This is a genomic window from Cupriavidus sp. 05T42, from assembly GCF_056396345.1.
This window is the reverse complement of the sequence record NZ_JBFTLH010000005.1, coordinates 1-57,047: the sequence shown is the minus strand read 5'-3', so window position 1 is coordinate 57,047 and position 57,047 is coordinate 1. Positions and strand designations below refer to the sequence as shown.

General features: G+C 66.0%; 49 protein-coding genes and 4 tRNA genes (1 of these 53 running past the window's edge). 34 read left to right on the top strand and 19 right to left on the bottom strand.

Annotation, left to right across the window (positions count from 1 at the left end; translation table 11 throughout):
- Nucleotides 1–16, bottom strand: partial view of an O-acetylhomoserine aminocarboxypropyltransferase gene (locus tag AC1EJR_RS08160; protein ID WP_477112964.1) — the 5' portion only. It extends 1,286 nt beyond the left edge of the window; only the first 16 of its 1,302 coding nucleotides appear in the window; it begins with the start codon at nt 14–16; the stop codon falls past the left edge of the window.
- A 223-nt stretch (nt 17–239) separates the two neighbouring features.
- On the opposite strand from AC1EJR_RS08160, the gene AC1EJR_RS08155 reads away from it, so the two are divergent.
- From AC1EJR_RS08155 to AC1EJR_RS08135, 5 genes are all read left to right on the top strand, one after another.
- On the top strand, nt 240–686 hold the full coding sequence (locus tag AC1EJR_RS08155) for a CBS domain-containing protein (RefSeq protein WP_092292758.1): 447 nt from the start codon (nt 240–242) through the stop codon (nt 684–686).
- A 155-nt stretch (nt 687–841) separates the two neighbouring features.
- Nucleotides 842–2,743, top strand: a complete 1,902-nt coding sequence (locus tag AC1EJR_RS08150; protein ID WP_477146985.1) for an MFS transporter — start codon at nt 842–844, stop codon at nt 2,741–2,743.
- Nucleotides 2,744–2,784: 41 nt separating this feature from the next.
- Nucleotides 2,785–3,561 carry a glutathione S-transferase C-terminal domain-containing protein gene (locus AC1EJR_RS08145; RefSeq protein ID WP_441592141.1) on the top strand — a complete coding sequence of 259 codons (777 nt, stop codon included), beginning with the start codon at nt 2,785–2,787 and terminating at the stop codon, nt 3,559–3,561.
- A 30-nt stretch (nt 3,562–3,591) separates the two neighbouring features.
- Nucleotides 3,592–4,707, top strand: a complete 1,116-nt coding sequence (gene aroC / locus AC1EJR_RS08140; protein ID WP_092292764.1) for a chorismate synthase — start codon at nt 3,592–3,594, stop codon at nt 4,705–4,707.
- A gap of 1 nt (nt 4,708) precedes the next feature.
- Entirely contained in the window at nt 4,709–5,923 is a 1,215-nt protein-coding gene (locus AC1EJR_RS08135) for an MFS transporter (protein ID WP_255370745.1), read from the top strand.
- Between the two features lie 24 nt (nt 5,924–5,947).
- On the opposite strand, the gene AC1EJR_RS08130 is transcribed toward AC1EJR_RS08135, so the two are convergent.
- Together AC1EJR_RS08130 and AC1EJR_RS08125 are read right to left on the bottom strand one after the other, a co-directional pair.
- Entirely contained in the window at nt 5,948–7,051 is a 1,104-nt protein-coding gene (locus tag AC1EJR_RS08130; RefSeq protein ID WP_092292768.1) for an NAD(P)/FAD-dependent oxidoreductase, read from the bottom strand.
- Nucleotides 7,052–7,103: 52 nt separating this feature from the next.
- The gene (locus AC1EJR_RS08125) at nt 7,104–7,805 is read right to left on the bottom strand and encodes a FadR/GntR family transcriptional regulator (protein ID WP_092292770.1); all 702 of its coding nucleotides are present in this window, start codon (nt 7,803–7,805) and stop codon (nt 7,104–7,106) included.
- Nucleotides 7,806–7,995: 190 nt separating this feature from the next.
- Here AC1EJR_RS08125 and AC1EJR_RS08120 point away from each other — a divergent pair, with 190 nt between their 5' ends.
- A complete protein-coding gene (locus tag AC1EJR_RS08120) occupies nt 7,996–8,928 on the top strand; it encodes a flagellar brake protein (RefSeq protein ID WP_092292772.1) in 933 nt (310 codons plus the stop codon).
- A gap of 77 nt (nt 8,929–9,005) precedes the next feature.
- Here the strand turns inward: AC1EJR_RS08120 and AC1EJR_RS08115 are convergent, their stop codons facing one another.
- Nucleotides 9,006–10,685: an electron transfer flavoprotein-ubiquinone oxidoreductase gene (locus tag AC1EJR_RS08115; RefSeq protein ID WP_092292774.1), complete on the bottom strand. Its 1,680-nt coding sequence runs from the start codon at nt 10,683–10,685 to the stop codon at nt 9,006–9,008.
- A gap of 311 nt (nt 10,686–10,996) precedes the next feature.
- On the opposite strand from AC1EJR_RS08115, the gene AC1EJR_RS08110 reads away from it, so the two are divergent.
- The 5 genes from AC1EJR_RS08110 to AC1EJR_RS08090 all read left to right on the top strand — a co-directional run bounded on the left by AC1EJR_RS08110 (nt 10,997) and on the right by AC1EJR_RS08090 (nt 15,431).
- Nucleotides 10,997–11,782, top strand: a complete 786-nt coding sequence (locus tag AC1EJR_RS08110) for an SDR family oxidoreductase (RefSeq protein WP_092293307.1) — start codon at nt 10,997–10,999, stop codon at nt 11,780–11,782.
- A 267-nt stretch (nt 11,783–12,049) separates the two neighbouring features.
- Nucleotides 12,050–12,643 (top strand): TRAP transporter small permease, encoded by a 594-nt coding sequence (locus tag AC1EJR_RS08105; RefSeq protein ID WP_092292776.1) that lies wholly within the window; start codon nt 12,050–12,052, stop codon nt 12,641–12,643.
- On the top strand, nt 12,640–13,944 hold the full coding sequence (locus AC1EJR_RS08100; RefSeq protein WP_092292778.1) for a TRAP transporter large permease: 1,305 nt from the start codon (nt 12,640–12,642) through the stop codon (nt 13,942–13,944). The genes AC1EJR_RS08105 and AC1EJR_RS08100 overlap by 4 nt, the downstream gene beginning before the upstream one ends.
- A 37-nt stretch (nt 13,945–13,981) precedes the next feature.
- Nucleotides 13,982–15,010 (top strand): DctP family TRAP transporter solute-binding subunit, encoded by a 1,029-nt coding sequence (locus tag AC1EJR_RS08095; RefSeq protein WP_092292780.1) that lies wholly within the window; start codon nt 13,982–13,984, stop codon nt 15,008–15,010.
- A 22-nt stretch (nt 15,011–15,032) separates the two neighbouring features.
- On the top strand, nt 15,033–15,431 hold the full coding sequence (locus AC1EJR_RS08090) for an acyl-CoA thioesterase (protein ID WP_441592147.1): 399 nt from the start codon (nt 15,033–15,035) through the stop codon (nt 15,429–15,431).
- A gap of 22 nt (nt 15,432–15,453) precedes the next feature.
- Here the strand turns inward: AC1EJR_RS08090 and AC1EJR_RS08085 are convergent, their stop codons facing one another.
- Entirely contained in the window at nt 15,454–15,999 is a 546-nt protein-coding gene (locus AC1EJR_RS08085) for a PAS and helix-turn-helix domain-containing protein (protein WP_092292783.1), read from the bottom strand.
- A gap of 211 nt (nt 16,000–16,210) precedes the next feature.
- On the opposite strand from AC1EJR_RS08085, the gene AC1EJR_RS08080 reads away from it, so the two are divergent.
- A complete protein-coding gene (locus AC1EJR_RS08080) occupies nt 16,211–16,909 on the top strand; it encodes a CoA transferase subunit A (protein WP_092292785.1) in 699 nt (232 codons plus the stop codon).
- Nucleotides 16,910–16,920: 11 nt separating this feature from the next.
- Nucleotides 16,921–17,559 carry a CoA transferase subunit B gene (locus tag AC1EJR_RS08075; RefSeq protein ID WP_092292787.1) on the top strand — a complete coding sequence of 213 codons (639 nt, stop codon included), beginning with the start codon at nt 16,921–16,923 and terminating at the stop codon, nt 17,557–17,559.
- A gap of 86 nt (nt 17,560–17,645) precedes the next feature.
- Here AC1EJR_RS08075 and AC1EJR_RS08070 read toward each other — a convergent pair whose 3' ends face one another.
- On the bottom strand, nt 17,646–18,422 hold the full coding sequence (locus AC1EJR_RS08070) for a 3-hydroxybutyrate dehydrogenase (protein WP_092292789.1): 777 nt from the start codon (nt 18,420–18,422) through the stop codon (nt 17,646–17,648).
- A gap of 173 nt (nt 18,423–18,595) precedes the next feature.
- Here AC1EJR_RS08070 and AC1EJR_RS08065 point away from each other — a divergent pair, with 173 nt between their 5' ends.
- The 16 genes from AC1EJR_RS08065 (at nt 18,596) to AC1EJR_RS07990 (ending at nt 32,566) form a co-directional block, all read left to right on the top strand.
- Nucleotides 18,596–19,477 carry an alpha/beta fold hydrolase gene (locus AC1EJR_RS08065; protein ID WP_092292791.1) on the top strand — a complete coding sequence of 294 codons (882 nt, stop codon included), beginning with the start codon at nt 18,596–18,598 and terminating at the stop codon, nt 19,475–19,477.
- 39 nt (nt 19,478–19,516) lie between these two features.
- A complete protein-coding gene (locus AC1EJR_RS08060) occupies nt 19,517–19,879 on the top strand; it encodes a RidA family protein (protein ID WP_092292793.1) in 363 nt (120 codons plus the stop codon).
- Nucleotides 19,880–19,895: 16 nt separating this feature from the next.
- Complete coding sequence (locus AC1EJR_RS08055) at nt 19,896–22,127, top strand: RelA/SpoT family protein (protein WP_092292795.1); 2,232 nt, start codon at nt 19,896–19,898, stop codon at nt 22,125–22,127.
- A 21-nt stretch (nt 22,128–22,148) separates the two neighbouring features.
- Nucleotides 22,149–22,225: transfer RNA gene (locus tag AC1EJR_RS08050), tRNA-Val, on the top strand.
- Between the two features lie 376 nt (nt 22,226–22,601).
- A complete protein-coding gene (gene thrS, locus AC1EJR_RS08045) occupies nt 22,602–24,509 on the top strand; it encodes a threonine--tRNA ligase (protein WP_477112960.1) in 1,908 nt (635 codons plus the stop codon).
- Between the two features lie 47 nt (nt 24,510–24,556).
- Nucleotides 24,557–25,078, top strand: coding sequence for a translation initiation factor IF-3 (gene infC / locus AC1EJR_RS08040; protein ID WP_092292799.1), 522 nt, complete (start codon nt 24,557–24,559; stop codon nt 25,076–25,078).
- A gap of 167 nt (nt 25,079–25,245) precedes the next feature.
- Nucleotides 25,246–25,443 (top strand): 50S ribosomal protein L35, encoded by a 198-nt coding sequence (gene rpmI, locus AC1EJR_RS08035; protein WP_006575466.1) that lies wholly within the window; start codon nt 25,246–25,248, stop codon nt 25,441–25,443.
- A 26-nt stretch (nt 25,444–25,469) separates the two neighbouring features.
- Nucleotides 25,470–25,826: a 50S ribosomal protein L20 gene (rplT, locus tag AC1EJR_RS08030; RefSeq protein ID WP_092292801.1), complete on the top strand. Its 357-nt coding sequence runs from the start codon at nt 25,470–25,472 to the stop codon at nt 25,824–25,826.
- 181 nt (nt 25,827–26,007) lie between these two features.
- Complete coding sequence (gene pheS, locus AC1EJR_RS08025) at nt 26,008–27,033, top strand: phenylalanine--tRNA ligase subunit alpha (RefSeq protein ID WP_177219888.1); 1,026 nt, start codon at nt 26,008–26,010, stop codon at nt 27,031–27,033.
- Nucleotides 27,034–27,099: 66 nt separating this feature from the next.
- Nucleotides 27,100–29,547, top strand: coding sequence for a phenylalanine--tRNA ligase subunit beta (pheT, locus tag AC1EJR_RS08020; protein WP_477104994.1), 2,448 nt, complete (start codon nt 27,100–27,102; stop codon nt 29,545–29,547).
- 74 nt (nt 29,548–29,621) lie between these two features.
- The gene (locus AC1EJR_RS08015) at nt 29,622–30,038 is read left to right on the top strand and encodes an integration host factor subunit alpha (protein WP_092292807.1); all 417 of its coding nucleotides are present in this window, start codon (nt 29,622–29,624) and stop codon (nt 30,036–30,038) included.
- Nucleotides 30,039–30,239: 201 nt separating this feature from the next.
- A complete protein-coding gene (locus tag AC1EJR_RS08010; RefSeq protein ID WP_092292809.1) occupies nt 30,240–30,674 on the top strand; it encodes a MerR family transcriptional regulator in 435 nt (144 codons plus the stop codon).
- Between the two features lie 64 nt (nt 30,675–30,738).
- Nucleotides 30,739–30,815 (top strand) — tRNA-Pro (locus tag AC1EJR_RS08005).
- 460 nt (nt 30,816–31,275) lie between these two features.
- Entirely contained in the window at nt 31,276–31,692 is a 417-nt protein-coding gene (locus AC1EJR_RS08000; RefSeq protein ID WP_092292811.1) for a hypothetical protein, read from the top strand.
- Nucleotides 31,693–31,870: 178 nt separating this feature from the next.
- A complete protein-coding gene (locus AC1EJR_RS07995; protein ID WP_092292813.1) occupies nt 31,871–32,089 on the top strand; it encodes a hypothetical protein in 219 nt (72 codons plus the stop codon).
- A 78-nt stretch (nt 32,090–32,167) separates the two neighbouring features.
- Nucleotides 32,168–32,566, top strand: a complete 399-nt coding sequence (locus AC1EJR_RS07990; protein ID WP_092292815.1) for a hypothetical protein — start codon at nt 32,168–32,170, stop codon at nt 32,564–32,566.
- A gap of 55 nt (nt 32,567–32,621) precedes the next feature.
- On the opposite strand, the gene AC1EJR_RS07985 is transcribed toward AC1EJR_RS07990, so the two are convergent.
- The 5 genes from AC1EJR_RS07985 to AC1EJR_RS07965 form a co-directional block, all read right to left on the bottom strand.
- Complete coding sequence (locus AC1EJR_RS07985) at nt 32,622–37,499, bottom strand: NAD-glutamate dehydrogenase (RefSeq protein ID WP_477112959.1); 4,878 nt, start codon at nt 37,497–37,499, stop codon at nt 32,622–32,624.
- Nucleotides 37,500–37,630: 131 nt separating this feature from the next.
- Nucleotides 37,631–38,152, bottom strand: coding sequence for a MarR family transcriptional regulator (locus AC1EJR_RS07980; protein ID WP_092292819.1), 522 nt, complete (start codon nt 38,150–38,152; stop codon nt 37,631–37,633).
- Between the two features lie 291 nt (nt 38,153–38,443).
- The gene (locus AC1EJR_RS07975) at nt 38,444–38,776 is read right to left on the bottom strand and encodes a hypothetical protein (RefSeq protein ID WP_441644440.1); all 333 of its coding nucleotides are present in this window, start codon (nt 38,774–38,776) and stop codon (nt 38,444–38,446) included.
- 195 nt (nt 38,777–38,971) lie between these two features.
- Nucleotides 38,972–39,952, bottom strand: a complete 981-nt coding sequence (locus AC1EJR_RS07970; protein WP_092292823.1) for a Bug family tripartite tricarboxylate transporter substrate binding protein — start codon at nt 39,950–39,952, stop codon at nt 38,972–38,974.
- A 216-nt stretch (nt 39,953–40,168) separates the two neighbouring features.
- A tRNA-Lys gene (locus tag AC1EJR_RS07965) sits at nt 40,169–40,244 on the bottom strand.
- Nucleotides 40,245–40,360: 116 nt separating this feature from the next.
- Between AC1EJR_RS07965 and AC1EJR_RS07960 the strand changes: the two genes are divergently transcribed.
- Nucleotides 40,361–41,260: a LysR family transcriptional regulator gene (locus AC1EJR_RS07960; RefSeq protein ID WP_092292825.1), complete on the top strand. Its 900-nt coding sequence runs from the start codon at nt 40,361–40,363 to the stop codon at nt 41,258–41,260.
- A 126-nt stretch (nt 41,261–41,386) separates the two neighbouring features.
- Nucleotides 41,387–42,775, top strand: coding sequence for an 8-oxoguanine deaminase (locus tag AC1EJR_RS07955; RefSeq protein WP_092292827.1), 1,389 nt, complete (start codon nt 41,387–41,389; stop codon nt 42,773–42,775).
- A 64-nt stretch (nt 42,776–42,839) separates the two neighbouring features.
- On the opposite strand, the gene AC1EJR_RS07950 is transcribed toward AC1EJR_RS07955, so the two are convergent.
- A tRNA-Lys gene (locus tag AC1EJR_RS07950) sits at nt 42,840–42,915 on the bottom strand.
- A 257-nt stretch (nt 42,916–43,172) separates the two neighbouring features.
- Here AC1EJR_RS07950 and AC1EJR_RS07945 point away from each other — a divergent pair.
- Nucleotides 43,173–43,436, top strand: coding sequence for a DUF1488 family protein (locus tag AC1EJR_RS07945; protein ID WP_092293309.1), 264 nt, complete (start codon nt 43,173–43,175; stop codon nt 43,434–43,436).
- Nucleotides 43,437–43,576: 140 nt separating this feature from the next.
- Here AC1EJR_RS07945 and AC1EJR_RS07940 read toward each other — a convergent pair whose 3' ends face one another.
- The 7 genes from AC1EJR_RS07940 to AC1EJR_RS07910 form a co-directional block, all read right to left on the bottom strand.
- A complete protein-coding gene (locus tag AC1EJR_RS07940) occupies nt 43,577–45,466 on the bottom strand; it encodes a SulP family inorganic anion transporter (RefSeq protein ID WP_092292829.1) in 1,890 nt (629 codons plus the stop codon).
- Between the two features lie 27 nt (nt 45,467–45,493).
- Entirely contained in the window at nt 45,494–46,291 is a 798-nt protein-coding gene (xth, locus tag AC1EJR_RS07935) for an exodeoxyribonuclease III (protein WP_092292831.1), read from the bottom strand.
- Nucleotides 46,292–46,334: 43 nt separating this feature from the next.
- Complete coding sequence (locus AC1EJR_RS07930) at nt 46,335–46,745, bottom strand: hypothetical protein (protein WP_092292833.1); 411 nt, start codon at nt 46,743–46,745, stop codon at nt 46,335–46,337.
- A gap of 43 nt (nt 46,746–46,788) precedes the next feature.
- Nucleotides 46,789–48,876: a M3 family metallopeptidase gene (locus AC1EJR_RS07925; protein ID WP_477106749.1), complete on the bottom strand. Its 2,088-nt coding sequence runs from the start codon at nt 48,874–48,876 to the stop codon at nt 46,789–46,791.
- 122 nt (nt 48,877–48,998) lie between these two features.
- Complete coding sequence (folD, locus tag AC1EJR_RS07920) at nt 48,999–49,853, bottom strand: bifunctional methylenetetrahydrofolate dehydrogenase/methenyltetrahydrofolate cyclohydrolase FolD (protein ID WP_092292837.1); 855 nt, start codon at nt 49,851–49,853, stop codon at nt 48,999–49,001.
- Between the two features lie 261 nt (nt 49,854–50,114).
- Nucleotides 50,115–50,747, bottom strand: coding sequence for a response regulator transcription factor (locus AC1EJR_RS07915; protein WP_092292841.1), 633 nt, complete (start codon nt 50,745–50,747; stop codon nt 50,115–50,117).
- Nucleotides 50,748–50,912: 165 nt separating this feature from the next.
- On the bottom strand, nt 50,913–53,543 hold the full coding sequence (locus AC1EJR_RS07910; protein WP_477146984.1) for a PAS domain S-box protein: 2,631 nt from the start codon (nt 53,541–53,543) through the stop codon (nt 50,913–50,915).
- A gap of 328 nt (nt 53,544–53,871) precedes the next feature.
- Here AC1EJR_RS07910 and aceE point away from each other — a divergent pair, with 328 nt between their 5' ends.
- Both aceE and AC1EJR_RS07900 read left to right on the top strand, forming a co-directional pair.
- On the top strand, nt 53,872–56,559 hold the full coding sequence (gene aceE, locus AC1EJR_RS07905) for a pyruvate dehydrogenase (acetyl-transferring), homodimeric type (RefSeq protein WP_092292845.1): 2,688 nt from the start codon (nt 53,872–53,874) through the stop codon (nt 56,557–56,559).
- A gap of 181 nt (nt 56,560–56,740) precedes the next feature.
- On the top strand, nt 56,741–57,047 hold a 307-nt coding region (locus tag AC1EJR_RS07900), incomplete at its 3' end, for a biotin/lipoyl-containing protein (RefSeq protein ID WP_477146983.1).

The following is a 57,047-nucleotide window of genomic DNA, read 5'->3' as shown; positions in this document are numbered from 1 at the left end:
ATCGGGTACCGGACATGGTGAGTTCGCTTGTAGTGGCTGTTGTGGGCGGCAGGTTGTCTCCGTCCGGCATCGTAGCACCGTGCGCCGCCCTGGCAATGGGGAGGATTCTGAAAACGCATTGAGACGGCGTGAGACTTGCCGCCTTTACGAGAGACGGCGGTTTGGGTAGGATCGCCGCATCGGCCAACTCTGGCCACAGACCAGAACCAGCCTCGACACCGGGCAGCGGAGACACCACCATGAAAGTCAGCGACATCCTGCAGATCAAGGGCAACACGCTCTACACCGTCACGCCGGATGCGTCCCTGCTGGTAGCCATCAACACCATGGCCGAGCACGACATCGGCTCGCTGGTGGTCATGGAATATGGCGATCTGGTCGGCATGCTGACGTTCCGGGAACTGATCGAGACGCTGGCGGCCAACCACGGCACGCTCGGCACGCACAGCATCCGCAAGGTCATGGACGACGCGCCGCTGACCTGCACGCCGGAAACGGACGTCAACGAGGTGCGCCGCATGATGCTGGAGCGCCACACCCGCTACCTGCCGGTGCTCGACAACCGCACGCTGATGGGCGTGATCTCGTTCTACGACGTGGCCAAGGCGGTAGTGGAGGAGCAGGGGTTCGAGAACCGCATGCTCAAGGCCTATATCCGCGACTGGCCCGAGGAAAAGACCGACTGAAAGCGGTCTGCCCGGGCTGGCGGGCCCGGGGGTGATTTAACAGAAGTTTTATTGCCTGCACTCCAGACTGTTGGCATGATGGCGGCGAACTGATGCCCCGGCGGGATCCGGGGTCCACGAAGTCCGCCGAGCGACGTCCACCCGCTTCCGTCTGCATGAGCCAACACAGTCAGTTTCGCCTGTTGCGCGAACGCCGTTTCGCGCCGTTCTTCTGGACCCAGTTCCTCGGGGCCATGAACGACAACGTCTTCAAGGTCGCCTTCACCTCGCTGGTGACCTATCACACGGCCCTGTTCGACGGCGTCGATGCGCGCAGCGCGGCGTTCCTGATCTCGGCCATCTTCATCGCGCCCTTCGTCCTGTTTTCCGCCACCAGCGGCCAGATTGCCGACAAGATCGAGAAATCGCGGCTGATCCGGCTCGTGAAGTCGCTCGAGATCGCCATCATGGTGCTGGGGCTGGCCGGGTTTGCCTGGCACAGCGCGCCGCTGTTGTACTTCGGTACATTCCTGATGGGCCTGCACTCCACGCTGTTCGGCCCGGTGAAGTTCGCGTACCTGCCGCAGCACCTGGACCAGCAGGAACTGGTGGGCGGCAACGGGCTGGTGGAGATGGGCACCTTCGTCGCCATCCTGATCGGCACGCTGATCGGCGGGGAGCTGGCCGGCGTGATGCGCGGCGGCGCCGTGGTGGGGCCGCTCTACGTGGGCATCGCCTGCGTGGTGATCGCCGTGGCGGGGCGGGTGGTGTCGCAGGGCGTGCCGGTTTCGCCGCCGCCCCAGCCGGACCTGCGCATCAACTGGAACCCGCTGACCGAGACGTGGCGCAACCTGATGCTCGCGCGCGAGCGGCGCACGGTATTCCTGAGCCTGCTCGGCATTTCCTGGCTCTGGTTCCTCGGCGCCACCTTCCTGACCGCCTTTTTCAGCTTCGCCCGCGACGTGCTCGGCGGAGACCAGAACGTGGTTACGCTGCTGCTGGCGATGTTCTCGATCGGCATCGGCATCGGCTCCCTGCTGTGCGAGCGGCTGTCCGGCCGCACCGTGGAGATCGGCCTCGTGCCGTTCGGCTCCATCGGCATGACCGTGTTCGCCGTGGACCTGTACCTGGCCAGTAACGGCCAGTCGGCCGGCGCCACGCTGAGCGGCATCGGCGGTTTCCTGGACGATACGCGCCATTGGCGCGTGCTGGTGGACCTGTTCCTGCTGGCCATGTTCGGCGGCTTCTATAGCGTGCCCCTGTATGCGCTGATCCAGAGCCGCTGCTTGCCTACGCACCGGGCGCGGATCATCGCGGCGAACAACATCCTGAACAGCTTCTTCATGATCGCCGCGTCGCTGCTCGGCGTGGGCATGGCGCTGGCCGGCTACAGCATCCCGCAGCTGTTCCTGGTGGTGGGGCTGCTCAATGCCGTGGTGGCCATCTATATCTATACGCTGGTGCCCGAGTTCCTGCTGCGCTTCATCGCCTGGATTCTGGTCCACACCATCTACCGGCTGCGCCGGATCAACGCCGACCGGATTCCCGAGCACGGCCCCGCCGTGCTGGTCTGCAACCACGTGAGCTTTGCCGACGCCGTGGTGCTGATGGCGGCCAGCCCGCGCCCGGTGCGCTTTGTGATGGATCACCGGATCTTCAAGGTGCCGCTGCTGTCGTGGTTCTTCCGGCAGGCCAAGGCGATTCCCATCGCGCCAGCGCACGAGGACCCCAGGATGCTCGAGCGCGCCTACGACGCCGTGGCCGCCGCACTCGAGGACGGCGACCTCGTCTGCATCTTCCCCGAAGGCAAGATCACGGCTACCGGCGACATCAACCCGTTCAAGGGCGGTGTGCAGCAGATCATCCGCCGCACGCCGGTGCCCGTGGTGCCGATGGCGCTGCGCGGGCTGTGGGGCAGCTTTTTCTCTCGCAAGGGCGGAGTGGCCATGTCGCGCCCGTTCCGGCGCGGCATCCTGAGCCGGCTCGAACTCGTGGTGGGGGAACCCGTGGCGCCCGAGGCCGCATCGGCGGAAGGGCTCCAGCAGATGGTGCTGGCCTTGCGGGGCGACTGGAAATAGGCGCAATACGACGACACGACGATACGACGAGCCCAACGACAATGATCACGCTCTATACCTTCGGCCCTGCCTTTGGCCTGCCCGACGCCAGCCCGTTCGTCATGAAGGCCGAACTGCTGCTGAAGCTGGCAGGGCTGCCGTACCGCACCATGCCGGGCAACCTGCGCCGCGCGCCCAAGGGCAAGCTGCCTTACCTCGACGACATGGGGCGCATCGTCGCGGATTCGACGATGATCCGCTGGCATATCGAGAAGACCTATCACGTGGACTTCGACGCGGGGCTGTCCGAGGCCGAGCGCGGGGTGGCCTGGGCCGTGGAAAAGCTGATGGAAGACAACCTCTACTGGGCCGTGGCCCGCGTGCGCTGGCTCGATGACGCCAATTTCGAGCGCGGCCCGGCCCAGTTCTTCCAGCGCGTGCCGGCACCGGTGCGCGGGATCGTGACCACGCTGGTCAAGCGGCGCGTACGCCAGATGCTCTGGGCGCAGGGCCTCGGCCGGCATTCGGACGAGGAGGCCGCAGCCATGGCGATCCACGGCGTGACGGCCATCGCCAACATCCTTGGCGACAAGCCCTACCTGCTGGGCGATGCGCCATGCGGCGCCGACGCCACCTTGTTCGCGTTCAGCGCCAGCCTGCTCAGCCCCGTGTTCGAGACGCCAATCCGTACGGCGGCGTCGGCGCACGCCAATCTGACCGCCTATCTGGCACGGATGCGGGCGCGTTTCTATCCCGATTTCGTCGGCAGCGGGGTGTTCGCGCCCATGTCCGAATCCCCGGCGGCGCCGACAGTGGCCGCCAATGGCCTTACAATGTAGGCCGTCCCCAATTCCAGCGCGGTTTCCATCATGTCCGGCAATACCCTCGGCCTGCTCTTCACAGTCACCACGTTCGGCGAATCGCACGGGCCCGCGATTGGCGCGGTGGTCGACGGCTGCCCGCCGGGCCTTGCCCTGACGGAAGCCGATATCCAGGGCGACCTGGACCGCCGCAAGCCCGGCACCTCGCGCCACGTGACGCAGCGCCAGGAGGCCGATCAGGTGGAAATCCTGTCCGGCGTGTTCGAGGGCAAGACCACGGGCACCCCGATCTGCCTGCTGATCCGCAACACCGACCAGCGCAGCAAGGACTACGGCAATATCGTCGAGACCTTCCGGCCCGGCCACGCCGACTACACCTACTGGCACAAGTACGGCATCCGCGACTATCGTGGCGGTGGCCGTTCGTCGGCGCGGCTGACTGCACCCGTGGTGGCGGCCGCCGCCGTGGCCAAGAAATGGCTGCGCGAACAGTACGGCACCGAGATCCATGGCTACATGTCGCAGCTTGGTGAGGTGGAAGTGCCGTTCCAGGACTGGAAGCACGTGCCCGAGAACCCGTTCTTCTCGCCCAATGCGGACATCGTGCCGGAACTCGAAACCTATATGGATGCCCTGCGCCGCGACGGTGACTCGGTCGGCGCGCGTATCGAGGTGGTGGCCAGCGGCGTGCCGGTTGGTCTGGGCGAGCCGCTATTCGACAAGCTCGACGCGGACATCGCCCACGCGATGATGGGCATCAACGCGGTCAAGGGCGTCGAGATCGGCGCCGGCTTCGCCAGCGTGGCCCAGCGCGGGAGTGTTCATGGCGACGAACTGACCGGCGAGGGCTTCCGGTCGAACAATTCGGGCGGCATGCTCGGCGGCATCTCCACCGGGCAGGACATCACCGTGTCCCTGGCCATCAAGCCGACGTCGAGCATCCGCACGCCGCGCGAGTCGATCGACAAGGCCGGCCAACAGGCGACTGTGGAAACGTTTGGTCGTCATGATCCGTGCGTGGGCATCCGCGCCACGCCGATCGCCGAGGCGATGCTCGCGCTGGTGCTGATGGATCACGCGCTGCGCCACCGCGCCCAGTGCGGCGATGTGCGCGTGGAGACGCCGCGTATCGCGGCACACCTGCCGACCCCCGACAAGTCCTGACTTGGGCCGCGCCCCGGCTGACGCCGCCCCGGAGCGCGCCTTCGTGCCGGGTTCGATCGACCCGGCCACCTATTTCCGCTTTGGGCTGTTCTATCTCGGCTACTACGCCTATGTAGGCGTCATCTCGCCGTACGTCAGCCTGTTCTTCTCGGACCGTGGCTTCTCGCCGGTGCAGATCGGCGTGCTGATGGCGTGCTTCCAGTTGAGCCGCATCGTCGGCCCCTACCTCTGGGGCTGGCTGTCCGATGTCCTCCATACGCGCGTGCGCCTGCTGCGGCTGGCCGCTGTGTCAGCGCTCCTGGCCTTCCTGATGGTGCCCGGCGTGCACAGCTATGGCGGCATGATGGCGATGATGATCGGGCTCAACCTGATCACCAGCGCGATGTCGCCGCTGGGCGATGCGCTGACCATTTCCACGCTGCGCCGTCATGGCGCCTTCGACCACCGCTACGGCCGCGTGCGGATGTTCGGCTCGGTCGGGTTCATCGGCGCGGTGCTGGCTGGCGGCGCGTTGTTCGAGCACTTCGGCATGGTCGCTTTCCCGTGGCTCGCCAGCGCTACGCTGGCGCTGTTCGCCATTGTGGTCATGGGCATGCGCGACGCGCCCGACGAGGGCCCCCGTGTGCGACCGCCGCCCGCGCTGCCTCTGCTGCGGCGGCCGGATGTGGCGTGGTTCCTTGCCTCGGCCTTCCTGATGATGTTCGCGCACGCAGCGCTCTACGTCTTCTATTCGCTCTATCTGGAGCAGCTGGGCTACAGCAAGCTCGCCATCGGCGCGATGTGGACCATCGGCGTGGTCGCGGAGATCGTGTTCTTCTTCTACCAGGGCCGGCTGTTCGCGCGGCTGGCGCTGCGGACGATCCTGGCCGGCACCTTCGTGCTGGCGGCGATTCGCTTCGGCATGACCGGCTACTTCGGTCAGTATGTGTGGCTGATGGCCGTCGTGCAGGTGCTCCACGCCGCGACCTTCGCCGCGCACCACAGCGCCAGCCTCAAGCGGCTCCAGCACTGGTTCGCCGGCCCGCTGCAGGGGCGGGGGCAGGCGCTCTACACCGGCATATCGTATGGCGTGGGCGGCACATTGGGCGGATTGGCGATGGGCTGGACCTGGAAGACGCTGACGCCATCGCACACCTTCGGGCTGGCTGCGGCGGCGGCGTTGGCCGGGGCCTGCTGCGCCGCGCTGAGTTTTCGCGGCGAGCGGGCGCCAGCCTGAGCCGGCCCGCGTCCGCCCGAACTTTCAGGCCAGCAACTGCGTGACCCGCTCGGCAATCGCCATCGACGAGGTCAGCCCCGGTGATTCGATCCCGAACAGGTTCACCAGTCCCGGCACACCATGCGTGGCCGGGCCGTCGATGCGGAAATCGGCCGCCACCTCGGTCGGGCCGCTGATTTTCGGGCGAATGCCGGCGTAGCCCGGTTGCAGCGCGCCATCGGCCAGCCCGGGCCAGTAGCGGCGCACCTCGTCATAGAAACTGTCGGCATCGTGCGGCGGCACGCTGTATTCGATCTCGTCGATCCAGCGCACATTGGGGCCAAAGCGCGCCTGCCCGCCCAGATCCAGCGTCAGGTGCACGCCCAGCCCGGCCGCCTCCGGCACGGGATAGATCAGCCGCGAGAACGGCGCGCGTCCTGCCAGCGTGAAGTAGCAGCCCTTGGCGTAGTACTGCTGCGGGATGTGTTCGGCCGGGATGCCGTCGATGCGTCGCGCCAGGTCCGGCGCGGTCAGGCCGGCCGAATTGATCACGGTGCGTGCTAGCAGCGTGGTCGCGCCGTCCTCCGCTTCTACCTCCAGCCGGATACCTTCGGCCGTCACCGCGCCCGTGCGGACCGACGACTGCACGGCCAGCATCGCGCCGGCGTTCTCGGCATCGCCCAGCAGCGCGGTCATCAGGCCATGGCTGTCGATGATGCCGGTGGAGGGCGAGAGCAGCGCGGCATGGCATTCGAGCTGAGGCTCCAGCGCGCGCGCCGCGTCGCGGCTCAGCAGTTGCATGTCGTGCACGCCGTTGGCCTCGGCCTTGGCGCGGATGCCCTCGAGCGTGGCCACCTGCGCGGCGCTCGTCGCCACGATCAGCTTGCCGCAGCGCTGGTGCGGCACGTGGTGGGAGGCGCAGTAGTCGTACAGCATCGCCTTGCCGCGCACGCACAGTTCCGCCTTGAGCGAGCCTTTCGGATAGTAGATGCCGGCATGGATCACCTCGCTGTTGCGCGCGCTGGTGATGGTGCCGAACGCGTTTTCGGCCTCGAGGATGATGACTTCGCGGCCCTGCAGCGCCAGCGCGCGGGCCACGGCCAGCCCGACCACGCCAGCGCCGATCACGACGCAATCTACTTGTTCCATCTGGGGCTCTCCTTGGTGTCTTGTCTCGGAATGTCTTGGAAATCTTCGAATTTCAGGCCAAGCCCATGCGGGCGGCAGCGGCCGTCAGGTGCGCACGGGCCGCGGCGCGCGCGGCGGCCGGGTCGCCGGCGGCGATGGCTTCGACCAGCGCGGCATGCTCGGCATCGGCGGCACGCGGCGTGCCCTGGGTGGCGGTAAGCCTCGCGCTGTTCTCCCACGCATGCTGGCGCGCCACGAGCAACTGCTGGCTCACGAAATCGGTCAGGCCGGTGAAGCAGGGATTGTGCGTGGCGTGGGCGATGGCGTGATGGAAGGCGATGTCAGCCGCCGCTGCGCTCGGGAAATCGGTGGCATGGGCGGCCATCGCGGCCAGCGCGCCCCGGATGGCGGCGAGGTCGGCAGCGGTGCGGCGCATGGCCGCCATCTCGGCGCAGGCGGTCTCCACCACGCGGCGCAGCTCGAACAACTGCGCCAGTGTCGGACCCCCATCAGGCTGGCTCGCCACGCGCCAGACCTGGCCGCCCGGCGTTTCGGATACATAGGCGCCGGAGCCCTTGCGCGTGACGACTACGCCATCTGCCTTCAACAGCGCGATGGCCTCGCGGACGATGGGCCGGCTCACTTCGAAGTTATCGGCCAGCGCCGATTCGGCGGGCAGGCGCGCGCCAGCGGCGAAGCGGCCGGCGGCGATGTCATCGCGCAGCGTCTGGGCGAGGCGACTGGCAAGCGAGGCGGGGCGGGACAGGGGGTCCATTGGAATGGGGGGTGGGCGTAGAAGGTGTCAGGCTGTCTGACAGCTTTCATCGATCCGGCCGATTCTGGCGGGTCCGCCGCCCAGCGTCAAGCCGGGTTTGCGCGAGTTTTACACTTTCTGCCCCGGAGGAGGGGTCAAGCTTGGCGGCCGGCGGTCGATAGTGACTGATTACATCGTGGAGACTCAGGCCATGATCCAACTTTCTCCGCAAGACCTGCCCGTCGGCCAGCCATTGCCCTGGTCGCTACATGACGGCGAAGGCAACCTCGTGCTCGGCAGCGGCAGCGTCATTCCGGACGCGCGTGACCTTGCGCTCGTCTTCCGCCACGGCACGGTCTGCCGTCCCGACGACATGCCGGAAGCCGGCAACGAAGCCGATGGCACCGGCCTGGCACGGCTCGCCGCCGGCCCGCTCGGATTGCAGGTGGGCACGCTGCTGCATGTGAAGACGCCCGGCGACGCCTCGCGCGCCGCCGCCAGCCGCCTGATCGGCTTCATCGATCAGGGCCTGTTCGTGACCTGGCCGACGCTTGGCGGCCGGGATCTGGCCGTGCAGGCCGGCGAAACCGTGCTGCTGCGCGGCTTCTCGGGGCAGGCGATCCACAGTTTCACGTCAACGATCACGGCCGTGTGCCGCAGCCCGTTCCGCTACCTGGTGCTGTCCGCGCCGGCGCAGACCGAGCAGATGCCGGTGCGCAGCGCCGCGCGCGTGCCGACACGGCTGGCCGCGTATCTGGTGGAAAACGGCGTGGGGGAGGTGGGTGCGCCGTCGATGGAAGTCGCACCGGACTTGGTCGATACCGACGTGGATACCCATGTCGCCAGCGGCCTGGCGCGGCTTGGCCTGCTGTCCGATCTGAGCACGGGTGGAGCGCTGGTGCAGACCTCGCACCCGGCGCCGCCGGTGGGCCGCAAGGTGCGTTTGAGCTTCCAGCTGCGTACGGCGTCGCTCGACGCCGAAGTCATTGTCGATGGCTGGGTGCGCAGCGCGCCGTCCGCATCGGAGGATGACGAGTTTCCGGCATTTGGCGTCGCCTTCGACGCGCTGGGCGAACGCGAGCTGACCTTGCTCCAGTGCTTCATCTATGAGCAGTTGCTGACCAGCACCCGATTGCAGGTCTGACTGCCGATCGAGCATAAAAAAAGCCGGCCACTGGCCGGCTTTTTTCGCTCAGGCGCGCATTCGCTGCGCGCCCTGGCTTACATCCCCACGTAGTTCGGGCCGCCGGGGCCTTCCGGCGTGACCCACACGATGTTCTGCGTCGGGTCCTTGATGTCGCAGGTCTTGCAGTGCACGCAGTTCTGCGCGTTGATCTGCAGGCGCTCCTTGCCTTCATCGTTCTGCACGAACTCGTACACGCCAGCCGGGCAGTAGCGGCTTTCGGGGCCGGCGTACTTTTCCCAGTTGATGTCCACCGGCACGCTCGGGTCCTTGAGCGTCAGGTGGGCCGGCTGGTTTTCCTCGTGGTTCGTGTTGCTGATGAACACCGAGGACAGGCGGTCAAACGTGAGCTTGCCGTCCGGCTTCGGATACTCGATCTTCGGGCAGTCGGCGGCCGGCTTCAGGTAGACGTGGTCCGGCTTCTCGCGGTGGATGGTCCAGGGCGGGTTGCGGATGCCGAGCTTCGGCAGCAGCCATTGCTCGATGCCGGTCATCAGCGTGGCCGTGGTGCGGCCCTTCTTGAACCACTGCTTGAAGTTCTTGGCCTGCAGCAGTTCCTTGTGGAGCCAGCTGGCTTCGAACGCGGCCGGGTAGGCGGTCAGCTCGTCGTGCTGGCGGCCGGCCTGGAGTGCGTCGTAGGCGGCATCGGCGGCCATCATGCCGGTCTTGATCGCGGCGTGGCTGCCCTTGATGCGCGAGGCGTTCAGGTAGCCCGCGTCGCAACCGACCAGCGCGCCGCCCGGGAACACCGTCTTCGGCAGCGACAGCAGGCCGCCGGCCGTGATGGCGCGCGCGCCGTAGCCGATGCGCTTGCCGCCTTCGAAATATTTGCGGATCTCCGGGTGCGTCTTGAAGCGCTGGAATTCCTCGAACGGCGACAGCCACGGGTTGGTGTAGTCGAGACCGACCACGAAGCCCACGGCCACCTTGTTGTCCTCCATGTGATAGAGGAAGGAGCCGCCGTAGGTGGCGGGGTCGAGCGGCCAGCCGGCCGTGTGGATCACCAGGCCCGGCTGGTGCTTGGCCGGATCGATTTCCCAGAGTTCCTTCAGGCCGATACCGTAGCTCTGCGGATCCTTGCCCGCATCGAGCTGGTACTTGGCGATCAGCTGCTTGCCGAGGTGGCCGCGCGCGCCTTCGGCGAAGATCGTGTACTTGGCGTGCAGCTCCATGCCGAGCTGGAAGTTCTCGGTCGGCTCGCCTTCCTTGTTGATGCCGAGGTTGCCGGTGGCCACGCCCTTGACCGAGCCGTCATCGTTATAGAGGACTTCGGCGGCCGGGAAGCCCGGGAAGATCTCCACGCCCAGCGACTCGGCCTGCTGGCCGAGCCAGCGCACGAAGTTCGACAGGCTGACGATGTAGTTGCCTTCGTTATGGAAGCACTCGGGCAGCAGCGGAGCGCCCTTGGAGCCGGTGTCGTTGAGGAACAGGAACTTGTCCTCGGTGACGGGCTGGTTCAGTGGTGCGCCCAGTTCCTTCCAGTTCGGGAACAGCTCGTTGAGCGCGCGCGGGTCCATGATGGCGCCCGAGAGAATGTGCGCGCCCGGCTCGGAGCCTTTCTCCAGCACGCATACGTTGACGTCGCCGCCTTTTTCCGCCGCCAGCTGCTTCAGGCGGATGGCTGTGGCCAGACCGCCAGGACCGCCGCCGACGATGACGACGTCGTACTCCATGGCTTCGCGTGGGCCGAATTGCTCCAGGAGCTGTTGCTGATCCATTGTCTCTAACCCTCTGTTTCTTCTGGGCGGCAATACTGCCGCGAGCTTGCAGCCCGTGGTCCGGCGATGCGGCGGGGGAGCTGCGGTTGTGGAGATCTGTGAGGGCCCCGGTGAGGATCTAGGCGTTTTTCCTCTTTCCCTTTAGGGGCCAAGTTCTTAGAATCTCCGGCATTGTCCGGGACTCGACACCCTCAGGCAAGATATTTTTTGGAACGACCGTTCTTTTTTTTGGTATGCTGCCTTTCGCCCAGCAGATGGGGGCTGGCGGCACGCATCGGGCCCCGGCCGGATGCCTCCACACCGAGGTAATTATGGGTTTGTCGATCAATCTGGAAGGCAAGGTCGCGCTGGTGACCGGTGCCTCGAGCGGGCTGGGTACGCGCTTCGCCAATGTTCTGGCCTCCGCTGGCGCCAAGGTGGTACTGGCCTCGCGCCGTACCGAGCGACTCAAGGAGTTGCGTGCCTCGATCGAGGCCGATGGTGGCAGTGCCCACGTGGTGCGGCTCGACGTGACCGACCCGGACAGCATCCGCGCCGCTGTGGCGCATGCCGAGACCGAGGCGGGCGCCATCGATATCCTCGTCAACAATTCGGGCGTCTCCACCACGCAGAAGCTCACCGACGTGACGGCCGAGGACTTCGATTTCGTCTTCGACACCAACACGCGCGGCGCGTTCTTCGTGGCCCAGGAAGTGGCCAAGCGCATGATCGCGCGGGCCAAGGGCGCCGAGAAACAGGGCAATCCGCTGCCGCAGGCGCGCATCGTCAATATCGCGTCGGTGGCTGGGCTGAAGGTGCTGTCGCAGATCGGCGTGTACTGCATGAGCAAGGCCGCCGTGGTCCATATGACCAAGGCGATGGCGCTGGAATGGGCGCGCCATGGCATCAACACCAATGCGATCTGCCCCGGCTACATCGACACCGCCATCAACCATCATCACTGGGAAAGCGATGCGGGCCAGAAGCTGATCCAGATGCTGCCGCGCAAGCGGCTGGGCCAGCCCGAGGACCTCGACGGCCTGCTGTTGCTGCTGGCGTCCGATGCCTCGCGCTTCATCAACGGGGCGGTGGTCACGGCGGACGACGGCATGGTCTGAGCAGGATCTGAAGCAAGCCGTCAACGACAGGAATTGCCGAATACCGCACAATCCTGATGCCGGCCCCGCAACGCGCCACAAGCGCGGCGGGGCGGGCGCGTGGCCGAGCAGGGCTTATCCGGTCCCCTGCGCGTCTAAAGTTGTGCCGCGAGAGGCCAGAGTTGGCATAATCGCCGCTGGTTTCGAATGAAGTCCTTACATAAATAATCAGAAATATGCCGTAGTGGCCGCAATGGCCCGAGCGGCCCGGACCGGAGGCCGGGGGAGATGGTGCAAGACAATGAGGCACGGCGCGACGCCGTGCCGCAACACGTCGTGGATTCGGTGATCATTCCCGAAGCCGCCGACGAAGCCCGCGACACTGAATTCCGCATTTCGCCGCGCATCGAGGACTGGATTGGCGTGATCGTCATGGTGCTGCTGGTGGCCATCACGTTCGCCAACGTGGTGGTCCGCTACTTCACCGACGAATCCTTCGCCTGGACCGAGGAGTTCTCGGTCTTCCTGATGATCGTGCTGGCGCTGGTGGCCGGCAGCGCCGCCGTGGCGCGCGACCGCAATATCCGCATCGAGTTCTTCTTCGAACGGGGCAGCGCTGCGCGGCAGAAGCGGCTGGCCATCGTCTCCGCGCTGGGCGTGGCGGTGATGTTCCTGGCGCTGGCGGTGCTCGGCGTGCGGATTACCTGGGACGAATACGCGTTCGGCGAGACCTCGCCCGGCATTGGCGTGCCGAGCTGGTGGTACTCGATCTGGCTCCCGCTGTTTTCCGTGGCGATCGTGCTGCGCGCGCTGGCGCTGGCCTGGCGCAATGTCCGTGCGCTGCGGGCGCTGAGCGAGCAGGGCGGGGAGGGCGTGCAATGACGCTCGTCGCCATTACCCTGTTCGTGGTCTTTATCGGCCTGATGCTGCTGGGCGTGCCGATCGGCGTGTCGTTGGGGCTGGGCGGGTTGGTTGCCATCGGCCTGTCCAACCTCGATACGCAGATGTTCGGCCTGCTGGCCGTGCCGCAGAACTTCTACGCCGGCCTGGCCAAATATCCGCTGCTGGCGATTCCGATGTTCGTGCTGGTGGGGTCGATCTTCGACCGCTCCGGCGTGGCGGCGCGGCTGGTCACCTTCGCGATTGCGGTCGTGGGACGTGGCCCGGGCATGCTGCCGCTGGTGGCGATTCTCGTGGCGATGTTCCTCGGCGGCATCTCGGGCTCCGGTCCCGCCAACGCGGCGGCCGTGGGTGGCGTGATGATCGCGGCGATGTCGCGCGCGGGCTATCCGCCGGCGTACAGCGCGTCCGTGGTGGGCGCGGCGGCGGCTACCGACATCCTGATCCCGCCATCCGTCGCCTTCATTATCTATAGCGTGCTGGTGCCGGGCGCCTCGGTGCCGGCGCTGTTCGCGGCGGGCCTGATCCCCGGCGTGCTGGCTGGCGTGGCGCTGATCGTGCCGGCCGTGTGGCTGGCGCGCAAGCACAATATGGGGCAGATCGAGGCCGCGCTGCCGCGTCCGCCGTTCTGGAAGAGCCTGCGCGAGGCGGCGTGGGGCCTGGTAGCGCCGTTCCTGATCCTCGGCGGCATGCGTGCCGGCTGGTTCACCCCGACCGAGGCCGCCGTGGTGGCCGTGGTCTACGGGCTGTTCGTCGGCATGGTGATCTACCGCAGCATCGGCCTGCGCGACCTGTTCGTGATCTTCCAGGAAGCGGCCGAGACCTCGGCGGTGATCCTGCTCGTGGTGGCGCTGGCCGGCATCTTCGCCTACGCGCTGTCCACGCTCGGCGTGATCGACCCGCTGGCCCATGCCATCGCCAATTCCGGTTTGGGCGAATACGGCGTGCTGGCGCTGATCGTGCTGCTGCTGATGACGGTGGGCATGTTCCTGGATGGCATCTCGATTTTCCTGATCTTCGTGCCGCTGCTGCTGCCGATCTCGAATGCCTTCCACTGGAATCCGGTGTGGTTCGGGGTGGTGCTGACGCTCAAGGTGGCGCTGGGCCAGTTCACCCCGCCGCTGGCCGTGAACCTGATGGTGTCGTGCCGGATCGCCCGCGTGCGCATGGAGGAAACCGTGCCCTGGGTGATCTGGATGCTGCTGGCCATGTTCATCGCCATGCTGATGGTGCTGGCCTATCCGCCGCTGGCCACGTGGCTGCCCGACTACCTGGGCTATTGATCGAAATCAAACTAGAAACTGACGAGGAGATTCCCGCATGAAACGCCGTGCCCTGATGTTGTCCGTAGCCGCCACGATTGCCGCCGCCGCCCTGGCGCCGGCCGGTGCAATGGCCCAGAGCTACAAGTCCGAGTACAAGATGTCGCTGGTGCTGGGCCCCGCGTTCCCGTGGGGCAAGGGCGGCGAGATCTGGGCTGACCTGGTGCGCCAGCGCACCAGCGGCCGCATCAATATCAAGCTGTATCCGGGCACGTCGCTGGTGGCCGGCGACCAGACGCGCGAGTTCTCCGCCATCCGCCAGGGCGTAATCGACATGGCCGTGGGCTCCACGATCAATTGGTCGCCGCAGGTGAAGGAGCTGAACCTGTTCTCGCTGCCGTTCCTGATGCCCGACTACAAGGCGCTGGACGCGCTGACGCAGGGCGAAGTCGGCAAGTCGATGTTCGCCACGCTGGAAAAGGCCGGCGTGGTGCCGCTGGCCTGGGGCGAGAACGGCTTCCGCGAGGTGTCCAACTCGAAGCGCGAAATCCGCAAGCCGGAAGACCTCAAGGGCCTGAAGCTGCGCGTGGTGGGCTCGCCGCTGTACATCGAGACCTTCAACGCGCTGGGCGCCAACCCCACGCAGATGAGCTGGGCCGATGCGCAGCCGGCGATGGCCTCGGGCGCAGTGGACGGCCAGGAGAACCCACAGAGCGTGTTCGCCGCCGCCAAGCTGTACACGGTGGGCCAGAAGTACGTGACCACCTGGGGCTACGTGGCCGATCCGCTGATCTTCGTGGTCAACAAGCAGATCTGGGAATCGTGGACCCCGGCTGACCGCGAAATCGTGAAGCAGGCCGCCATCGACGCCGGCAAGCAGGAAATCGCGCTGGCCCGCAAGGGCCTGGTGGAATCCGGCGCGCCGGCGTGGAAGGAGATGGAGCAGCACGGCGTGAAGGTGACGCAGCTGAGCCCGGCCGAGCACGACGCGTTCCGCAAGGCCACGGTCAAGGTCTACGACAAGTGGAAGAAGCAGATTGGCTCGGACCTCGTCGCCAAGGCGGAAACGGCGATTTCCAAGCGATAAACGATAGCGTCCGGGATTTGCGATGAAACACGTCTTCACCTACGTCATGCCCATCCGCTGGGGCGACATGGACGCCATGGGCCATGTCAACAACACGGTCTACTTCCAGTACCTGGAGCAGGCGCGGATCGAATGGTTCCGGTCGATTGGCCGGAACGGCAAGGATGAGAACGGCCAGGGGCCGGTCATCATCAACGCGCACATGACGTTTTTGAAGCAGTTGCGATTCCCGGGCGACATCGAGCTGCGCGTCTATGCGGGCCAGGTTGGCCGCACGAGCTTCGAGACGCGTATCGAGATCCGCCGCACGGACCTGCCCGACGTGATCTGGGCCGAGGGCGGCGCCAAGGTGGTGTGGAGCGACTACGCGGCGGAGAAGTCCGTGCCGGTGCCCGAGGCCATCCGGGCGCTGATCGCCTGATCCGGCGGGGGGGCAACGCCCCTCAGTGGTTCACCAGCCGCTGTACCAGGTCCACCGCTGTGTGGGCGCCGTATTTCTTCATCAGCCGGGCACGGTAGATGTCCACCGTGCGCGGGCTGATCGACAGCAGCTTGCCGATTTCCTTGCTGGTCTTGCCGTCCACCAGCTGCGCGGCGATGTCCCGCTCGCGCGCGGTCAGATCGGCCGTGACCGGCCGCTTCTGCGACAAATCCTCGAAGGTCCAGATCCCCGCCCCCAGCGGCTCGTGCCGATCCAGCGCGCGGCCGGTGACATGGCACCAGAACAGTTCCCCGTCGGCCCGCTTCATGATCCGTTCGTCCGAATACATGCCCTTGGTGTTCATGATCGGCACGATGCGGGCGCCGGTGCGCTCGAACTCGTCGGCGGTGGGGTAGAGCACCTGGAAGGACTCGCCCACCAGCGCGTCGCGCGTGGTGTGGAAGATCCGGCAGACCTCGTCGTTACAGTCCTCGATCACGCGCGCGCGGGACAGCACCAGCCCCACCGGGGCGAGCTGGAAAGCGGTCTGGTAGTCGATGGGGGGCATTGTCCCTTATGTACTTTTACGTAATGGCGCTGCCGGCACCCGTTGACGTATGCTTGCGGTCGGCAGCGGACGCCAGCCAGTCACCCGGCTGACAGCCGATTGTACCGTTACAATTTCCCGGCGTGGCGCATGGCGCCCGTGGGACCAAAATGCCGAGGGACCGCCCCCATCCGGGGAGAATCCCCGCCGGACTACCGAGGAAGGAGCAAACATGAACAAGGTCTACGCCAGTGCCGCGGAGGCGCTCGCGGGCGTCGTGCGCGACGGCCAGACGATCGCCGTGGGCGGTTTCGGCCTGTGCGGCATCCCCGAGGCGCTGATCGGCGCCCTGCGCGACAGCGGCGCCAAGCAACTCACTTGCATCTCGAACAACGCCGGCGTGGACGGCTTCGGCCTGGGCCTGCTGCTGGCCACGCGCCAGATCAGCAAGATGATCTCGTCGTACGTGGGCGAGAACAAGGAGTTCGAGCGCCAGTACCTGGCCGGCGAACTCGAGCTGGAATTCACGCCGCAGGGCACCCTGGCCGAGAAGCTGCGCGCCGGCGGCGCCGGCATCCCCGCCTTCTTCACCAAGACCGGCGTGGGCACCATCGTGGCCGACGGCAAGGAAATCCGCGAATTCGACGGCCAGCAGTACGTCATGGAGCGTTCGCTGACCGCCGACGTGGCTCTGGTCAAGGCCTACAAGGCCGACAAGGCCGGCAACCTGGTCTTCCGCCGCACCGCGCGCAACTTCAACCCGATGTGCGCGATGGCCGGCAAGATCACCGTGGCCGAGGTCGAGGAAATCGTCGAAGTGGGCGAGATCGATCCGGACGACGTGCACCTCGCGGGCATCTTCGTGCAGCGCCTGGTGCTGAACGCCACCCCCGAGAAACGCATCGAACAGCGCACCGTGCGTGCCAAGTAAGGAGAGACATCATGGCATGGACACGTGACGAAATGGCCGCGCGCGCGGCCCGCGAACTCCAGGACGGGTTCTACGTGAACCTCGGCATCGGCCTGCCGACGCTGGTGGCCAACCACGTGCCGGAAGGCATGGAGGTCTGGCTCCAGTCCGAGAACGGCCTGCTCGGTATCGGCCCGTTCCCGACCGAGGACGAAGTGGACGCCGACATGATCAACGCCGGCAAGCAGACCGTGACGACGCTGGCGGGCTCGTCGATCTTCTCGTCGGCGGACTCGTTCGCGATGATCCGCGGCGGCCACATCAACCTGGCCATCCTCGGCGCGATGCAGGTCAGCCAGCACGGCGACCTGGCCAACTGGATGATCCCGGGCAAGATGGTCAAGGGCATGGGTGGCGCGATGGACCTCGTGGCCGGCGTCGGCCGCGTGGTGGTCCTGATGGAACACACCGCCAAGAAGAAGGACGGCACCGAGGACATCAAGATCATGGCCGACTGCAACCTGCCGCTGACCGGCGTGGGCGTGGTCAACCGCATCATCACCGACCTCGGCGTGATCGACGTGACCTCCGATGGCCTGAAGCTCGTGGAAACGGCGCCCGGCGTCAGCCGCGAGGAAATCCAGGCGAAGACGGGCGCGACGCTGCTGTAAGCGAATCACTTGCCGCAAAAACAAAAACCCCCGCCAGCGCAAGCCGGCGGGGGTTTTTGTGTCTTGGGGCGGGGGCCGGGTCGGCCTTACTGCGCCACCCAGCCGCCATCCATGTTCCAGATCGCGCCGCGCACCTGGCGGGCGGCCTCGCTGGAGAGGAACACGGCCAGCGCGCCCAGTTCCTCCGGCGTTACGAACTGGCCGGACGGCTGCTTTTCGATCACCAGTTCGCGCTTGGCCTGCTCGATCGGAATGCCCTCGCGCTCCGCGCGCGCTTCCACCTGTTTCTGGACCAGCGGCGTCAGCACCCAGCCCGGGCAGATCGCGTTGGCCGTCACGCCGGTCTGCGCGGTTTCCAGCGCTGTAACCTTGGTGAAACCGACGATGCCGTGCTTGGCGGCCACATAGGCGGACTTTTCCGCCGACGCCACCAGCCCGTGCGTGGAAGCCACGTTGATGATCCGCCCCCAGTTCTTGGCCTTCATCGACGGCAGCGCGAGCCGCGTCGTGTGGAAGGCCGAGGTCAGGTTGATGGCGATGATTGCGTCCCACTTGTCCGTCGGAAATTCTTCAATTTTCGCGACAAACTGGATGCCCGCGTTGTTGACGAGGATGTCCACGCCGCCGAAGTCGCGCTCGGCGTAGCGCATCATGTCCTCGATCTCGGCCGCCTTGCTCATGTCCGCGCCGTGGTAGCCCACCTGGATGCCGCTGCCCGCGCGCGCGATCTCCGCCTTTGCGCCGTCCGCGTCACCAAAACCGTTGGCGATGATGTTGGCGCCCTGCGCCGCCAGTGCCTGCGCGATGCCGAGTCCGATCCCACTGGTCGAGCCAGTCACCAGTGCCGTCTTGCCTTTGAGCATGTAAGCCTCCGTCGGGAGTAGGGGGGTGATGTGCTGTGGCATTGTACTCGCAGGGCGTACAATCCTGCTTTGCCCAAACGCCCGGAATCTTCCGGAGCGAGGTCGTAATTTGCTGAGAATTGCGGCCAGCATTTGCCCCCGAAACGTAGTCCCCACCCTCGCAGGGAGTTCAGATGTCTTCCAGCCCGCGCCTCGGCTTCGTTCAGTGCATCAGTCCCGCCGGCCTGCATCGCATGGCCTATCACGAGTGGGGCGACCCGGCCAATCCGCGCGTGCTGATGTGCGTGCATGGACTGACCCGCACCGGGCGCGACTTCGATACCGTGGCGCGCGCGCTGTCTGGCGACTATCGCGTGATCTGCCCCGATGTGGCGGGACGCGGGCGCTCCGAATGGCTGGCCGATCCGCGCCGCTACATCGTGCCGCAATATGTCTCGGACATGGTCACGCTGATCGCCCGGCTCAACGTGGAGCAGGTGGACTGGTTCGGCACGTCGATGGGCGGGCTGATCGGCATGGGGCTGGCGAGCCTGCCCAAGTCGCCGATCCGCAAGCTGCTGCTCAATGACGTCGGTCCCCGGCTGGCCCCGCAGGCGGTGGAGCGCATCGGCGCCTACCTCGGGCTGCCGGTGCGGTTCAAGACCTTCGAGGAAGGGCTGGCTTATCTCCAGACCATCAGCGCCTCGTTCGGCCGCCACACGCCCGAGCAGTGGCGCGAGCTGAACGGCGCGATCCTGAAGCCGGTGCAGGCCGCAGAGGGCATGGAATGGGGTTTGCATTACGATCCCGCGCTGGCGGTGCCGTTCAAGGAGACCACGCCGGAGATGGTGCTGGCCGGCGAGGCCGCGCTCTGGATGATGTTCGAGGCCATCCAGGGCCCGACGCTGGTGGTGCGCGGCGCGCAGTCCGACCTCCTGCTGCGCGAGACCATGGCCGAGATGCAGGCACGTGGCAAACAGGTTTCCACGGTGGAAGTCCCCGATGTGGGGCATGCGCCGACATTTATCGATCCGGCCCAGGTAGCCATCGCCCGGGACTTCTTCCTGGGCACGTGAGGCCGAGCCGGATCCTATCCCGAACTTAATGGAATTGCGATGAGTACCAATGCCCTGAAGCGCGCCCATGTGGGCGCGCGCCTCTCCGAGTACGCGGTCTACAACGGCGTGGTCTATCTGGCTGGCCAGGTGCCGGAAGTGGACCCCAAGGCGGACCTGCGCGGCCAGACGCGCGAGGTGCTGGGCCATATCGACCGCCTGCTGGCCGAGGCCGGCAGCGACAAGACGCGCATCCTGTCGTGCCAGATCTTCCTGACCGACGTGACCCGCATCGGCGAGATGAACGAGGTCTGGGACGCCTGGGTGCCGCAGGGCAACACGCCGCCCCGCGCCACCGTCGAGGCGAAGTTGGGCAACCCCGACTACCTGATCGAAGTGGTGGTGACGGCTGCCCTGAATTGATGGTGGATGGTTTGACATGGTGACGTCCACCGATCTCACGAGCCAGGTCGCCGGCGTGCCCGATGCCGGGCTGGTCGAGCGCGCGCTGGCTTTCGTGCGCGAGACCGCCGACGGGGCGACGCCCGCGATGCTGCCCACCGGCGAGACCGTCCTGTCTCACGCCGAGGGGATGCTGCGCATCCTCGACGGCCTGCGCGTGGATGACGCCGCGCGCGCCGCGGCCTGCCTGTTCGCGATGGCGGCCTTCGTGCCGGACACCGAGCCCGAGATCGAGCCGCGTTTTGGCGAGGAAGTCGCGCGGCTGGTGAAGGGCGTGCGACAACTGTTGCGCATCGGCGCCATCGCGGTGTCGCAGACCGATGTCTCGGAATCGTCGAAATCCGAAGTCGCCGCCCGCCAGGAGCAGGTGGAGGCGCTGCGCAAGATGCTGCTGGCCTTCGCCCAGGACATCCGCGTGGTGCTGGTGCGGCTGGCCTCGCGGCTCCAGACGCTGCGCTGGCTCGCGCAGACCAAGAACATGCCGCTGCCGGGCGTGGCGCGCGAGACGCTGGACATCTACGCGCCACTGGCCAACCGGCTCGGGATCTGGCAGATGAAGTGGGAGTTGGAGGACCTTGCTTTCCGCTTCGAACAGCCCGATACCTACAAGCGCATCGCAAAACTGCTAGACGAGAAGCGGATCGAGCGCGAGAGCTATATCTCGCAGGCGATCGAGCGGCTGCAGTCGGAACTGGCCTCGGCCGGCATCCCCGCCGAGGTCACCGGCCGGCCCAAGCACATCTACAGCATCTGGAAGAAGATGCGCGGCAAGGAACTCGATTTTGCCGATTTGTACGATGTGCGCGCGTTCCGCGTGATCGTGGATGACATCAAGGATTGCTACACGGTCCTCGGCATCGTCCACCATATCTGGCAGCCGATTCCGCGCGAGTTCGACGACTATATTTCCCGACCGAAGTCCAACGGCTACAAGTCCCTGCACACGGTGGTCATCGGCGACGATGGCCGCGCGTTCGAGGTGCAGATCCGCACGCAGGAGATGCACCACTTCGCCGAATACGGCGTGGCGGCGCACTGGCGCTACAAGGAAGCCGGCAGCAAGGGCTACAGCGGACAGTTCTCGGCCAGCGAACGCTACGACGAGAAGATCGCGTGGCTGCGCCAGTTGCTGGCGTGGAAGGACGATGCCGACCACTCGGTCGCGCACGAGGATTCGCCGTGGGAGCAACTCAAGCATGCGGCCATCGACGACCATATCTATGTGCTGACCCCGCAGGCGCGCGTGGTGGCGATGCCGCAGGGCGCTACGCCGGTGGACTTCGCCTATTACCTGCATAGCGATCTCGGCCACCGCTGCCGTGGCGCGCGCGTGGACGGGGCGATGGTGCCGCTGAACACGCCGCTACGGAACGGGCAGACCGTGGAGATCGTGGCGGTGAAGCAGGGCGGGCCGTCGCGCGACTGGCTCAACACGGAACTTGGCTATCTTGCGAGTAGCCGGGCGCGGTCCAAGGTGCGCGCGTGGTTCAACGCGCTGGACTCACAGGAGACCATCGCGCAGGGCCGGGCGCTGATCGAAAAAACCCTGCAGCGCGAGGGCAAGACGGCTGTCAACCTCGACGACCTGGCCAGCCGGCTCAGCTTCAAGACGCCGGAGGACCTGTTCGCGGCGGTGGCGAAGGAGGAGTTCAGCCTGCGTCACGTGGAGCATGCGCTGCGGCACCCGGAGGGCGAGGCCCAGCCGCAATTCAACGAGGAAGAGGCCGTCACCAAGAAGAGCCGCGCGACCAGCGTGGCGCGCGGCGCCAAGAGCGGCGTGCTGGTGGTGGGGGTGGATTCGCTGATGACGCAGATGTCGCGCTGCTGCAAGCCGGCGCCGCCGGACGAGATTGTCGGATTCGTCACGCGCGGGCGCGGCGTGTCGATCCATCGCCGCAATTGCCATACGTTCCAGCAGTTGTCGTCGCGCGCGCCCGAGCGCGTGATCCAGACGGAATGGGGCAAGCGCAGCGATGCCGTGTACCCGGTGGACATCCACGTGGAAGCGGTGGACCGCCAGGGCCTGCTGCGCGATATCTCCGAAGTGCTGTCACGCGAGAAGATCAACGTCACCGGCGTGAAGACGCTTTCGAGCAAGGGCGTGGCGAAGATGCAGTTCACGGCCGAGGTCTCGGAAGCCACGCAGCTGCAACGTGCGCTTTCCATCATCGAAGATGTACAAGGGGTGTTGCAGGCGAAAAGAAAGTGATGCTATACTTGCGGCTTCGCTAGGCTCGTAGCTCAGCTGGTTAGAGCACCACCTTGACATGGTGGGGGTCGTTGGTTCGAGTCCAATCGAGCCTACCAACGAATTGCAGTAAAGCAGTAAAAATACGTATTACCCCGTCGGCATCGAAGGCTGGCGTGACGGCAGATCCGATCGACTTCTACAGGCACGGAAACGCATCATGAACAAGACAACTCGAACTACTTCCGCTGGTTAGCGACAGTAGTCGAGGTGCGCCTTCGCCCCGGGGTGATCCGGGTAGATTGAGAAAAACGCGGCCTTGGCCGCGTTTTTTTTTCGTCTGTCGTTCGCCAGCGGCCTGATAAGCTGCCGCATCGTCCGCGATGCGCGGCAAGAAACAAATGGTGGCTGGCTTCGCCGCTGCCGCAGACTTTGACTTTGATCCGCCCGCCAAGGCGCAGAATGCCGGCGAGCGGACCCCTCAAAAGGTGCAAGATGATCGCAATCACGCTGCCGGACGGTTCCCGTCGCGAGTTCCCCGGCCCCGTCACGGTGGCCGAAGTGGCCCAGAGCATCGGCTCGGGCCTGGCCAAGGCGGCACTCGCCGGCAAGGTCGATGGCCAGCTCGTCGATACGAGCTACCGGATCGACCGTGACGCCGCGCTCGCCATCGTCACGGACAAGGACGCCGATGGCGTCGACGTGATCCGCCACTCGACGGCTCACTTGCTGGCCTACGCCGTCAAGGAGCTGTATCCCGAGGCGCAGGTGACGATCGGCCCGGTCATCGACAACGGTTTCTACTACGACTTCGCCTACAAGCGCCCCTTCACGCCCGAAGACCTCGTCGCCATCGAGAAGAAGATGACGGAGCTGGCCCGCAAGGACGAGAAAGTCACGCGTGAAGTGTGGAACCGCGACGAGGCGGTGGCGCTGTTCGAGTCGATGGGCGAGAAGTACAAGGCCGAGATCATCGCGTCGATTCCGGCGGACCAGGAAATCGGTCTCTATCGCGAAGGCAATTTCGTCGATCTGTGCCGTGGCCCGCACGTGCCGTCCACGGGCAAGCTCAAGGTCTTCAAGCTGATGAAGGTGGCCGGTGCCTACTGGCGCGGCGACTCGAACAACGAGATGCTTCAGCGCGTCTACGGCACGGCCTGGGCGAAGAAGGAAGACCAGGACGCCTACTTGACGATGCTGGAAGAGGCGGAGAAGCGCGATCACCGCAAGCTGGGCAAGCTGCTCGATCTGTTCCACCTGCAGGAGGAAGCGCCGGGCATGGTGTTCTGGCACCCGAAGGGCTGGCAGGTCTGGCAGGCCGTGGAGCAGTACATGCGCGGCCGCCTGGGTGAAGCCCACTATGAAGAAGTCCGCACGCCGCAGGTGATGGACCGTTCGCTCTGGGAAAAGTCCGGCCACTGGCAGAACTACAAGGAGAACATGTTCGTCACGGAATCGGAGAAGCGCGACTACGCGATCAAGCCGATGAACTGCCCCGGACATGTGCAGATCTTCAACCACGGGTTGCGGTCGTACCGTGACCTGCCGCTGCGCCTGGCCGAGTTCGGCGCCTGCCATCGCAACGAGCCGTCCGGCGCGCTGCACGGGTTGATGCGCGTACGCGGCTTTGTGCAGGATGATGCGCACATCTTCTGCACGGAAGCCCAGATCGTGGAAGAAGCGAAGGCGTTCAACGAACTCGCGTTCTCGATCTATGACGATTTCGGCTTCAAGGACGTGGCGGTCAAGCTGTCGCTGCGCCCGCCCCAGCGCGCCGGTTCGGACGAGATCTGGGATCACGCCGAGGAAGGCCTGCGCCTGGCGCTGCGTGCCTGCGGCGTGGAGTGGGAAGAGCTGCCGGGTGAGGGCGCCTTCTACGGCCCGAAGGTCGAATACCACATCAAGGACGCCATCGGCCGCTCGTGGCAGTGCGGCACGCTGCAGCTGGATCTGGTGCTGCCGGAGCGGCTGGGTGCTGAATACGTCGCCGAGGACAACTCGCGCAAGCGTCCGGTCATGCTCCACCGCGCCATTCTCGGTTCGTTCGAGCGCTTCCTGGGCATCCTGCTCGAAAACCATGCGGGTGCCTTGCCCGCCTGGCTCGCGCCGGAGCAGGTGGTGGTCCTGAATATTGCCGATTCGCAGTCGGAATATGCCGAAAGCGTCGTGCAACTCTTGCAAAAACAAGGGTTTAGGGCCAAGGCCGATTTGCGTAACGAGAAAATTACGTATAAAATCCGCGAGCATTCTCTCCAGAAGATTCCCTACCTGCTGGTAGTGGGCGAAAAGGAGAAGGATGCCAGTCAAGTGGCCGTGCGTGCCCGTGGCAACGTGGATCTGGGTGTGATGCCCGTCTCCGCGTTTGTGGAACGTCTCCAACAGGACGTTGCCAACAAGGCCTGAGGGTGCTGAGCACGGCTTGTTTTTTTGTCTTCTTGAGGTAACGGAACATCGCTACAGACAAAGGTCACCGTATCAACCGTGAGATCAGCGCGCCGGAACTGCGCCTGGTAGGGGTTGATAACGAGCAGCTCGGCATCGTCAAGTTCATGGACGCATTGCGCCTGGCCGAGGACAAGGACTTGGATCTCGTGGAAATCGCGCCCAACGCGGCTCCACCCGTGGCCCGCATCATGGACTACGGCAAGTTCAAGTATGAGGAAGCCAAGCGCGCCCATGACGCCAAGCTCAAGCAGAAGATCATCCAGGTCAAGGAAGTGAAGTTCCGCCCTGGCACGGATGATGGCGACTACAACGTCAAGCTGCGCAACCTGAAGCGTTTCCTGGAAGATGGTGACAAGACCAAGATCACGCTGCGTTTCCGCGGCCGTGAGATGGCCCACCAGGAAATCGGTGCGCGCGTGCTGGAGCGTCTGAAGGCGGACCTGGAGGAGTTGGGTCAGGTCGAGCAGATGCCGAAGATGGAAGGCCGCCAGATGGTGATGGTGCTGGCCCCCAAGAAGAAGAAGTAATTCTCGCGCGGGGCGACGGCCGGGGTGCCAGGTGCATCCCGGCGTCGTGCTGCGCGGAAAACAGTATGCGGTCCCCGTGGCTGCGTACAAAAACAAGTGGATGCGGGTCTTGCAAGCGTCGGCGTGAGCCGTCCACCTGCATGCATGTCATAGAGCTGGAGTTTTTCATGCCTAAGATGAAGACCAAGAAAAGCGCCTCCAAGCGCTTTACGGCGCGCCCGAACGGTTCGTTCAAGCGCGGCCAGGCCTTCAAGCGTCACATCCTGACCAAGAAGACCACCAAGAACAAGCGTCAACTGCGCGGCACCCAGGACGTCCATGAGACGAACCTGAAGTCGGTTCGCGCGATGATGCCCTACGCATAACCCAACGACAACGAAAGGAGTAATACATGCCTCGAGTCAAACGTGGGGTCACTGCACGGGCCCGTCACAAGAAAGTCATCGACGCTGCCAAGGGTTACCGCGGCCGTCGCAATAACGTCTATCGTATCGCCAAGCAGGCGGTCATGCGTGCTGGCCAGTACGCATACCGCGATCGTCGCAACAAGAAGCGCGTGTTCCGCGCGCTCTGGATTGCACGTATCAACGCGGCAACGCGTGAGCATGGCCTGACCTACAGCGTGTTCATGAACGGCCTGAAGAAGGCTTCGATTGAACTGGACCGCAAGGTGCTGTCGGACATGGCTATCCACGACAAGCCTGCCTTTGCCGCCATCGTCAACCAGGTGAAAGCCTCCGTTGCCTGATGCCGGCTGCGGAAGCGCCCCAGGGCGCTTCCCGGCAAGCGCCGACCGCCAGGTCTGCTGAAACGGGGCTCCTCACCGAGCCCCGTTTTCATTTCGAATGCCGTGTCATGCGCACTGAAACGGCACCCGAAATGAGATACCGCACACAGTGCTAACCCTTTCCACGATTGCCGTCATGTCCCTGGATCTGGATCAAATCGTCGCCGATGCACAGGCCGCCTTCGCCGCCGCCAACGACAACGCCACGCTGGAAAATGAAAAGGCCCGCTTCCTGGGCAAGACCGGGGCGCTGACCGAGCTGCTCAAGGGCCTGGGCAAGCTCGACCCCGAGGCGCGCAAGACCGAAGGCGCGCGTATCAACCAGATCAAGCAGCAGGTGGAAGGTGCGCTGCAAGCGCGCCGCCAGGCGCTGGCTGATGCGCTGATGAACGCGCGTCTGGCCGCCGAGGCCATCGACGTGACGCTGCCCGGCCGCGCCACGTCGCGCGGCAGCCTGCATCCGGTCATGCGCACGTGGGAGCGCGTGGAGCAGATCTTCGGCTCCATCGGCTTCGACGTGGCGGATGGTCCGGAGATCGAGACCGACTGGATGAACTTCACCGCGCTGAACAACCCGGACAACCATCCGGCCCGTTCGATGCAGGACACGTTCTATGTGGACGGCCGCGACAGCGACGACAAGCTGCTGCTCCTGCGCACGCACACCAGCCCGATGCAGGTGCGCTACGCCCGCATGCACGTGCAGAAGTACGCCGGCAAGGACATGCCGCCGATCAAGGTGATCTGCCCGGGCCGCACCTACCGCGTGGACAGCGACGCTACGCACTCGCCGATGTTCAACCAGGTGGAAGGACTGTGGATTGGCGAGCATGTGAGCTTTGCCGACCTGAAGGGCGTCTACACCGATTTCCTGCGCAAGTTCTTCGAGCGCGATGACATCCAGGTGCGCTTCCGCCCGTCGTACTTCCCGTTCACCGAGCCGTCGGCGGAAATCGACATGGCCTTCGGCAGCGGCCGCTGGCTGGAGATCTCGGGATCGGGCCAGGTACATCCGAACGTGCTGCGCAACATGGGCCTCGACCCCGAGCGCTATATCGGCTTCGCGTTCGGCTCCGGCCTCGAGCGCCTGACGATGCTGCGCTATGGCATCAACGACCTGCGGCTGTTCTTCGAAGGCGACGTGCGCTTCCTGCGCCAGTTCGCCTGACCTGTCCCAGGCCGCATCGCCCATCGTCACAGAACATCACAGAATACCTACCGGATCAGAAGCGCCATGCAATTCTCGGAATCCTGGCTTCGTACTTTCGCCAATCCTGAAAAGATCTCGACCGACGCGCTGTCGCACAGCCTGACCATGGCCGGGCTCGAGGTGGAAGAGGTTGGCCCCGTCGCGCCGCCGTTCAGCAAGATCGTCGTGGCCCGTGTGCTGGCCACCGAGCGCCATCCCAACGCCGACCGTCTCAATGTCTGCCAGGTCGATGCCGGCACCGGCGAGACGCTCCAGATCGTCTGTGGCGCGCCCAACGTCAAGCCCGGCATCCTGGTGCCGTGCGCGATGGTCGGCGCCGTGCTGCCGCCGGCGGAAGCGGGCGGCGCGCCGTTCGAGATCAAGATCGGCAAGCTGCGTGGCGTGGAAAGCTACGGCATGTTGTGCTCGGCGCGCGAGCTGAAGCTGTCCGAGGATCACGGCGGCCTGATGGTCCTGCCGGACGATGCCCCGGTCGGCCAGGATATTCGTCAGTATCTGGATCTGGACGATCAGATTTTCACGATCAAGCTGACGCCGAACAAGGCGGACTGCCTGTCGATCCACGGCGTGGCGCGTGAAGTTTCCGCGCTGACCGGCGCCGCGCTGACGCTGCCGGACATGAAGCCGGTGGCCGTCACGCTCGCTGACAAGCTGCCGGTGAAGATCTCGGCGCCGGACCTCTGCGGCCGCTTCTCGGGCCGTGTGATCCGTGGCGTGAACGCGCGTGCCGCCACTCCGGCGTGGATGGTGCGGCGCCTGGAGCGCTCGGGCCAGCGCAGCATCTCGGCGCTGGTGGACATCTCCAACTATGTGATGCTGGAGCTGGGCCGTCCAAGCCACGTGTTCGATCTCGACAAGATCCACGGCGGGCTGGACGTACGCTGGGGCCGCAAGGGCGAGCAGCTCAAGCTGCTGAACGGCAACACGGTCGACGTGGACGAGCAGGTGGGCGTGATCGCCGACGACAAGGAGATCGAGAGCCTGGCCGGCATCATGGGCGGTGACAGCACCGCCGTGTCGCTGGACACGACCAACATCTACCTGGAAGCCGCATTCTGGTGGCCGAACGCCATCCAGGGCCGCGCGCGCCGCTACAACTTCTCGACCGATGCCGCACACCGCTTCGAACGCGGCGTGGACTACGCCACGACGGTAGAGCACATCGAGCGCATTACCGCGCTGATCCTCGACATCTGCGGCGGCCAGGCCGGCCCGGTGGACGATCAGGTCGTGAACCTGCCCGAGCGCAAGCCGGTGAGCCTGCGCGTGGCGCGTGCCGAGCGCGTGCTGGGCATCGAACTGTCTTCGGCCGCCATCGCCGACGTGTTCCAGCGCCTGAACCTGCCGTTCACGCGCTCGGAAGGCGCCGAGGGCGAGGTGTTCGCCGTCACGCCGCCGAGCTACCGCTTCGACATCGAGATCGAGGAAGACCTGATCGAGGAAGTGGCGCGCATCTATGGCTTCGAGCGGATTCCCACGCTGCCGCCGATCGCCGAGAGCGAGATGCGTCCGACCAACGAGGCACGCCGCTCTACCCATGTGGTGCGTCACGCGCTGGCCGCCCGCGACTACCAGGAGGTGATCAACTTCGCCTTCGTGGAAGAGAAGTGGGAGCGTGACTTCGCCAGCAACGACAACCCGATCCGCCTGCTGAACCCGATCGCGAGCCAGCTGGCCGTGATGCGTTCGACGCTGCTTGGCGGGCTGGTGGACAAGGTCCGTTACAACCTCAACCGCAAGGCCGCGCGCGTGCGCCTGTTCGAAGTGGGCCGCGTGTTCCATCGCGACGGCAACGTGACGGATGGCGGCCTGACCGTGGCTGGCTATCACCAGCCGATGGTGGCCGCCGGCATCGCCTACGGCCCGGCATTCGACGAGCAGTGGGGTATCGCCACGCGTCCGGTGGACTTCTTCGATGTGAAGGGCGACGTGGAGTCGCTGTTCCATCCGCGTACGGCGCGTTTCGAGCCGGTGGCGCATCCCGCGCTGCATCCGGGCCGCGCCGCGCGCGTGATCGTGGACGGCAAGCCGGTTGGCGTGGTGGGCGAGCTGCACCCACGCTGGCTCCAGGAATACGAGCTGACGCAAGCGCCCGTGGCCTTCGAGCTGGACCTTGATGCCCTGCGCGACGTCGGTCTGCCGGCGTACACAGAGATCTCGAAGTTCCCGGCCGCCGTGCGCGACCTGGCCGTGGTGGTCAAGCAGTCGGTGCGCGTGCAGGACCTGCTCGATGCGATGCGCGCGGCGCTGGACCAAGGCGGTTTTGGCCACTACGTGCAGAGCCTGGTGCTGTTCGACGAGTTCCGTCCGAAGGCGGCTTCGGCCGCCATCGGGGCTGACGAGAAAAGCCTTGCGTTCCGTGTGACGTTGCAAGATACTGGGGCGACCCTCCAGGACGAGACGGTCGACAGCGCGGTGCGCTGTATGATCGATGCGCTGGCAGCGGGCTTCTCGGCCCGTCTGCGCGGATAGGTCGCTGAAACCTGGGGCGTCCGGGCACAGCTCCCGGGCGGATCGCCAGACAGACCTCAGAAGAGCGATCAAGAATGAACGATCGAGACGCGAATTCCATGAATGCTGCAGACCTGGGCGAGGTCAGCGACCGGCACGCCGCCTCACTGGACGACGCATCGCCGGAAGCCCGCGCGACCGAAGTGCCCACCCTCACGAAGGCCGAACTTGCAGAGATGCTGTTCGACCAGGTTGGCCTGAACAAACGTGAATCCAAGGACATGGTCGAAGCCTTCTTCGACGTGATTCGTGAAGCCTTGGAACATGGTGACAGCGTCAAGCTGTCCGGCTTCGGCAACTTCCAGTTGCGCGACAAGCCGCAGCGTCCAGGCCGCAACCCCAAGACGGGCGAAATCATCCCCATCACCGCGCGCCGCGTGGTGACGTTCCACGCCAGCCAGAAACTCAAGGGCCTGGTCGAGGAGCGCGCCGATCTGGCTGTGCCGGGCTGACGGTCCGCTGCTGGGAGTTTTCCGCTGGCGTTTCGCGCTGGCGCCTCCCGGCGCGTCGCGGCTGTCCGACACGCCACGCCACGCCTCCTGCCTCGAACGGTGGATTGCCCACGGCACTTGCAGTCTGTATCCTGCAATGCTCGCGCGCATGTCGCGCCAACCGAGTCGCGCCTTTCGGCCTGACGCCTGACTTCCCATCGCATGTCGGAAAAATCCAGCGAGCGCGTTGCGCTGCCGCCGATTCCCGCAAAACGCTACTTCACGATTGGCGAAGTGAGCGAGCTTTGCGCCGTCAAGCCGCACGTGCTGCGGTACTGGGAACAGGAGTTCACCCAGCTCAAGCCGGTGAAGCGGCGCGGCAATCGACGTTACTATCAGCATCACGAAGTGCTGCTGATCCGGCGTATCCGCGAGTTGCTGTACGAGCAGGGATTCACCATCAACGGGGCGCGCAACCGCCTCGACGATGGTCGCCATCATGGCCTGGGCGCGCCACTGGAGGAGGGCGAGACCGAGTCGGTGGTGCCGGTCGCCACGGCGCCTGTGCTGTCGGTCGATCTCAATACTTTGCGCGGCGAGCTGGTGGCAGTGCAAAACCTGCTGGCGCAATTGAAAGAGATCGCGCGGCATGGATAATTTTGCAATGCGCCGTGCCAATGACTAGCCACCGATCGATTGTTGCTGATATAATCTTTTGCTTCGGGGCGTAGCGCAGCCTGGTAGCGTACCTGCATGGGGTGCAGGTGGTCGGAGGTTCAAATCCTCTCGCCCCGACCAGACAAGGAACCCGCTTGGTGTCAAAACCAAGCGGGTTTTTCTTTGGCATTGCGCACGGGTTTCGCGCCCGGCGCTTGATGCGTCGCAAAACTTCTTTACATTTCCTGCGTTCCCTCACGCGGCATCGTGGCCTAGCCTAGGACGATGATTTGAAACGCAGGGTGAGTCATGAGTTGGCGTGATGTTTTCCTGATCGGCACCGGCTGGGTCGGTGCCTGTATGGCGGTTGGCTGGCTGCTGACCACGGTGGTGAAACTCCTCGAATGAACGGCGCGTTCCGTACGTAATCCCCCGACGAAGAAACGCCGCCCGATTTTCTCGGCGCGGCGTTTTTCATTATGGGTTGCGGCGGCGCCGTTTGAATGCACCGTGCAGGTCGCTTTGGTATAACCTGAAATCAGGGAACCTCCGATTCTCCTGCGCGTCTCGCCATAGGAGAGCATCGCTGCGGGAGGGCGCGATGGGGCAACGTGAACTCAGGGCCTGCTGGTTTGGCGCGGGCGTGTTGGTCGGCGCGATGGCCGCGAGCCTGTGCGCGATGCGCGCCATGTCTCGCGCACGGACCGATGTGTCCGCGAATTTGTCTCCGGATGTCTCGGCGGATGTCTCGCCGGCTGCCTCGCCCGTCGAGGATGCCGCCCGGGCACCGTCCGCGGCGCCGGAGAGCGGCGCGGACATGTTCGAATACCGCGGCTTCGTGGTGCACCTGTTCTGGCAGGCGCTCGCTCCGGCACGGTACAAGGCCTGGTGCGATATCTGGGAGGCCGGCGCGATAGTGCAGGAGGCGGGCGGTCCGCCGGCCACGTATCCGACCGCTGCCGAGGCACGCATGGCGGCCGGCGCCTGGGCACGGCACTGGGTCCAGAACAACGGCTGATGTCGCAGATTCGGTAAAACGAAGCACGCTTCGTGGCCTGATCGATCCCAATCTATTCTCAACATAACGCCGCTGTGACGCCCGCTATCCCGCCAAGGTAGGGGCCAAATGGCGGCCCTGCATGGTGTGACGCGACAGACACACGTGTTACGATTTGCAGCGTCTTTTGGAGTCCGTGATGTTTGTATGTCAGAACCAACCCTGTGGTGCGCGCTGGAAGCCCGCCGAGGTGGTGATCAAGAACGAGGGGCAGGGCCCCATCTTCCGCTGCCCGCTCTGCGGCGCGCGCAACCGCCTGATGGCCTCGCATCGTGCGGACGGCAGCATCGACTACAAGCAACTCCGGCGCGAAGCCTCGGGCGCGGATGCCGCGCCGCCGAAAGCTCGACGGAGCTGATCGACGTAAAGGGGGTCGACGCGCATGGCGAAAAGCAAGACGCCTCAAGCCGGCGACTGTGGGACCGTTAAGACGGAGATGGACATCAGCGACTTATCCCACGACGCCGCCTCCAATGCCGAGCTCATTGGATGGTCAGGTGCATCCCCACAAGTGATTGCCCGCGTGCTCAATGCCGCGCTGGCCGCGCAGGACCTGTCCGGCTTCGCCGCATTGCTGTCCGACATTGCGCGCGACCGCGGCCTGAAGGGGGCGCGCGGCACGCACCAGTCGATCTACGACATGCCGTACGCGAGCTTGCTGCCGCGTCAGAAGCACCTGCTGGCCGATGCGTTCGACCTCTTCCTCCGCCTGGGTCTGGAGTTCCGCGCGCGCGGCGACGGCAGCGACGACCTTGACGGCGCCGAAGACGACGACCTGCCCGCGCTGCGCGACATGGACGACGATGACGATGTCATCGACATCGACGAGCGCTGACGGCTAGCCACTAGCCGTCGCTAGCCGTCAATCAGCGCCCGCCGCCTGGGGCCGGTCAGGCGCGCTCCAGCAAGCCGATTTCCTTCACCGCAACGGACAGCATCGACAACGCCGAGGCCCCCGTGGCGCCCGACGCGCGCTGGTCGGCCAGCATCTGTGCGAAGCGGTCCAGCGCCACCTGTCGGCTCTTGCGCCAGTCCTCGATCAGCGCCGGGGCGTCCTCCACCTCGCGCGACTGGCCCAGCACGCTGGTCGTCAGCGCGCGCTTGAGCCGCCCCAGGTCTTCCAGCGTGGTCGTGCGGGCGAGCAGGTCCCAGTGTGTGTCCGCCGGCAGTGAGAACGCGCGCTCGCGCAGCCATCCGAAATTGAGTTCCGAATCGAGGGCGAAGTAGACCGCTGCCACGGTGTCCAGGCTGCGCTGGCAGGCGGCTGCAACCTCGGCCACGTCGAGCGCGGCCGCAGCCGCATCGCTGGCGGCCACGCGCAGGGCGAGGTCGTCGTCCACACCGGCTTCGATCAGCGTCATCGCCCGCTCAGCCATGGCCTCTGCGCCCTCGGGCGGCAGCAGCTTGGGCAGTTGCGGCGTGAGCCAGCGCGCGGCTTCGACGAAGCGCGTCGCGCCGGGCTCTACCGTGCCGCCGCCGCGCAGGTAGCGCACGAACCAGAGCGTGGCGCGCTCGAGCAGCCGCGCCAGCGCGCCGAACATCTGCGCCTGGATGGCGTCGTCCACGCGGTTGTCGAAGGCGTCGATGCGCGCCCAGATCCCGGACAGCCCGAACACGTCACGCGCCAGCAGGCAGGCGCGCACGATATCGGCCGGACGCCCGTCGGTCTCCTCCATCAGATGATGGACGAAGGTAGGCCCGACGCGGTTCACGAGGATGTTGGTCAGGTGCGTGGCGAGGATTTCGCGCCGCAGCGGATGCCGCTGCATCGGCTCGGCATGGCGCACGCGCAGCGGCTCGGGGAAGTAGTCGGCCAACAGCGTCGAGACGAGCGCGTCCTCGGGCAGGTCCGAGACCAGCAGCTCGTCGTACAACCACATCTTGCTATAGGCCAGCAGCACCGCACGCTCGGGCGACGTCAGCCCCGCGCCGAGTGCCTTGCGTTCGGCGATCTCGTCCTCGGGCGGCAGGAATTCGAGCGGACGGTTGAGCCGGCCCGCGCGCTCGAGCCAGCGGATCAGCCGCGCCTCGGCGTCGAGCAGCGCTACAGCCTGACGGCCCGCCACGGAGAGCGCCTGGGTCTGGTAGTAGTTGTCCTGGAGCACCAGCAGGCCCACCTCGTCGGTCATCTCGGCCAGCAGCGTATTGCGCTGCTTGATGGTCATCTCGCCGTCGGCCATCACGATGCCTAGCAGAATCTTGATATTGACCTCGTGATCGGAGCAATCGACGCCGGCCGAATTGTCGATGGCATCGGTATTGATCCGGCCCCCCTTGCGCGCGAACTCGATGCGGCCAAGCTGGGTGAAGCCGAGATTGCCGCCTTCGCCCACCACCTTGCAGCGCAGTTCGGCGCCGTTCACGCGCACCGCATCGTTGGTGCGGTCGCCGGCTTGCTGATGGGTCTCGGACGCAGCCTTGACGTAGGTGCCGATGCCGCCGTTGTAGAGCAGGTCGACGGGCGCCATCAGCAGCGCGTGGATCAGGTCCGCCGGCGACAGCGTGCTGGTCGTGATCCCCAGCGCCGCCTGCACCTGGGGCGTGAGCGCGATGGTCTTGGCCGTGCGCGGATAGATGCCGCCGCCGGCCGAGATCAGCGCGGTGTCGTAGTCGGCCCAGCTCGAACGGGGCAGGGCGAACAGCCGCGCGCGCTCGGCCAGGCTCCTGGCGCAGTCGGGGTCCGGGTCGAGGAAGATGTGCCGATGGTCGAACGCGGCCAGCAGCTTGATGTGCGGAGAAAGCAGCATGCCGTTGCCGAACACGTCGCCGGACATGTCACCGATGCCCACTACCGTGAACGGCGTGGTCTGGATATCAACGCCCATCTCGCGGAAATGGCGCTTCACGCTCTCCCACGCGCCGCGCGCGGTGATCGCCATCTTCTTGTGGTCGTAGCCGACCGAGCCGCCCGACGCGAAGGCGTCGTCGAGCCAGAAGCGGTACTCGCCCGAGATGGCGTTGGCGTAGTCGGAGAACGTCGCGGTGCCCTTGTCGGCGGCCACCACGAGGTAGGGGTCCGATTCGTCGTGGCGCACCACTTCGGGCGGCGGCACGATGTCGCCGGAGACGAGGTTGTCGGTCAGGTCGAGCAGCCCGCGCAGGAAGGTCTGGTAGCAGGCCACGCCTTCGGCCAGATAGGCGTCGCGGTCGGTGGCGGGCGGCGGGCGCTTGACCACGAAGCCGCCTTTCGAGCCCACCGGCACGATCACCACGTTCTTCACCATCTGCGCCTTCATCAGGCCCAGCACCTCGGTGCGGAAGTCCTCGCGCCGGTCCGACCAGCGCAGCCCGCCCCGGGCCACCCGGCCGCCGCGCAGATGCACCCCCTCCACGCGCGGCGAGTAGACCCAGATCTCGAACATCGGCCGTGGCTCGGGCAGGCCCTGCACCAGCGCCGGATTGAACTTGAATGAGACGTAGGGGCGCGGCTGGCCCTCCGCGTCGCGGTGGAAGTAGTTGGTCCGCACCGTGGCCGCGATCACGTTCAGGAACAGGCGCAGGATGCGGTCCTCGTCGAGGTTGGGCACCTTGTCTAGCGCGGCGTCGATCTCGGCCAGCAGGCGCTGGGTGCGCGTCTCGTCACCCGGCGTGGCCACGGCAGGGTCGAAGCGGGCCACGAACAGCGCCACCAGCAGCGCGGCGATATTCGGATTGCTGGTCAGCGCGCGCTCGATATAGGCATTGCTGAAGGTCGAGCCCACTTGCCGCAGGTACTTGGCAAACGCGCGCAGGATGGTCACGTCGCGCGCGGCCAGCCCGGCGCGTAGGACGAGCCGATTGAAATCGTCGTTTTCGATCTCGCCGTTCCAGGCCCGCGCGAAGGCGTCCTCGAACAGCGGCTTCACGCGCTCGATCTCCACGTCCAGAGGGCGGCCCTCGGGGTCAGCGGCAATCTCCAGGCCGAAGTCGTGGATCCACACCGGCGCGCCGGCATCGGGCTCGATCAGGTAGGGGCGCTCCTCGTCCACGCGCACGCCCAGGTGTTCGAGCATCGGCAGGCTCAGGGACAGCGCGATGGGCTCCCCGGCGCGGAAGACCTTGAAGCGGAACGCGCCCGGCGCCGCCTCGATGGGCCGGTACAGGTTCATGGCGAGGCCGCTCGGGTGCTGGCGCGCGTGCTCCATCAGCTCGATGTCGCGCACGGCGGTGCGGGCAGCGTAGTCCTCGCGGTAGCCGGCGGGGAAGGCGTCGCAGTAGCGGCGCAGCAGCACGATGCCTTGTTCCTCGCCCCGGCTGACGTGGAGCGCGGTGGCCAGGTCGTCCTGCCAGCGGCGCGTGGCCTGCACGATGCGCTCTTCCAGCTCGCGGGTGTCCACCTCGGGCATGGTGCCCGGCTCGCCACGCACGGTGAGCTGAATGCGCGCCAGCGGGGATTCGGACAGCAGCGGCGTGAACTCGCAGCTGGTGCCATGGAACGCCTCCACCAGCAGCTTCTGGATGCGCTGGCGCAGGTCGGTGTTGTACTTGTCGCGCGGCACGAAGACCAGGCACGAGATAAATCGGTCGAAGCGGTCGCGCCGCACGAACAGCCGGATGCGCTGGTGCTCCTGCAGCCGCAGGATGCCGATGGCGATCTCGAACAGCTCGTCCTCGTCGGCCTGGAACAGGTCATCGCGCGGATATTGCTCGAGGATGGTGACCAGCGACTTGTACAGGTGGCCCTTGGTCAGGAAGCCGGCGCGCGCCAGGATGTTGGCGCACTTGCGCCGCGCCAGCGGAATCTCGCTGGTGCTGACCATATAGGCCGTGGACGTGTACAGCCCCACGAAGCGTCGTTCGCCGAACAGCTTGCCGTTGGCGTCGAGCAGCTTCACGCCCACATAGTCGAGATAGCCGGGCCGATGGACGGTCGCGCGCGAGTTGGCCTTGGTCAGGAAGATTGGCGAGGCCCCTTCGATGACGCTCGCGGCGGCGGCGGGCAGCGGGGTCAGGTCGTCCTCGCCCGGATCGCGCAGCGCTTCGCGCAGGATGCCCGCGCCCGAGCCCGGCACACCGCGCAGGAAGTACTGGCCGTCGCGTGGCACCAGCTCGTAGTCGCGCTGGCCGAGGAAGGTGAAATGGTCGTCGAGCAGCCATTCGAGGAAGGCGCGGGCCTCCACCGATTCCGGGCTCGCGGCGTCCGGCGCGCGGCCCATGCTGGCGACGGTGTCCTCGGCCACCTGCTGCATGCGCGGCCAGTCTTCCACGGCGGCGCGCACATCGCCGAGGATGCGGGCGATGCCGGCGCGCAGCGTTTCCAGCCGGGCGCCTTCGCCGGTGCGGTCCACCTCGAAATGCATGAACGATTCGAGCCGGCAGGTGGTGTTGCCGGCCGGGCCGGCGTCGTTCCGCCCGCCCAGGCCCACCCGCAGGATCGTGCCCTTGGCATCGCGGCAGATGTTGAAGACCGGGTGGATGGTCGAATGGAGCGTCAGGCCGAGCCGGTTGATCTCCATCGTGATCGAATCGACGAGGAACGGCATGTCGTCGTTGACGATCTCGATGATCGTATGGTCCGAGTGCCAGCCGTGTTCCTCGAGCTTCGGGTTGTAGACCCGCACGCGCGCGGTGCCCGGCACGAACTTCTGGGCGGTCTGCCAATGGGCCATGATCGCGCCGTAGAGGTCCGCCACGTTGCGTGCGAGCAGGTCCTCGGCATCGGCCAGGTCGTAGTAGTGGCGCAGCAGGGGTTCCAGCACCTCGAACGTGGCGGCGGGGAGCCGCTCGCGCGCGAGCGCGACGAGGTCATCCAGCAACTGCGCGACTTTTTCTTCGTTTTCCGGAGGCATGGCATCTCCTCGGCGTGTGCCGGTGCATGCTCATACTGTAGGAAAGTTTTGACCTGCCCGGGTGACAAAACACGTCAGCGGGCAGGTTGAGACGGGCGAGGCGCCCGGGGATCAGATGAAGCGCAAGCGGGTCAGGCGGCCACGGCGCGCAGCGCGGCGCGGCCGACCTCGGGCGGTACGACCACGGAGCTTTCGGAGCGCTCCCATGCGGCATTGCGGCGATGGCGCTCGGCATGGTCCTGCAGCGTGCCGGTCATGCGATGCAGCAGGCCGGTCAGCGCCACGCGCTCCTCGGCATTGAACTGGCCCACCGAGACCGAGTGCAGGGCCTTCACGCCCTGGCCGGCACGGTCCAGCCGCGCGGCGGCGCTGGCCGCAATGCGCGGGGCGCCATTGGCCTCGAACGCCAGCCAGCCTTCCTCGCGCAACTCGTTGAGCAGCCGTTCGGTCTGGGCCACGTCCATGAACACGGCGGCCGACAACGGCAATCCGCGGCGGAAGGTGCCGGTGTGGATGGCGCGCAGCAACAGCCATTTCGGATAGGTCAGCCCCGAGACAGACAAGGTCTGTTCGAGGGCGGCTTGCCACGCGGTCACGGCGTCGACAAGCGCGAGCACGATCGGCTCATTGATTTCGAGTGCTTTCGGCTGCATTGGCTCAGGTCTCCCAATCTGGGTTTGCCGCCTGCTTGCATCGTCTGTGCATGGGCCGGTGCATTGGCCGGCCCGGGCGGCACCGCTGCCTGCCTCTGATAGTGGGCGGGTCATCCGGTAGGCGAGACACTATCAGTAATGTATGGACATGGGTGTGACAGATCGGGTAAGTCCTAATCAGCCTTTTGCACGAGGTGCCGTGCGCACCTCGTGGCGGGGGCGTGTGGCCCCAAAAACAAAACAGCCCGCGACATGCGCGGGCTGCTTTCGCAAAACGACGACCTGGGTCGCTTACTGCTTCTTGGCGCCGTCGGTGTAGACGTCAGGCTTGCCGGACTTCGCACCATCGGTGTACGGGTCAGCCTTGCCGACCTTGGCGCCGTCCGTGTACGGATCGGCCTTCTTCGGGGCGAGATCGGTCTGCGTGGACTTCTTCGCGCCGTCGGTGTACGGGTCGAACTTGCCGGACTTGGCCGTGTTGGCGTGCGGGCTGGCCTTCTTGGTATGGCTGCCGCTGTGGATGTCGCCACCGTCCGTGTAGTTCTTCTGTGCGTGCGCCAGTTGCATGGTGCCCAGGCCGGCCAGCGCAGCAATGATCAGGGTCGGTACGGTCTTCTTCAGCATCTTCAATCCTCGCAGGTAATGCGCCATATCCGGGAATTCGTCGGAGGTCGTCAGATTCCGTACAGATACAGCAGATGAGAAAAATGGCTTTGTTACTACTGTACCGGGGTGCGCGTGCAGCAGCCAGCAATTTTGTAGATCCTGCGCTCGGGCGATGCTGCCGCCACACCACGGTGGCGGCAGGGGAGGCAGGTATTACTCCAGCGTGATGTTCTGGTCCACCGCGATCTTCTTGCGGAGGTCCAGTTCGCGCTTGATCTGGGCGGCGTACTGCTGCGAGGTGTTGCCGTCCGGATAGGCGCCGCTGTCATGCAGGCGCTTCTTCACGGCGGGGTCCTGAAGTGCCTTGATCGCCGCATCGTGGATCTTGGCGACGATGGCCGGCGGCGTGCCGGCCGGTGCCACCAGCCCGTACCAGGCCATGTTGTTCATGTCCTTCATGCCTTCCTCTGCGAAGGTGGGCACGTCAGGCAGGCCTTCCACGCGCTTGGGCGCGGCGACAGCCAGCGCGCGCAGGCGGCTGGACTGGATGAAGGGCATCGACGACGGCAGGTTGTCGAACTGGGCGTTGACCTGGCCGGCCAGCGTGTCGTTCAGGGCGGGGCCCGATCCACGGTAAGGAATGTGGACCATATCGGCCTTGGTGATGTACTTGAACAGCTCGCCATCGAGGTGCGAAATGCTGCCCTTGCCGGCCGAGGCGTAGCTGTACTTGCCCGGGTTGGCCTTCAGCAGTGCGACGAATTCCTTGAGATTCTTCGCCGGCACCTTCGGGTTCACGGTCAGCACGTTCGGCACGTTCACCAGGTTGGTGATCGGCGCGAAGTCCTTGATCGGATCGTACGGATTCTTGGCGTTGGTGGCCGGGTTGGTCGCCATCGTGCTCACGGTGGCGATGCCGAGCGTGTAGCCGTCCGGCGCGGACTTGGCCAGCGCGTCGGCGCCGATTGCGCCGCCGCCACCGCCACGGTTCTCCACCACCACGGGCTGGCCCAGCTCGCGGCCCAGTGCGTCGGACACGGCGCGGCCGACGATGTCGGTGGTGCCGCCCGCCGCGAACGGTACGATCAGGCGGATCGGCTTGTTGGGATACGCCTGCGCGTGGGCGATGCCCGCTTGTGCCAGGCCCAGCATGGCCAGGGCGACGGCCGCGCCCGCTTTCAGAACTGCTTTCAAGAGATGCCTCCGGTATTGTCTAGTTCCGCAATACGGAACTTCGTTCCGTGATGTGCGTTGACAGGCATTCAACCCTGAAAGGGTTCTGCAGGGAAATCGGTGAGAACCCGGTGGCGGGCGGGAAAGTGCGGCGCAATGCCGCTGAGGCGAAGCAAAAACGTCGATGCAAAGCAAAAAGCCCGGAACCTTGTGGATTCCGGGCTTTTCTGAATTCGCTGGTGGGGCGTGAGTGACTCGAACACTCGACCTACGGATTAAGAGTCCGCTGCTCTACCAACTGAGCTAACGCCCCAACGAAGAAAAAGATTGTAGCAAGGTACCGAATACGACGCAAGCCCCTCGGCGCATTTTTTTGCACCGCAATGCCAGCGGATTACAATGCGCGCACTTCGGCTTCCGGGCATCTCCATGCACGCGCGCGTTCTGCGGTATTTCGACGAGGTGGTCCGGCGCGGCTCCATCCGCCGCGCGGCCGAGCATCTGCATGTGGCGCCGACGGCCATCAATCGCCAGATCCTCGATCTGGAGGCCGAACTGGGCGCGCCGCTGTTCGAGCGCATCCACAAACGCCTGCACCTGACGCCGCTGGGCGAGATGGTGCTCGCCCATGTGCGCCAGACGCTACGCGAGCACGACGCGCTCCAGGCGCGCATCGCCGAGATCAAGGGCGCGCGGCGCGGCATGGTTACCGTGGCCACCACCTCCGGGCTGGCCGGCGCGCTGATGCCCTCGCTCGTCCACGACTTCCGCCAGCAGCATCCGGGCATCGCCGTGCGCGTGGCGGATCTGCCGGTGGACGGCATCGTCGCCGCGGTGGAGCAGGGCGATGCTGACCTCGGGCTCGGCTACGACCTGCCCGAAGTGGCCGCCTTCCGCGTGGCCGCGAGCCGTGACTGGTCGATTGGCGCGGTGGTCGCGCCCGGTCATCCGCTGGCCGCGCAGCCCTCCGCGCTGCTCGCCGAGGTGGCCGGCTATCCGTTGATCCTGCCCGCGCCGACACTGTCGATCCGCGCCTTGGTGGACGACGCCTTCGCCCGCCAATCGATCGACGTCACACCCGCTGTGGAATCGACCTCGGTGGTGCTGATCCAGCGCCTGGCGGCGGCCGGCGGCGGCGTGGCGCTACTCAATCCGCTTGATGTGATGGAAGACCGCGCGCGCGGCGCGCTGGTTTTCGTACCGTTGCGCGATGGGGGCCTGCAGCGCCAGACTCTGCGGCTGGTGGCGCGGGCGCGCGGGCCGATGAGCGCGGCGGGCGAGTTGATGGCGCAGGCCATCGGCGCAGCGCTGGACGGGTTGTTCCGCTGACTTGGTGGGCTCTTGCGCGGCGACCTGTCCACAAATTGTGGACACCTACGTCGAAATTTGACGCTTTGGCGCGCTGGGTGGCGCCAGTAGACTCCGGGGTGTCCGCAACTTCGATACACCTACGCCATGACCCTGATCCTCCAGCACGCCGATGTCCTCGTGACCATGGACACGCAACGCCGCGAAATCGCGGACGGCGCGCTGGTCGCCAACGGCCCCGCCATCGAGTGGGTCGGCCCCACCGCGGATCTCCCGGAAGCTTGGCGGCGCATGGCCGACGAAGGCCGCGCCGAAGTCATCGATATGCGCGGCCACGTGGTTATGCCGGGGCTGGTGAATACGCACCATCACATGTACCAGAGCCTGACGCGCGCCGTGCCGGCCGCGCAGGATGCCGAGCTGTTCTCGTGGCTGACCAATCTCTACATGCTGTGGTCGCACCTCACGCCGGAGATGATCCGCGTATCCACGCAGACGGCGATGGCCGAGCTGATGCTGTCCGGCTGCACGACGACGAGCGATCACCTCTACCTGTATCCGAACGGGTCGCGGCTGGATGATTCGATCGAGGCGGCGCAGCAGATGGGCATGCGCTTCCACGCGGCGCGCGGCTCGATGAGCGTCGGGCGCAGCCAGGGTGGCTTGCCGCCGGACGTGGTGGTGGAGTCGGAAACCGCCATCCTGCGCGACAGCCAGCGGCTGGTGGAGCAGTATCACGACGATTCCCGCCACGCCATGCTGCGCATGGTGCTGGCGCCGTGCTCGCCGTTCTCGGTCTCGCGTGACCTGATGCGCGAGTCGGCGGTCATGGCGCGCCACTACGGCGTCTCCCTGCACACCCACCTGGCCGAGAACGACAACGACATCGCCTATTCGCGCGAGAAATTCGGCCTCACGCCGGCGCAGTACGCCGAGGAGCTGGGCTGGGTCGGTCACGATGTCTGGCACGCGCACTGCGTGAAGCTGGACGACGAGGGCGTGGCGCTGTTCGCGCGCACCGGCACGGGCGTGGCCCATTGCCCGTGTTCGAACATGCGGCTGGCGTCCGGCATCGCGCCGATCCGCCGGATGCGGGATGCCGGCGTGCCGGTGGGCCTGGGCGTGGACGGCAGTGCATCGAACGATGGCGCCCATATGCTGGGCGAGGCGCGCCAGGCCATGCTGCTGCAGCGCGTGGGCTTCGGCCCGGCGGCGATGAGCGCGCGCGAGGCGCTGGAGATTGCCACCCTCGGCGGCGCGCGGGTGCTGAACCGTGACGATATCGGCGCGCTGGCCCCGGGCATGTCGGCGGACATCGTCGCCTTCGACATGTCGGGCGTGGGCTACGCGGGCGCCGGGCATGATCCGGTGGCGGCACTGGTCTTCTGCACGCCGGGCAATGTGGCCACGAGCATCATCAACGGCCGCGTGGTGGTGCGCGACGGCGAACTGCTGACGGCCGACCTGCCCGTGGTGCTTGGCGATCACCGCCGGCTGGCGCGCACGCTGTTCGAGCGGGCGGCCGGCGCGGATTGATGCAGGCGGACCAAGAATAAGAAAAGCCCGGAATCATTGCTGATTCCGGGCTTTTTGAATTCGCTGGTGGGGCGTGAGTGACTCGAACACTCGACCTACGGATTAAGAGTCCGCTGCTCTACCAACTGAGCTAACGCCCCAACGAAAACCGAGATTTTATCACCGTTTTCAGCGTTGTCAAATATTCCATGCATGGCCCCGCGCCAGTGGCGCTCACGGCATTGTCATGTCGCCGTGCGACCCTGTTGCGCTCGGCGCCATGCCGACGGAACTTGCATCCCGTCGCGCTGGTCAGTGAGACGAATCGCATTCACATGGCACAGTGCAGGGGATCGCAGACGATTGGCGTCGAGCCATGTTAGGATGCTTCTCCACTTGCATATGGAGGGCTGTGATGATGGAAATCAAATTCCAAGAGCAAGATCGCTACGACATCAATAATGAGGGCCTGCTGTTCCACGCGATTGTCGATGGTGAGCAAGTGACCTGCGTGGTGACACGCGAGGCACTGTGGGAAGGCTTCAGTGCCGACCAGGTGCTGTCGCTGGAAGAGGCGTTCCGCGCCGGTCGCGAGACCATCGAGCGCGCCGCCGTGGTACTGATCGAGCAGGGCGTGCCCCAGCCGGTCGTGGTGAAGCGCGCCCACGTGGCGCCAGTCTGATGGCGTCGGCAACGGCGTCCGTGTAAGGCGACGGCAGCAACCCTCCGCCGCCGGTTTCGGCACGGTTTCCCTACCGGCCGACCGGCGCACATTCTGGCTACATCCCTTAGTTTTCTACGTTTTCCCTACCGGTTCAGGGCCTAGGTCTTGGCGGTTTCCTGCGTGCCGGTCTCCGGTGCGTCAGCCGCTTCGGCATCCGCTGGTACCGGTGCGGGCGCTTCCGCGCCGCCGGGCTGCTGTGCGCATTCCTCGAAGATGCGCACGTGGCATTGCGCGCAGATTTCCGGGGACAGTTGCCGGACGATCGTGTGCAGCGCCTGCCGCTTGGTCTGGAAGATGTGGTCGCGCCCGAGCTTGTCGGTGAAGCCGGTCTGCTCCCACGTCTCCAGCACCTGCGTGCGCGGACGGTGGAAGTAGAGGTCGCCGCCGGCCGCGCGCCGCTCGGCCAGTTCCGTCTCCCACATCTCGGCGCCGGCCAGGTCGATGAAGTTCATGCTCTTGGTCATCGCCAGCAGGCGCGTCTGGCCGGGGTTGACCGTGCGCAGCCAGTGCAGCCGGTCCGTCACGTACTGCACCGCGCCGAAGTAGATCGCGCCTTCCATGCGTAGCAGCTTCAGCTGCGGGCATTCGGGCTGCGGGCGACGGAGTTCGTCGAGCGGGGTGAAGCGGCGGCCGGGATCGTCTGCGTCGGGCACGAGGCTACGCACGGCCGGACGCGAGGTGCGGTACAGGTAGGCCACCAGCGACAGGATGGTGCCGAGCAGCACCGCCATCTCCAGCCGGATCACCAGCGTAGCGGCGAAGGTGCCCACCGCGATGGCGAACTCCGTGCGCGAGAGGTCGGCGATGCGCCGCAGCCGTGCCAGGTCCAGCAGGCCCCAGGCCACCAGCAGCAGCATTGCTGCGATGGCCGCCAGCGGGATCTGCGCCAGCAGCGGGGCGCTGACCATGACCAGCACCACCAGCAGCACCGCCGAGAACACGCTGGCCAGCGGCGTCTGCGCGCCGGCCTCGAAGTTCGGCATCGACCGGTTCAGCGAGCCGCACGAGATATAGCTGGAAAACAATCCGCCCGCGATATTGGAGAGCCCCTGGCCGATGAACTCGCGGTTGGCATCCACATGCTGGCCCGAGCGCGCCGCAACAGCCTTGGCGATCGAGATCGACTGCCCGAGCGCGACGATGGTCAGTGCGGCGGCAATGCCGAGCAGGTCCGGCACGGTACGCCAGTTGATGTCCGGCACCTGGAAGGGCGGCAACGCCGACGGAATCGGCCCGACCACGTTCACATGGTGCGCGCCGTCCCAGTGGTTGAGCGCCAGCGCCACGCCGAAGCCGCCCACCAGCCCGATCAGCATGAACGGCAGCCGGCGCGAGATGCGCCGCACCACCAGCGTGACCGCCAGCGTGACCGCGCCGACAATCACGGCGCTCCAGTTGATCGTGGCGGCATTCTCGAACAGGAAGCGGACCACGCCGAACGCGCTGGTGCCGGTGGGCACCGCCAGCCCGAACAGGTCCTTCAAGGCATAGAGTCCGATCAGCGTGGCCGCGCCGCAGGTGAAGCCGAGCAGCACCGACGGCGAGATGAAGTTGGCCAGCGACCCCAGCCGCAGGGCACCCACCGCCAGCTGCAACACCCCGACGAGGATCGTCACGGCCAGCGCCAGCGCGATGTAGGCTGGGCTGCCGACGAACGCCACCGGACTCAGCATGGCGAACAGCGCCAGCGAGTTGGCATTGGTCGGCCCCGACATCACATGCCAGCTCGAACCGAACAGCGCCGCGACGATGCACGGCACCACGGCGGTATAGATGCCGTACTGCGGTGGCAGGCCGGCCAGCGTGGCAAACGCCACGCCCTGCGGCAGCACCAGCACGGCGCCGAGCAGCCCGGCGATGAGATCGGCGCGCAGCGCGGCCCGCGTCACGCGGTGGCGCCATGGGAACAGCCGGAGCAGGCGATTGCCGGCATCCGCCGCCGGTTTAGGGGATGGCGGGGATGGTGGGGAAAGCGGGGGCGCAGTCATCCGACGATGATGCCGCAGCCGCGCCGTTCAGTCGAGTTTCAGCGTGGCCACGACCGGCGTATGGTCCGACGGCTGCTCCCAGCGGCGCGGCTCCTTGTCGATGCCACAAGTCGTGCAGGCCGCCGCCAGCGCGGGAGACAGCAGGATGTGGTCGATGCGCAGGCCCGCGTTGCGGCGGAAGCCCATCATCCGGTAGTCCCACCAGGAGAACATCTTCTCCGGTTGTTCGAACAGGCGGAACGAATCGACCAGGCCCATCGCGATCAGCGCCTTGAAGGCGTCGCGCTCCTGGGGCGAGACCAGGTTCTGGCCCTCCCACTTGGCGGGGTCGTGCACGTCACGGTCTTCCGGGGCGATATTGAAATCGCCGAGCAGCGCCAGCTTGGGGTAGCGCGTCATTTCCTCGCGCAGCCACCCGGTGATGGCCTGGAGCCAGTCGAGCTTGTAGACGAACTTGTCCGAATCGAGCGCCTGGCCGTTGGGGAAGTAGGCGCTGATCAGGCGCACGTCGCCATAGGTGGCGGCTACCACGCGCTGTTGGGCGTCCTCGTAGCCGGGGATGTTGCGCACCACGTCGGCGGCGGCCGGCATGGTGCCGTCACGGGCGACGATCGCCACGCCGTTGTACGTCTTCTGGCCCGTGTAGACGCTATGGAAGCCAGCCGCCTCGAGTTCGGCCAGCGGGTACTTGTCGTCGGGCAGCTTGAGTTCCTGGAGGCAGAGCGCGTCGATGGGCGTGCCGGCGGCGTCCTGCGCGGCAAGCCATTGCAGCACCTGGGGCAGGCGCACCTTGAGGGAGTTGACGTTCCAGGAGGCGATTCTCATCGTTGTTCGGTGTGGAGTGTTCTTATTAGTCGGGGAGGGAGGCTCATTCGCCCAAACCGCCACCCAGCAGGTCGCCCTGATCGAGGATGGCGTAGGCGATTTCCGGATGGGCGTCCATGCAGCGGCGAATCGCGGCGGGAATATTCTGGCGGGTCTTGCGGCACAGGCCCGGGCGGTCGGCCAGTTCGATGCGGAAGCCGCGCGTCGTGCGGACTTCGTTCGCGCTCGGCGTGATGGTCACCTCGATGCCAAGCAATTCGGCCATGCGGGCTTCCATGTGCCGCAGTTCCTCGAGCGAGGTGAGCTGCTCCAGCCGTGCCACGAGCTTCTTTTCCTCCTGCTGCGTCAGCCGCAGGATGCGATGGTCGGCCTGGGGATCGTCAAGCAAGACCTCCCGGTTGCAGACGCAAGCGCCCGGCGGACATTCCTGACGAATTGGGAAAGGAAAGTCCATGAGCCGGGCGCCTGGTCAGCGAAGCGGGAAGTAAATGTGACGATTACGCCGCCATGCCTCCGTGACGCAGCAGCGCGTCGATCTGCGGGGCGCGGCCACGGAAGGCCACGAACGATTCCATCGCCGGGCGGCTGCCGCCCACCGACAGGATCTCGCGCCGATACCGCTCGCCAGTGGCCGAATCGAGCACGCTGCCGGACAGCTGTCCGGCTTCCTCGAACGCGGCGTAGACATCGGCGGACAGCACTTCGGCCCACTTGTAGCTGTAGTAGCCCGCCGCGTAGCCGCCCGCGAAGATGTGGCTGAACGTGTTCGGCCAGCGCGACAGCGGCGACTGCGGCACCACGTGCTTGCTGTCGTTGATCTCGCGCGACAGTTCCAGCACCGAGGTCTGGCCCTGCGGGTCATAGTCGGTGTGCAGGTGCATGTCGTACGATGAGTAGACGATCTGGCGCAGCGTCATCATGCCGTTCTGGAAGTTCTTGGCGGCCAGCATCTTGTCGAACAGCGCGCGCGGCAGCGGGGCGCCGGTCTCGACGTGGGCGGTCATCTTCGCCAGCACCTCGTATTCCCAGCAGAAGTTCTCCATGAACTGCGACGGCAGTTCCACGGCATCCCACTCCACGCCGTTGATGCCGGACACGCCGAGGTCGCCCACCTGCGTCAGCATGTGGTGCAGGCCGTGGCCGAACTCGTGGAACAGCGTGATGACCTCGTCGTGCGTGAACAGCGCCGGCTTGCCGCCCACGGGCGCCGTGAAGTTGCAGGTCAGGTAGGCCACCGGGGTCTGCACGGTGCCGTTGTCGCGTTCCTTGCGGCCGCGCGCATCGTCCATCCAGGCGCCACCGCGCTTGCCTTCGCGTGCGTAGAGGTCGATGTAGAACTGGGCGAGCAGGGCGCCCTGCGGCGACACCACGCGGTAGAAACGCACGTCCTTGTGCCAGGTCTGGGCTTCGTCCGGGCGGATGCTGACCGAGAACAGCTTCTCGACCACGCCGAACAGCCCTTCGAGCACCTTCGGCTCCTGGAAATACTGCTTCACTTCGTCGTCCGAGAACGAATAGCGCTGCTGGCGCAGCTTCTCGGACGCGTAGGCCACGTCCCACGGCTTCAGCTCGGCCAGGCCCAGCTCGGCGGCGGAGAACTGGCGCAGCTCGGCCCAGTCGCGCTCGGCGTAGGGGCGCGCCTTGACGGCCAGTTCGTCGAGGAACTTGAGCACGTCGGCCGGCGACTCGGCCATCTTCGGCACGAGCGAGACCTCGCCGTAGTTGTTGTAGCCAAGCATCTGCGCTTCCTCGCGGCGCAGCGTCAGCTGCTCGCGCATGTTGGCGGTGTTGTCCCAGTCGGCCTGCCCGCTGCCGTACTGCGCACCGAGTTCCGAGGCGCGCGTCACGCTCGCTTCGTACATGGTCTGGCGCAGCGCGCGGTCATCGGCATATTGCAGCACCGGGTAGTACGACGGGAAGTGCAGGGTGAACTTCCAGCCGGCCTTCTCGTCCTTCTGCGCGGCGATGGCGGCGGCTTCCTTCGCATCGGCGGGAATGCCGGCCAGGCGCGCCTCGTCTTCTATATAGAGGGCGTAGGCATTGGTGGCGTCGAGCACGTGGTCCGAGAAGGCCTTGGAAAGCTGGGCCTGCTGCTCCTGGATCTCGGCGAAGCGCGGCTTGCGGTCTTCGGGCAGCTCGGCGCCGCCGAGGCGGAAGCCGCGCAGCTCGTTTTCGAGCAGTTGCTTGCGCGCCGGCGTCAGGCCCGCGAACTCGGGGCCGGTGGCCACGGCCTTGTACTTCTCGAACAGCGCGAGGTTCTGGCCCAGCGACGACCAGAACTCGGTCATGCGGGGCAGGTTGTCGGTGTGGACCTTGCGCAGTTCGGGCGTGTCCGCCACGGCGCTCAGGTGGCCCACCACGCCCCAGGCGCGGCCGAGCGGCTCGGTGGCGGCCTCGAGGGCTTCCACGGCGCTGGTCCAGGTGGCCGGGGTGGCCGGGTCTTCGGCGCGGGCCACGCCAGCCTGGGCGTCGGCCAGTAGCACGTCCAGCGCCGGGCTGATGTGCTCGGGACGAATCTCGGCAAAGCGGGGCAGGTCGGTAAAGTCGAGCAGGGGATTGGTAGCGCGGTCGTTGTTCACGGTCATGGCGGTTCTCGGTTGGCGAGCCTCGGTCTTTATACGTTCACACGTGCAAAGATGAGGCGTCTGCGCGGAAATTTCCAGTTCGACTTTCCTATCGGGCCGATTGGGGCCCGGCGGCCGGCGGATTACAGGCCGGCTTCGCGCTCGGCGGCTTCGAGGGTGTTGATCAGCAGCATCGTGATCGTCATCGGCCCCACACCGCCCGGCACCGGGGTGATGTGGCCGGCCACCTCGCGCACGCCGGCGAAGTCCACGTCGCCGCACAGCTTGCCGGCATCGTCACGGTTCATGCCGACGTCGATGACCACGGCGCCCGGCTTGACCATATCGGCGGTGATGATGTTGCGGCGGCCCACGGCGGCCACGATCACATCGGCCTCGCGCGTATGGGCGGCCAGGTCGCGCGTCTTGCTGTTGCAGATCGTTACGGTTGCGCCGGCCTGGAGCAGCAGCATGGCCATCGGCTTGCCGACGATGTTCGAGGCGCCCACCACCACGGCACGCGCGCCGCGCAGCGGGTACTGGATCGATTCCAGCATCTTCATGCACCCATAGGGCGTGCACGGGCGGAACAACGGGGCGCCGGTCATCAGCGCGCCGGCGTTGGCCACGTGGAAGCCATCCACGTCCTTTTCCGGGGCGATGGCTTCGAGCACCTTGTGGCTGTCGATGTGCTTCGGCAGCGGCAGTTGCACCAGGATGCCGTGGATCTTCGGGTCGTCGTTCAGTTCGTCGATGCGCGCCAGCAGGTCGGCTTCGGACAGATCGACCGGATAGCGGTCCAGCGACGAATGGAAACCGTTGTCCTCGCAAGCCTTGACCTTGTTGCGCACATAGACCTGGCTGGCGGAATCCTCGCCCACAAGCACCACGGCGAGGCCGGGCTGGTGACCCTTCTCGGTCAGGCGGGCGGCGCGCTGGGCGGCTTCGGTACGGATTTGTTTGGCAAGGGCGTTGCCGTCGATCAGTTGGGCGGGCATGGGATTCTGCGGGAGAGGCTGGGAAGTCGGGGCAGGCGGCGCGCGCGGGGCGGCGGCGTCGCGGACAAAGCCGGATTATAAGGGTTTGGCGCCCATCGGCGGGCAGTTGGCGCGGTGCAAGCTGCTCGGACGGGACAGTTTGTGGCACACCCAGTTCGGCATGATTGTGCTGTTTGCATTACTTTTTCCGCCAACCTCCTGATCGACGATCCATAAAAAAACGGCGCCTTTGCGCCGTTTTTTCCCCGTCCATCCAGCCGATCAGCTGTTGCGCGACAGTGCCAGTCGCAGCAGATCCGCCACGGTATTCACGTTGAGCTTTTCCATGATGTTGGCGCGATGCGCCTCCACCGTCTTGATGGAAATGCCCAGGTCGTCGGCGATCTGCTTGTTCAGGCGGCCGGCCACGATGCGCTCCAGCACCTGCTGCTCGCGCGTGGTCAGCTTGCCCAGCAGGTCCTTGGCGGCGCGCTGCTCGCGGGCGGCCGAATGGTCCGTTCGGGCCTTCTGGAGCATGCGCTCCACCAGCGCGCGCAGCTCGGATTCGTCGAACGGCTTCTCGATGAAGTCGATCGCGCCGCGCTTCATCGTGGACACGGCCATCGGCACGTCGCCGTGGCCGGTGATGAACACGATGGGAATGTCGATGTGCTCGGCCAGCATGCGTTCCTGCAGTTCCGGGCCGCTCATGCCGGGCATGCGCACGTCCAGGATCAGGCAGGACACCTGGCCGGCATCGTAGGCGGACAGGAACTGCTCGGCGCTGTTGAAGCTGCGCACCTGGTAGCCATTGCCCTCCAGCAGCCAGGTCAGCGAGTCGCGCATGGCTTCATCGTCATCGACGATGAACACGGTCTCGCCACGATGCGGAGTGGGACTGGGCGTTGCGGTCATGAAGTCTCCTGGGGCAAATTCGTTAACGACCAAGTCGTTTGCAACTAAGTGTAACCGCCTGGCGGCGTGCGCAACACTATCCGGTCGAGTGGCAGATCTGCGGCGACCCACCCAAGCCCCGCGGCGGAAGGTCTCATCGCGTCTGTCTCGCCGGGGTGCCCGGGCTTATTGCTGGGGGAGCGCAGGCTGCAGCGGCAGCGTGATTTTAAACGTACAGCCGATCCCGTCCACATTGTTTTCCACCCAGAGCCGGCCCTGGTGGGATTCAATGATCGAGCGGCAGATGTTCAGGCCCATGCCCATGCCGTCGGACTTGGTGCTGAAGAACGGCTCGAACAGGCGCTCCTTGGTGGTTTCGTCCACGCCCGGGCCCTGGTCGATCACGTCGATGCAGACGCACTGGCCGAACTCCACCGGCTCGATACGCGCATGCAGGCGCACCACGCCGGCGGCGCGCATGGCAGGCAGCCCGGCCATGGCCTCCACGGCGTTCTTGAGCAGGTTCACCAGCACCTGCTCGATCAGCACCGGGTCCACGTACAGCAGCAGCGGGGGGGCAGGCAGGCGGGTGAGGATGGTCACGCGGCGGCGCGTGGCTTCCAGGTCGGCCAGGCCCACGGCGTCCGCCACGATATCGTGGAGGGATGCCTCGCGCCGCTGCGGCTGGCTGCGCTTCACGAACCCCCGGATGCGGCTGATGATGGTGCCCGCCCGCACGGCCTGTGCCGACGTCTTTTCGAGCACAGGAATCAGCTCTTCCGGCGTGCTGCGCCCCGAATGGAGCCGCGCCACGGCACCCATGCAGTAGTTATTGATGGCCGCCAGCGGCTGGTTCAGTTCGTGCGCCAGCGACGACGCCATCTCGCCCATCGTGGTCAGCCGGCTGGTGAACTGGAGCCGTTCCTCGTGCTGGCGCGCCATTTCCTCGGCGGCCTTGCGCACCGTGATGTCGGTGGCGATCTGCATCTGCGCCAGGTGGCCGTCCACCCACTGGATATAGCGGCGGCGCACTTCGAACCATTTCTGCATGTCTGGCACGAAGACCTCGCGCGCGTCGGACGCGTACGGCATCAGCTCCGAGGCCGGCAGGCCGGCGTACGCGTCGACAAAGTCAGTGTTGTCGCTCGACATCTGCTCGCGGTCGAAGTCGTCGCCGGCCAGTTTCAGGTGCCCCTCGGCCTCCCAGCCGAACAGCTGCCGGTAATAGCGGTTGGCGAACAGCAGCTCGGCCTTGTCGGTGGCCAGCACGGACACGGCGGCGTCCAGGCTTTCCAGCACGGTCGTGAAGCGGTCGTGTGCGGCGGCCAGTTCCTCGCGGGCGCGCTTGGGCTCGGTGATGTCCGTCATCGAACTCATCCAGCCCGTATGGCGGCCCCGGCCGTCTACTAGTGGCGAGACGTACATCCGCGCGAAGAAGCTGCTGCCGTCGCGGCGCATCACGCGCATCTCGTAGCCGGTGGCGGGCGACTTGCCCTGCAGCGTCAGGTCGATCTGCTTCTGCATCTCCTGCTGGTCGTTGGGCGGCCAGTAGGGGAACGGCGGCACGCGGCCGACCAGGGCGCCCTCGGACCAGCCCGTCATGCGGCAGAAGGCGGGATTCACATAGGTGATGCGGCCGTTCAGGTCGAGCGCGCGCAGGCCGATCAGCATCGAGTTTTCCATCGCCCGGCGGAACGAGGTCTCGGCCAGCAGGGCGCGCTGCGCCTCGGAGCGGCGGCTGGTGTGCCGCCACATGCTCCACAGGCTCCAGAGCAGGAAGCAGGACAGCCCCACCACCAGCCACAGCAGCATGTTGTTAGGCAGGTTCGATGGCGGCGGGTAGGCATCCGCGCGCAGCGAGAGCGAGTGTCCAGGTGGATCAAGCAGCACTTCGTACGACAGCGCATTGCCCGGCACGGGCCGCAGCGACGTGCTCGCGCGCGTCTGGTTGTTCTTGTCGATGAGCGAGAAGCGGTAGCGCTCCGTCAGCTCGGGCGGCAGCAGGTGGGTCAGGATGCCGTTGATCGAATAGAGCGCGCCGAGGGTGCCGAGGAACTCGTTGTCCCGCACGATCGGCACTTCCATCAGCATGAAGCTGTCGCCGCGGTCGTTCATCAGCGGGCGGGAGTAGACCACGCGCTGGGTCTCGCGGGCGGCGTCGAAGGTGTCGAGGACTTCCGGCTCCAGCGGATGGTCGACGGTCTCCCGCAACCGGCCGGCAAACTCCGACGTGGACGGCAGCGACCAGCGGCCGCGCCGCGTGGCATCGAGCCAGTTCACAAAGACGATTTCCGGGTTCTCTCGCAAGATTTCCTGCGCGGCCGTGCGATAGGCTCCCTGGTCGAGCTGCGCGGCGGCGATGTCGCGCGCCAGCGAGGCCAGCTGGTCCTGGTTGCTCAGCAGGGAGAGCCGCACGCGCTGCTGCGCCCAGGCGGCGTCGCGGTACAGGGCGTCGCGCTGCTGCTGGCGCTCCGTCTCGTGCAGCGACCACAGGATGACGCCCATCGCCACGGTGAAGAGCACAATCGCCACGAGCGGGATGAACATGAACCAGCTCGTCGCCACGAGGTTGCGCCAGCGCAGCCACCAGAGCCGGCGCGGCGCGGCGGCGAAGGGGCCGTCGGCTTCGTGGGCGTCGGCGGCGTCGTGCGCCACGTCGTCATGGGGATCGCCGTCGCGTCCGGCGTGGGCCGCGTGCTGGGCGGCATGGTGCGCGGCGGCAGACGCTTCCACCGTGGCCGGGGTCACGGCCCCGGAGGGATTTGGGGGAAGCATGGCCGTGCGCAGGCCGGAGAGGAGTCGTTGGAGGAACTGCATAAGGGATTGACGGCTGACCGGCCAGTGTATAGGGATTATTGCGGTGCGTCGCTTGGGGAAAGCGCCTATGCGGCACCTGCTCAAGTTTGCGCGGATCGTGCCCCGGGCAGGGCTGGCGAGGAAGCGGCGTCCGATCAATGCGCGGGCGACATCGGCCTGCGGCGCGCGCGCTCTGGTGCACCGCCGCAATATTTCACATTATAAGAAACGAATCCGTAATCTGAAAATTTCGCTTGTCAGCCTCTGCTGTGCTTCCATAGAATCGCTTCGACCAGACAATGCGGGCGGATCTCGTGCGCTCGCCAGGAATTCACCAGGAGACAGTCTCATGTCAGCCGTACCAGAGCAGATTCTCGGCGCGAGCAGCGCCAACGACGCCGATCCCCAGGAAACGCATGAATGGCTGGATGCCCTGCAGGGCGTGCTGGCGGCCGAAGGTGCGGAACGCGCCGCTTTCCTGATCGAAAAGCAGATCGAATATGCACGCGTGAACGGCGTGACCCAGCCGTTCCACGCCGAGACGCAGTACATCAACACCATTCCGGTGGAGCAGCAGGCCCGCATTCCAGGCGACCAGGATATCGAGCACCGCATCCGCTCGTACACGCGCTGGAACGCGATGGCCATGGTGCTGCGCGCCAACAAGCACACCAACGTGGGCGGCCATATCTCGTCGTTCGCGTCGGCCGCCACGCTTTATGACGTCGGCTACAACCACTTCTGGCGCGCCCCGTCCGAGCAGAGCGGCGGCGACCTCGTCTTCGTGCAGGGCCACTCGGCGCCGGGCGTGTACTCGCGCGCCTTCCTGCTGGGCCGCCTGACCCCCGAGCAACTCGACAACTTCCGCCAGGAAGTGGACGGCAAGGGCATCTCGTCCTACCCGCACCCGTGGCTGATGCCGGACTTCTGGCAGTTCCCGACCGTCTCGATGGGCCTGGGCCCGATCATGGCGATCTACCAGGCGCGCTTCATGAAGTACCTGGACAGCCGCGGCCTGGCCAAGGCCGGCGACCGCAAGGTCTGGGCCTTCCTGGGTGACGGCGAGACCGACGAGCCGGAATCGCTCGGCGCGATCGGCATGGCCGGCCGCGAGAAGCTGGACAACCTCGTCTTCGTGATCAACTGCAACCTGCAGCGCCTGGACGGTCCGGTGCGCGGCAACGGCAAGATCATCCAGGAACTGGAATCGGAATTCCGCGGTTCGGGCTGGAACGTGATCAAGGTGGTCTGGGGCAGCCGCTGGGACCAGCTCCTGGCACGCGACACCAAGGGCCTGCTGATGAAACGCATGATGGAATGCGTGGACGGCGAGTACCAGACCTTCAAGGCCAAGGACGGCGCCTACGTGCGCGAGTTCTTCTTCAACACGCCGGAGCTGAAGGCCATGGTGGCCGACTGGTCCGACGACGACATCTGGCGCCTGAACCGTGGCGGCCATGACCCGCACAAGATCTACGCCGCCTACAAGGCCGCCAGCGAGCACAAGGGCCAGCCGACGCTGATCCTGGCCAAGACCATCAAGGGCTATGGCATGGGCGATGCCGGCCAGGCCATGAACGTGGCCCACCAGCAGAAGAAGATGCCGGTGGACGCGATCCGCAAGTTCCGCGACCAGTTCAACATCCCGGTGACGGACGACAAGATCGAGGACGTGCCGTACCTGACCTTCGAGGATGGCTCGAAGGAACTCGAATACATGCGCGCCCGCCGCATGGAACTGGGCGGCTACCTGCCCAGCCGCCGCCTGAAGGCGGAAGCGCTGCCGGTGCCCGAGCTGGCCGCGTTCGACGCGCTGCTCAAGGCCACCGGCGAAGGCCGCGAGGTCTCCACGACCATGGCCTTCGTGCGGATCCTGAACACGCTGCTCAAGGACAAGAAGATTGGCAAGCACGTGGTGCCCATCGTGCCCGATGAGTCGCGCACGTTCGGCATGGAAGGGCTGTTCCGCCAGGTCGGCATCTGGAACCAGGAAGGCCAGAAGTACGTGCCGCAGGATCACGACCAGCTGATGTTCTACAAGGAATCGCAGACTGGCCAGGTGCTGCAGGAAGGCATCAACGAAGCCGGCGCCATGTGCGACTGGATTGCTGCCGCCACGTCGTACTCGACGCACGGCGTGCAGATGATCCCGTTCTACATCTACTACTCGATGTTCGGCATCCAGCGTATCGGCGACCTGTGCTGGGCCGCTGCCGACATGCGCTCGCGCGGCTTCCTGCTGGGCGGTACCTCGGGCCGGACCACGCTGAACGGCGAGGGCCTGCAACACGAGGACGGCCATTCGCACGTGTTCCACGCCGTGATCCCGAACTGCATCTCGTATGACCCGACGTTCCAGTACGAACTGGCCGTGATCATGCAGGACGGCATGCGCCGCATGTACGCCGAACAGGAAGACGTCTATTACTACCTGACGGTGATGAACGAGAACTACGAGCACCCGGAAATGCCGGCTGGCGTGGAACGCGACATCGTCCAGGGCATGTACCAGTTCCGCAAGGGCGTGGAGAACAGCAACGCGCCGCGCGTGCAGTTGCTGGGTTCGGGCACGATCTTCCGCGAGGTGATCGCCGCCGCCGAGCTGCTCAAGAAGGACTGGGGCGTCGAGTCGGACCTGTGGAGCTGCCCGAGCTTCACCGAGCTGGCCCGCGAAGGCAATGCCGCCGAGCGCCACAACCTGCTGCACCCCACCGAGACGCCGCGCGAGTCGTTCGTCGCCCAGAAGCTCAAGGGCGTGCGCGGCCCGGTCATCGCCTCCACGGACTACATCCGCGCGTTCGCCGAGCAGATCCGTCCGTTCGTGCCGCGCCGCTATGTGGTGCTGGGCACCGACGGCTTCGGCCGCTCGGATACCCGCGAGAAGCTGCGCCACTTCTTCGAGGTGGATCGCCACTGGGTCACGCTGGCCGCGCTGAAGGCGCTGGCCGACGAAGGCGCGATCGGTCGTGAAAAGGTCGCCGAGGCGATCAAGAAGTACAACCTCGACCCGAGCAAGCCGAACCCGATGTCGGTCTGATTCCCGGACTTACACGCCTGAACCCCCCCGCAGTGCGGCACCCGCCGCGCCGCGGGCGCCCCCGGCTGGCCCGGCGGCGCCTTGCGGCGTGGCAACGTGACAGAAGCGTGAGGCGAGAGTAACCTCGCCGAGCGTTTGTCGTGTGTAGACGCGAGTGCCGGCTGCCCAGGAGAGACACTGAATGAGTCAAGCGATTGAAATCAAGGTGCCGGATATCGGCGACTATGACGCCGTACCCGTCATCGAAGTGCACGTGAAGCCGGGCGATACCATCAACGCGGAAGACGCGCTGGTGACGCTGGAGTCGGACAAGGCGACCATGGACGTGCCCAGCCCGCAGGCCGGCACCGTCAAGGAAGTCCGCATCAAGGTGGGCGACAACGTGGCCGAAGGCTCGGTGCTGGTGATGCTGGAGCCGGCAGGTGCCGGCGCCGCCGCGCCTGCCCCGGCTCCGGCCGCCGCCCCGGCACCGGCTCCCGCGGCGGCTC

Bases quoted from the DNA above. Each gene is read 5' to 3' on its own strand.
- AC1EJR_RS08155 (WP_092292758.1), top strand. From the start codon at position 240: ATGAAAGTCAGCGACATCCTGCAGATCAAGGGCAACACGCTCTACACC.
- AC1EJR_RS08150 (WP_477146985.1), top strand. From the start codon at position 842: ATGAGCCAACACAGTCAGTTTCGCCTGTTGCGCGAACGCCGTTTCGCG.
- AC1EJR_RS08145 (WP_441592141.1), top strand. From the start codon at position 2,785: ATGATCACGCTCTATACCTTCGGCCCTGCCTTTGGCCTGCCCGACGCC.
- aroC (WP_092292764.1), top strand. From the start codon at position 3,592: ATGTCCGGCAATACCCTCGGCCTGCTCTTCACAGTCACCACGTTCGGC.
- AC1EJR_RS08130 (WP_092292768.1), bottom strand. From the start codon at position 7,051: ATGGAACAAGTAGATTGCGTCGTGATCGGCGCTGGCGTGGTCGGGCTG.
- AC1EJR_RS08125 (WP_092292770.1), bottom strand. From the start codon at position 7,805: ATGGACCCCCTGTCCCGCCCCGCCTCGCTTGCCAGTCGCCTCGCCCAG.
- AC1EJR_RS08120 (WP_092292772.1), top strand. From the start codon at position 7,996: ATGATCCAACTTTCTCCGCAAGACCTGCCCGTCGGCCAGCCATTGCCC.
- AC1EJR_RS08115 (WP_092292774.1), bottom strand. From the start codon at position 10,685: ATGGATCAGCAACAGCTCCTGGAGCAATTCGGCCCACGCGAAGCCATG.
- AC1EJR_RS08110 (WP_092293307.1), top strand. From the start codon at position 10,997: ATGGGTTTGTCGATCAATCTGGAAGGCAAGGTCGCGCTGGTGACCGGT.
- AC1EJR_RS08105 (WP_092292776.1), top strand. From the start codon at position 12,050: ATGGTGCAAGACAATGAGGCACGGCGCGACGCCGTGCCGCAACACGTC.
- AC1EJR_RS08100 (WP_092292778.1), top strand. From the start codon at position 12,640: ATGACGCTCGTCGCCATTACCCTGTTCGTGGTCTTTATCGGCCTGATG.
- AC1EJR_RS08095 (WP_092292780.1), top strand. From the start codon at position 13,982: ATGAAACGCCGTGCCCTGATGTTGTCCGTAGCCGCCACGATTGCCGCC.
- AC1EJR_RS08090 (WP_441592147.1), top strand. From the start codon at position 15,033: ATGAAACACGTCTTCACCTACGTCATGCCCATCCGCTGGGGCGACATG.
- AC1EJR_RS08085 (WP_092292783.1), bottom strand. From the start codon at position 15,999: ATGCCCCCCATCGACTACCAGACCGCTTTCCAGCTCGCCCCGGTGGGG.
- AC1EJR_RS08080 (WP_092292785.1), top strand. From the start codon at position 16,211: ATGAACAAGGTCTACGCCAGTGCCGCGGAGGCGCTCGCGGGCGTCGTG.
- AC1EJR_RS08075 (WP_092292787.1), top strand. From the start codon at position 16,921: ATGGCATGGACACGTGACGAAATGGCCGCGCGCGCGGCCCGCGAACTC.
- AC1EJR_RS08070 (WP_092292789.1), bottom strand. From the start codon at position 18,422: ATGCTCAAAGGCAAGACGGCACTGGTGACTGGCTCGACCAGTGGGATC.
- AC1EJR_RS08065 (WP_092292791.1), top strand. From the start codon at position 18,596: ATGTCTTCCAGCCCGCGCCTCGGCTTCGTTCAGTGCATCAGTCCCGCC.
- AC1EJR_RS08060 (WP_092292793.1), top strand. From the start codon at position 19,517: ATGAGTACCAATGCCCTGAAGCGCGCCCATGTGGGCGCGCGCCTCTCC.
- AC1EJR_RS08055 (WP_092292795.1), top strand. From the start codon at position 19,896: ATGGTGACGTCCACCGATCTCACGAGCCAGGTCGCCGGCGTGCCCGAT.
- thrS (WP_477112960.1), top strand. From the start codon at position 22,602: ATGATCGCAATCACGCTGCCGGACGGTTCCCGTCGCGAGTTCCCCGGC.
- rpmI (WP_006575466.1), top strand. From the start codon at position 25,246: ATGCCTAAGATGAAGACCAAGAAAAGCGCCTCCAAGCGCTTTACGGCG.
- rplT (WP_092292801.1), top strand. From the start codon at position 25,470: ATGCCTCGAGTCAAACGTGGGGTCACTGCACGGGCCCGTCACAAGAAA.
- pheT (WP_477104994.1), top strand. From the start codon at position 27,100: ATGCAATTCTCGGAATCCTGGCTTCGTACTTTCGCCAATCCTGAAAAG.
- AC1EJR_RS08015 (WP_092292807.1), top strand. From the start codon at position 29,622: ATGAACGATCGAGACGCGAATTCCATGAATGCTGCAGACCTGGGCGAG.
- AC1EJR_RS08010 (WP_092292809.1), top strand. From the start codon at position 30,240: ATGTCGGAAAAATCCAGCGAGCGCGTTGCGCTGCCGCCGATTCCCGCA.
- AC1EJR_RS08000 (WP_092292811.1), top strand. From the start codon at position 31,276: ATGGGGCAACGTGAACTCAGGGCCTGCTGGTTTGGCGCGGGCGTGTTG.
- AC1EJR_RS07995 (WP_092292813.1), top strand. From the start codon at position 31,871: ATGTTTGTATGTCAGAACCAACCCTGTGGTGCGCGCTGGAAGCCCGCC.
- AC1EJR_RS07990 (WP_092292815.1), top strand. From the start codon at position 32,168: ATGGACATCAGCGACTTATCCCACGACGCCGCCTCCAATGCCGAGCTC.
- AC1EJR_RS07985 (WP_477112959.1), bottom strand. From the start codon at position 37,499: ATGCCTCCGGAAAACGAAGAAAAAGTCGCGCAGTTGCTGGATGACCTC.
- AC1EJR_RS07980 (WP_092292819.1), bottom strand. From the start codon at position 38,152: ATGCAGCCGAAAGCACTCGAAATCAATGAGCCGATCGTGCTCGCGCTT.
- AC1EJR_RS07975 (WP_441644440.1), bottom strand. From the start codon at position 38,776: ATGCTGAAGAAGACCGTACCGACCCTGATCATTGCTGCGCTGGCCGGC.
- AC1EJR_RS07960 (WP_092292825.1), top strand. From the start codon at position 40,361: ATGCACGCGCGCGTTCTGCGGTATTTCGACGAGGTGGTCCGGCGCGGC.
- AC1EJR_RS07955 (WP_092292827.1), top strand. From the start codon at position 41,387: ATGACCCTGATCCTCCAGCACGCCGATGTCCTCGTGACCATGGACACG.
- AC1EJR_RS07945 (WP_092293309.1), top strand. From the start codon at position 43,173: ATGGAAATCAAATTCCAAGAGCAAGATCGCTACGACATCAATAATGAG.
- AC1EJR_RS07940 (WP_092292829.1), bottom strand. From the start codon at position 45,466: ATGACTGCGCCCCCGCTTTCCCCACCATCCCCGCCATCCCCTAAACCG.
- xth (WP_092292831.1), bottom strand. From the start codon at position 46,291: ATGAGAATCGCCTCCTGGAACGTCAACTCCCTCAAGGTGCGCCTGCCC.
- AC1EJR_RS07930 (WP_092292833.1), bottom strand. From the start codon at position 46,745: ATGGACTTTCCTTTCCCAATTCGTCAGGAATGTCCGCCGGGCGCTTGC.
- AC1EJR_RS07925 (WP_477106749.1), bottom strand. From the start codon at position 48,876: ATGACCGTGAACAACGACCGCGCTACCAATCCCCTGCTCGACTTTACC.
- folD (WP_092292837.1), bottom strand. From the start codon at position 49,853: ATGCCCGCCCAACTGATCGACGGCAACGCCCTTGCCAAACAAATCCGT.
- AC1EJR_RS07915 (WP_092292841.1), bottom strand. From the start codon at position 50,747: ATGACCGCAACGCCCAGTCCCACTCCGCATCGTGGCGAGACCGTGTTC.
- AC1EJR_RS07910 (WP_477146984.1), bottom strand. From the start codon at position 53,543: ATGCAGTTCCTCCAACGACTCCTCTCCGGCCTGCGCACGGCCATGCTT.
- aceE (WP_092292845.1), top strand. From the start codon at position 53,872: ATGTCAGCCGTACCAGAGCAGATTCTCGGCGCGAGCAGCGCCAACGAC.